A 57671-nucleotide genomic window follows, 5' to 3' on the forward strand; every position below is an offset into this window, starting at 1 on the left:
CGCCCGGTTACATTCCGAACCCGGAAGCTAAGCCTTACAGCGCCGATGGTACTGCAGGGGGGACCCTGTGGGAGAGTAGGACGCCGCCGAACAATCTTTGGAAGGACCCCTGGTCACCAGCGTTCAGCTGGGACCAGGGGTCCTTTTGTATTTAAGCTTGCAGTACCGAAGACAGGAGTCACCGATGTCCACCAACTCTCCCGACGACCGACCGGAGCGCGATCAGCGGCGACGGGAGAGTGGCGAACGCTCTGACCGTGGTGGCCAGCGTGGTGGCCCTCGTCGAGGCGATGACCGCGACCGCGGTTTCCGCAGGGACGGTGACCGTCCGGCCTTCCGTCGCGACGACCGTGACCGTGGTGGAGACCGTGACCGAGGCTTCCGACGCGACGACCGCGCCGGTGGCCGGCCGGAGCGCGGCAGCTTCCGTGGACGTGATGACGACCGTGGTGGGTACCGCGGCCGTGAGGACCGTCGTGACGACCGCAGGGACGACAGCCGGGGCGGCGACCGGGATCGTGGGGGCTACCGCCGTGACGACAACCGCGGTGACCGTGGAGGTTTCCGCGGCAGGGATGACAACCGCGGTGACCGAGGCGGATACCGCGGCCGCGATGACCGTGACGACCGTGGTGGCTTCCGGCGCGACGACAGCCGGAGCGGTGACCGTGGCGGTTTCCGGCGTGATGACCGGCGCGACGACCGGGGTGAGCGGGGCGGTTTCCGCCGCGAGGACAGCCGTGGCGGTGACCGGGGCGGTTTCCGGGGCCGTGACGACAGCCGGCGCGACGACCGTGGCGGTTTCCGGCGGGACGACAGCCGTACCGCAGACCGCGGTGACAGCCGTGGCGAGCGCGAGGGCTTCCGACGCGATGACCGTGGTGACCGTGGCGGTTTCCGGCGTGATGACCGGGGTGAGCGGGGCGGTTTCCGGCGCGACGACCGGGGTGAGCGGGGCGGTTTCCGCCGCGAGGACAGCCGTGGCGGTGACCGGGGCGGTTTCCGGGGCCGTGACGACAGCCGGCGCGACGACCGGGGTGGCTTCCGGCGGGACGACAGCCGTACCGCAGACCGCGGTGACAGCCGTGGCGAGCGCGAGGGCTTCCGACGCGATGACCGTGGCGGCTTCCGGCGTGATGACCGGCGTGATGACCGGCGCGACGACCGGGGCGGTTTCCGCCGCGAGGACAGCCGTGGCGGTGACCGGGGCGGCTTCCGTGGCCGTGACGATCGTGGCCGTGACGACCGGGACCGGGGCCGTGGCCCTCGCCGTGACGACCGTGGCGGAAGGCCCGGTGGCTACCGTGGACGGGACGACCGGCCCGGCGGCGGACGCTTCCGCGACGACCGGGACCGCGACCGCGAGCCGATCAAGCGGCTGCCGATCCCCGAGGACGTCACGGGCGAGGAGATCGACAAGGACGTACGGCAGGAACTGCAGAGCCTGCCCAAGACCCTCGCGGAGGACGTCGCCAAGAACCTGGTGATGGTCGCCCGGCTCATCGACGAGGACCCCGAGGGTGCGTACGGCTACTCCAGGGTGGCCCTGCGACTGGCCTCGCGTGTCGCCGCCGTTCGGGAGGCCGCCGGATTCGCCGCCTACGCCAACCAGAAGTACGCCGAGGCGCTCGCCGAGTTCCGGGCCGCGCGGCGGATGACCGGGACGGTGGAACTGTGGCCCCTCATGGCCGACTGCGAGCGCGGACTCGGGCGGCCGGAGAAGGCGCTGGACATGGCCGGGGCGCCCGAGGTGCAGAAGCTGGACAAGGCGGGACAGGTCGAGATGCGGCTCGTCGCGGCCGGCGCCCGGCGTGACATGGGGCAGTTGGACGCGGCGATCGTGACCCTGCAGAGCTCGGAGCTGGCGTCCCACTCCGTGCAGCCGTGGACCGCGCGACTGCGGTACGCCTACGCGGACGCGCTGCTCGCGGCCGGCCGGAGCGGTGAGGCACGGGAATGGTTCGCCAAGGCCGTGGAGGCCGACCGCGACGGCAGCACCGACGCCTCCGACCGGCTCGCCGAGCTGGACGGTGTGGAGTTCACGGACGCCCTCGACGAGGACGCGCCCGCCGAGGACGCCCCCACCCAGCAGGACACGCAGGACAAGCAGGACGCGCAGGACGACAAGGACTGACGTCAGCGACCCGCATCGACGACGAAGGGGCGGGCCTCCCGGTGAGGCCCGCCCCTTCGTCACACGTCGAGCGCCCGCAGCACCAGACCGGAAGCCGGCTTCGGGCCGAACGACGTCGACTTGCGCGGCATCGTGACACCCTGCCGGGCGAGATCGCGGACGACGTCCTCGTGCACCGGATGCATCAGCACCCCCGTGCCGCCGTCGCGTTCCGCCTTCTCGACCGTGGCCGCCGTGTCGTGGATGTACGCGATGTGCGCGGGGGAGTCGGGGACGCGCCACACGTGGTCCAGGAGCGTGGAGTGCAGGACCGTCGCGTCCAGGGTGCGCCAGGCCGGCGGGCGGTCCACCGGGACCGTGCGGGCCAGCAGCGCGGGATCCGGGCGGTCGACGAGGTGGAAGGCGCCGTCACCCGCGAGGAGGAAGGCGTTGCCCGCCTCGGACGCTTCGGCCAGGGCGTCCATGGCCCGGGACAGCGGCACGTCGAGGTGCCGGACCCGGAAGCGGCCGTCGAGGGCCGCCACGGCGTCCCGGACCGGCAGGGCGTGCAGCAGACGGTGGATGGCACGCACGCGCAGCGGATAGCGTGCCGTGTCCACGAGAAGCACCAGTCCGTGGTCCCAGGGACCGGGGGAGGTGTGCTCCGTGCGCAGGCGGCGGTAGGTGGCCCAGCGGTGGTGGCCGTCGGCGATGAGCGCCTGGTGGCAGGCGAGTTCCTGCCCGATCGCCGCCAGGACGGCGGGGTCGGTGACGGACCACAGACGGTGGTGGAAACCGTCCTCCGTGGTGGTCGCCAGCAGCGGACGCTGCCCGGCCGTGCGCTCGATCACTTCGGCCGTGACGGTCGCCGCGCCGTCGCCGCGGTAGGTGAGCAGCAGCGGTTCCAGATTGGCGGACGTGGCCCGCATGAGGTCCGCGCGGTCGGCGACGATGTGCGGCATGACGTCCTCGTGCGGCAGCACGAGCTGCTCGTCCGGGTCGGACACCCGCAGCAGGCCGATGATGCCGCGCTGCACCATGCCGTCGTCGCGCTGTTCGTAGACGTACAGGCCGGGGTCGGGGTCGGCGGCGAGGACGCCCTCGGAGCGCCAGCGGCGCAGCGTCTCGGCCGCCTGGGCGTTGCGGGCCCCGGGTGTGGCGGCCTCGGGGAGGATCAGCCGGACGATGTTGTAGGGGTCGGCGGACTGGAGGTGGTGCAGGCCGTCGGGGCGGACCACGACGTCGTACGGCGGGGATGTCACGGCGGCCAGGCTGCCGACCCGGTCGGGGTCGTAGCGAAGGCCTCGGAACGGGGTGAGTTCCAGGCCTCGGGGCGCCCTTGCCTTCGAGTGACCTGCAGTGTTCATCCCGGCATCGTACGGGTGTCGGTGGCATGGGGGATGATCGGGGGAAAGCCGTCGAACGAGGAGCGATGCGGAATGAGCCGGAGCGTCAGGACGAGGCCCGAGGGCAGTGGGCAGGCCCTGAACGAGGCGTACGACACGGCGCTGCTCGACCTCGACGGTGTGGTCTACGCGGGCGGCAACGCGATCGTCCACGCGGTCGCGTCGCTCGCCACGGCTCGTGACGGCGGTATGCGCCTCGCCTACGTGACCAACAACGCCCTGCGCACCCCGGACGCCGTGGCGGCGCACCTGACCGAGCTGGGGATACCGGCGGAGGCCGGCGACGTCGTCACCTCCGCCCAGGCGGTGGCGCGGCTGATCGCCGAGCAGGTGCCGGAGGGCTCCCGGGTGCTGGTGATCGGGGGTGAGGGGCTGCGGGTGGCGTTGCGTGAGCGCGGGCTGGTGCCGGTGGAGTCGGCGGACGACGACCCGGTGGCGGTCGTGCAGGGGTACGGCGGGCCCGAGCTGCCGTGGGGCCGGTTCGCGGAGGCGTCGTACGCCGTCGCGCGTGGAGTGCCGTGGTTCGCGTCCAACACCGACCTGACCATTCCCAGCGGGCGGGGCATCGCCCCGGGCAACGGCGCGGCGGTGGAGGTCGTCCGTATCGCCACGGGCGCCGAGCCGCAGGTCGCGGGCAAGCCGCTGCCGCCGATGCACCGGGAGACGATCCTGCGGACCGGTGCGGCACGGCCCCTGGTGGTGGGGGACCGGCTGGACACGGACATCGAGGGGGCGTTCAACGGCGAGGTGGACTCGCTGCTGGTGCTCACCGGGGTGACGGACGGGGCGCTGCTGCTCGCCGCGCCGCCGCAGCACCGGCCGACGTACGTCGACGGCGACCTGCGGGGGATGCTCACCGGGCAGCCGGAGGTCGCCGCGGCCGGCGACGGGTTCCGGTGCGGTGGCTGGACGGCGACCGCGGGGACCACGGAGCTGGAACTCGACGGCGACGGTGGTGCGCTGGACGGGCTGCGTGCCCTGTGCGCGGCGGCGTGGACGGCCGCCGGTGTGGGGGTGTGCGAGCTGGACGGCGGGAAGGCGCTGGCCCGGCTGGGGTTGTGAAACACCCCGTGCCACCAGGGAAATGACGTCCACGGATCGTGATCCAATAGCAGGGTAGGCTAACCTAACCGGGTGTTGGTCGAGAGTCCCCCCGAACAGCGCGCGGAGACCGCTCCCGCGCCCCCGAACCGCCGGGCGATACGCGTCGTCGGGCTGCTCGTGTCCGTCGTGATCCTGGTGCTCGTCGCCCTGGCGAGCATCGCGGTCGGGGCGAAGGAGCTGTCCCTGGAGCAGGTGTGGCACGGTCTGTTCCACGCGTCGGGCACCTTCGGTGACGTCGTCGTCGCGGACCGGTTGTCCCGCACCGTCCTGGGGCTGCTGGCCGGCGCCGCGCTCGGCCTGGCGGGGGCGGTGCTCCAGGCACTGACCCGCAACCCGCTGGCCGATCCCGGGCTCCTCGGCATCAACGCGGGCGCGTCCGCGGCCGTGGTCACTGCCATCACCTTCTTCGGCGTCACCTCCCTCGCCGGATACGTGTGGTTCGCGTTCTTCGGCGCGGCGGCCGTGGGCGCGCTGGTGTGGTTCCTCGGCGGCAGCAGGGGCGCGACCCCGGTGCGGCTCGTGCTCGCCGGTACGGCCATCAGCGCGGCGTTGTTCGGCTACCTCCAGGCCATCATGATCCTGGACGAGGCGGCGCTCGGCCGGATGCGGTTCTGGACGGTGGGCTCGCTGGCCTCCGGGAGCGACGAGGCCATCCGGCAGGTGGTGCCGTTCCTGCTGTCCGGTTCGCTGCTGGCGCTGGCGCTCGCCCGGCCGCTGAACGCCATGGCGATGGGCGACGACACCGCGAAGGCCCTGGGTGCCGACCTCAACCGCACCCGGGCGCTGTCCATGCTGGCCGCGACCGTGCTGTGCGGGGCCGCGACCGCCGCCTGCGGGCCGATCATGTTCGTCGGTCTGATGGTGCCGCACGTGGTGCGTTCCTTCACCGGGCCCGACCTGCGCTGGATCCTGCCGTACGCGGCGATCCTGTCGCCCGTGCTGCTCCTCGGCGCCGACGTCCTCGGCCGGATCGTGGCCCGGCCCGCCGAACTGCAGGTCGGCATCGTCACCGCGATCCTCGGCGGCCCGGTCTTCATCTTTCTCGTACGACGGCGGAGGACGGCCCAGCTGTGAAGAAGACCAACCGCGCGGTGCGGACACCCGGCGGCCTCTCGGTGCGGCTGGACGCGCGTGCCTTCGCCGTCACCGTCCTGCTGCTGGCCGTGGCGCTCGCCGCGAGCGTCGTACTGATCGGCACCGGCGACTTCCCGATCCCCGCCGCCGACGTGATCAGGACCCTCCTCGGCGAGGGCGACGCCGGCCAGGAGTTCATCGTCAACGAACTGCGGCTGCCGCGGGTCCTGGTCGGGCTGCTGGTCGGCGCCTCCCTCGGCCTCGGCGGCGCGCTGTTCCAGGCCATCTCCCGCAACCCGCTGGGCAGCCCCGACGTCCTCGGCCTCGGCCAGGGCGCGACGGCCGGCGCCCTCACGATGATCGTGCTGTTCTCCGGCAGCGCCAACCAGGTCGCCCTCGGCGCGCTCGCCGGGGGCCTGGCGACCGGGTTCGCCATCTACGTCCTCGCCTGGAAGCGGGGTGTGCACGGCTACCGGCTGGTCCTGGTCGGCATCGGCGTCTCCGCGATCGTCACCGCGGTCAACGGCTACCTGCTGACCAAGTCCGACATCGTGGACGCCGCCCGCGCGGTCGTCTGGATGACCGGATCCCTCGACGGCCGCGACTGGGACCAGGTCTGGCCGCTGCTCGCCCTGTGCTCCGTGCTTCTGCCGCTGGTCCTCGTCAACTCCCGCGGGCTGAAGATGATGGAGATGGGCGACGACGTCTCCTACGCCCTCGGCGTGCGCGTGGAGCGCGTACGGCTGCTGCTGATGCTGTCGGCGGTGCTGCTCACCGCGTCCGCCACCGCCGCCGCCGGACCGGTCAGCTTCGTCGCGCTCACCGCGCCGCAGCTCGCCCGGCGGCTGACCCGTTCGCCGGGCCCGAACCTGGTGGCGTCGCTCTGCATGGGCGCGGCCCTGCTGGTCAGCGCCGACTGGATCTCACAGCGGGCGTTCGGCGCCGACCAGCTGCCCGTCGGCGTCGTCACGGGTGTGCTCGGCGGTGTCTACCTGTTGTGGCTGCTGGTCACCGAACGCAGGGCGGGCCGGATATGAGCGACGGCAGCACCCACAGCAGCGGGACGAACCACCGAAGGAGCACCGTGAACCGACTGTCCGCCGAGAACGTCACCCTCGCCTACGACCAGCGGGTCATCGCCGAACAGCTGTCGGTGGAGATACCGGACAACTCGTTCACGGTGATCGTCGGCCCCAACGCGTGCGGCAAGTCGACCCTGCTGCGTGCCCTGTCACGGATGCTCAAGCCGGCCGAGGGACGGGTCCTGCTCGACGGGCAGGTCATCCAGTCGCTGCCCGCGAAGAAGGTCGCCCGCACCCTGGGACTGCTGCCCCAGTCGTCGATCGCCCCCGACGGCATCACGGTCGGCGACCTGGTCGGCCGCGGCCGCTACCCGCACCAGGGGCTGCTGCGCCAGTGGTCCGCCGAGGACGAGCGGGTCGTCCAGGAGTCCATGGCCGGCACCGGCGTCGCCGAGCTGGCCGAACGCTACGTCGACGAACTCTCCGGCGGTCAGCGCCAGCGCGTGTGGATCGCCATGGCCCTGGCCCAGCAGACGCCGCTGCTGCTGCTCGACGAGCCGACCACCTACCTGGACATCCAGCACCAGATCGACGTCCTCGACCTCTGCGCCGACCTGCACGAGGAACACGGGCGCACCCTCGTCGCCGTCCTGCACGACCTCAACCACGCCGCCCGCTACGCCACCCACCTCATCGCCCTGCGCGGGGGGAAGGTCATCGCCCAGGGCGCACCGAACGACATCGTCACCGCGGAGCTGGTGGAAGAGGTCTTCGGAATGCGCTGCCAGGTCATCGACGACCCCGAGACCGGTACCCCGCTGGTGGTGCCGGCGGCCCGCACGGCACGGTCGAGGCGCACGGCGCGGAAGGTCGGAGTCACAGGAGCTTCCTGAGCTGGAACAGGTCGCGCAGTCCGGCCTCCAGCCGGACGCGGCCCGAACCCCACGCCCGGGCGAAGTGCAGCTCGCCACCGACCAGGGCCACCAGGTCGTCGCCCGTCATCGCCAGCCGTATCTGCGCCCTCTCGCGCGGCGGGCCGGGGAACGTGTCGCGCACATGGATCCGGCCGCCTTCGAGCCGGCCGGCGAAGGTGACGTCCAGGTCGGTGATGTGGCAGCTCACCGAGCGGTCCATCGCCGCGGCCGCGCGAACGTCCCCGTGGGCGCCGCGCATGCTGTCCGAGAGCTCTTCGAGTGCGGCACGGCACTCCTCGATCGTGGCCATCGCGGACGACGGTACCGCAGCCGCACGCGATAGCGTCGGGGCATGAACGACGCAGCGCCGGAGGCCGGGGCCCCGCGGCCGGACCTCGAGGAGCCGGAGCACACCGGGCCGCGGGCACCCGACGACGCCCCCGCCGCCCCCGCCCCCCTGGACGTGCCGCGCACCCCCACCGGGCATGCGGACGTCGACGCCCACGTGGAGCGGCTGGCCGACGCCGACCACCTCACCACCGACGGCCACCTCGGGGTGTACGAGGATGTACACCGGGGACTGCGCGACGCGCTCACCGCGCTCGACGCCCGCCAGGGGCCCCCGCCGGAACACGTACACAGGAGCTGAACCCACCGTGGCAGGAGTCGCACGCCGCCGTCTCGACGCGGAGCTGGTCCGCCGTAAGCTCGCACGCTCACGCGAGCACGCCAGCCAGCTGATCGCCGCCGGGCGGGTCAGCGTCGGCAGGACGGTGGCGACCAAGCCCGCCACACAGGTGGAGACCGCCGCCGCGATCGTCGTCGCCGAGGACACCGGTGACCCGGACTACGTCTCGCGCGGCGGCCACAAGCTGGCGGGCGCCCTGGAGGCGTTCGTGCCCCGCGGGCTGGTCGTCGCCGGACGGCGGGCGCTCGACGCCGGCGCCTCCACCGGCGGTTTCACCGACGTCCTGCTGCGGGCCGGGGCCGCGCACGTGGTCGCCGTGGACGTCGGATACGGACAACTCGCCTGGTCTCTCCGCAACGATGAACGCGTCACCGTCAAGGACCGTACGAACGTACGGGAGTTGACGCTCGAGGCCATCGATGGGGAGCCTGTGGATCTTGTCGTGGGGGATTTGTCGTTCATCCCGCTCGGGCTGGTGCTGCCCGCCCTGAAGCGGTGCGTGAAGCCGGACGCCGACCTGGTGATGATGGTGAAACCGCAGTTCGAGGTCGGCAAGGAGCGGCTCGGCAGCGGCGGGGTCGTGCGCAGCCCGCAACTGCGTGCCGAGGCCGTGCGCTCGGTGGCCGAGCGGGCCTGGGAGCTGGGCCTGGGGGTGCGTGGCGTGACGGCGAGTCCGCTTCCCGGCCCCTCGGGGAATGTCGAATACTTCCTGTGGCTGCGGTCCGGCGCTCCGGCACCGGACCCGGCCGATGTTGACCGTGCTGTGGCGGAGGGGCCGAGTTGACGCAGAACCGAGCTCGTACTGTTTTCCTGCTGGCCCACACCGGACGGCCCGCGGCCATCCGCAGCGCCGCGCTCGTGGTCGGGGGCCTGCTGCGCTCCGGTCTCGGGGTGCGGGTCCTGGAGGACGAGGCCCGCGACCTGCCGCTGCCGGACGACGTGGAGACCGTCAAGGAGGGCACCCCCGAGTGCCTGGACGACTGTGAGCTGCTGATCGTGCTGGGCGGCGACGGCACGCTGCTGCGCGGCGCCGAGTTCGCCCGTGCCTCCGGGGTGCCCATGCTGGGCGTCAACCTCGGGCGGGTCGGGTTCCTCGCCGAGGCCGAGCGGGACGACCTCGACAAGGTCGTCGACCGGGTGGTGAACCGGGCGTACGAGGTCGAGGAGCGGATGACGGTCGACGTCGTCGTGCACCGCAACGGTGACATCGTGCACACCGACTGGGCGCTGAACGAGGCGGCCGTGCAGAAGGTGTCCGCCGAGCGGATGCTGGAGGTCGTGCTGGAGATCGACGGACGTCCGGTGACCGGGTTCGGCTGCGACGGGATCGTCTGCGCCACCCCGACCGGATCCACCGCGTACGCCTTCTCCGCGGGCGGGCCCGTGGTGTGGCCGGAGGTCGAGGCGCTGCTGATGGTGCCGATCAGCGCGCACGCGCTGTTCGCGAAGCCGCTGGTGACCTCGCCGGACTCGGTGCTGGCGGTGGAGATGCTGCCGCACGTCCCCCCGGGCGTGCTCTGGTGCGACGGGCGGCGGACCGTGGAGCTGCCCGTCGGCGCGCGGGTGGAGGTGCGCAGGGGGGCGGTGCCGGTGCGGCTGGCCCGGTTGCACCACGCCTCGTTCACCGACCGGCTGGTCGCGAAATTCGCCCTGCCGGTGTCGGGGTGGCGGGGTGCGCCGCACTAGGGCCCGGACAGGCCCCGGCGGTGCCGGAGGGGTGGTGTCGCGGCGTCGGCGGCGGCGCGTTGTCCGTGGCTGTTCGCGCGGGGCCCCGCGCCCCTGAGGGACGACCACTCCCCCGGGTGACACAGGCGGGCCGGTCGCACTCGCGGGCTTCGACCTCGTAAGGTCGGGTGCGTGCTTGAGGAGATGCGGATACGGTCGCTCGGGGTCATCGACGACGCTGTGGTCGAGTTGTCGCCCGGCTTCACCGCCGTCACGGGTGAGACGGGCGCGGGCAAGACCATGGTGGTCACCAGCCTGGGCCTGCTGCTGGGCGGGCGGGCGGACGCGGCGCTGGTGCGGATCGGGGCGAAGAACGCGGTCGTCGAGGGACGGATCGCCGTGCCCGAGGGCGCCGCCGCCGTGGTACGCGCCGAGGAGGCCGGGGCCGAGCTGGACGACGGGACGCTGCTGGTCAGCCGCACCGTCTCCGCCGAGGGGCGCTCACGGGCGCACCTCGGCGGGCGGAGCGTGCCGGTGGGACTGCTCGCGGAGCTCGCCGACGACCTCGTGGCCGTGCACGGGCAGACCGACCAGCAGGGGCTGCTGAAGCTGGCCCGGCAGCGGCAGGCCCTCGACCGGTACGCCGGATACGCGGTCGCCGTGCCGCTCGGCAAGTACGGTGAGGCGTACAAGCGGCTGCGGGCGGTCACCACGGAGCTGGAGCGGATCACCACGCGCGCGCGTGAGCGGGCCCAGGAGGCCGACCTGCTGCGCTTCGGGCTCGAGGAGATCGCCGCCGTGGAGCCCCGCGCGGGCGAGGACGTGGAGCTGGCGGAGGAGGCGGAGCGGCTCGGGCACGCCGAGGCGCTGGCGTCCGCCGCCGCGCTCGCCCACGCGGCGCTCGCCGGTAACCCCGAGGATCCCGAGAGCGTGGACGCCGGGACGCTCGTCGCGGGCGCCCAGCGGGCCCTGGAGGCCGTGCGGGCGCACGATCCGGCGCTGGCCGCGCTGACCGACCGGATCGGGGAGATCGGCATCCTGCTGCGCGACGTCGCCGGGGAGCTGGCGGGGTACGCCGACGACCTGGACGCCGATCCGCTGCGGCTGGCCGCGGTCGAGGAGCGGCGGGCCGCGCTCACCGGACTGGTCCGCAAGTACGGCGAGGACGTCTCCGCCGTCCTGGCGTGGGCCGAGCGGAGTGCCGCGAGGCTGACCGAGCTGGACGGCGACGACGAACGGATCGGGGAACTGACCGCCGAACGCGACGCGCTCCGCGGCGAGCTGGGCGTGCTCGCCCAGGAGCTGACCGACGCGCGGACCGAGGCGGCGGAGCGGTTCGCGGCGGCCGTGACCGCGGAACTGGCCTCGCTCGCGATGCCGCACGCGCGGGTGTCGTTCGACATCCGCCAGACCGAGGACCCGGAGGGCGTCGAGGTCGGCGGGCGCACGGTCGCCTACGGACCGTCGGGGGTGGACGAGGTCGAGCTGCTGCTGGCCCCGCACCCCGGTGCGCCGCCCCGGCCCATCGCCAAGGGGGCGTCGGGCGGTGAGCTGTCGCGCGTGATGCTGGCCGTTGAGGTCGTGTTCGCCGGGACCGACCCGGTGCCGACGTACCTCTTCGACGAGGTGGACGCCGGAGTGGGCGGCAAGGCGGCGGTTGAGATCGGGCGGCGGCTCGCGCGGCTGGCGAAGACGGCGCAGGTCGTGGTCGTCACCCACCTGCCGCAGGTGGCGGCGTTCGCCGACCGGCAACTGCTGGTGGAGAAGACCAACGACGGGTCGGTGACCCGGTCCGGGGTGAAGGTCCTCGAAGGCGAGGACCGCATCCGGGAGTTGTCCCGCATGCTGGCCGGCCAGGAGAACTCGGAAACGGCCCGCGCGCACGCGGAGGAACTGCTGGAGACGGCTCGGGCGGACGCCTGACCACCGGGACCGTGCCGCGGACCGGGGCCCGCGCGGGGTTCGCCTCGTTCGCCGGCGCTGCCGCCCTCACCCTGGCCGCGACGGCCACGCTCCGGCGGCGGCCGCCCGGCGGCAGGGAGCGCCGGGAGCGGACGAACCACGCCGGCCGGTCCGCCGGGCTGTACGCCGGTCCGGCGTCCGCCCTCGCCGGGGCGGGCGGCGCCGCCCGGGTGCGCCCCGCCGCCTGAGCCGCCGTGCTCGTCGCCGGGCTGTGCGGGCCGTACGACGACGTCGCCGGGGCGGGCGACCCGCGGCACGGCCTCCGGGCGCACCTCGGGGCGCTGAGGCACGGTGAGGTGACCAGCGGGGCGGTCGAACTCCCCGGGATCCCGGCCGCGGGGCTCGCGGCGGGTGCGGTGCTGAAGGAGCGGCCGCTCGACACGGTGCTCGCGCTCGGCGCGCCGGGGCTGCCGCGCCGGGCCCCGGGAGCCGGCCGGACCGCCGCGGCCGCGACGGGCCCCGCGGCGGCCGTTCTGCCCGGCAGCCTCGGACGGCGCACGATGCCCGGTGGCACGGGTGCGCTCGCGCGGGGCGCTGCCGTGGGGCCGCGATCGTGGAGGGCACCGGACGGACCGGTCTCCTCACCGGACACCGGCCAGGAAGCGGAATCGGACACTCCGTCACTCGTACGGGTGATTTAGAGGTGTGGGTGGATTCGGGTCCCCACTTCGGCGGTTCCCGTAACCCGTGCGCGCCCTGGCATGCTTGACGGAGTACGCGTAGGAAACCGCGCGGTACACCCCCTCCGCACGATCCTTCTGTACGTTCTTCGTGACCGCCCGACCCGAACCAGGAGCCCGGCCACGTGACCCCCGTGAGCAGCCAGTCGTCCCTGCGCACCGTGCAGGTGCTGGGCGGCGGCAACGCCGCCGGCAGCGCCCATGTGCGCTCGCTGGCCGCGGGGCTCGTCGCCAGGGGCGTGCGGGTCACGGTGTGCGCCCCCGTGGAGGCCGAACACACCTACGACTTCACCTCGGTGGGCGCCGAGCACGTACCCGTGCCGCGCAGCAGCGACCCGGGATCGGTGGCCGCGCTGCGGGCCGCCTGCACGGGCGCCGACCTGGTCCACGCGCACGGTCTGCATGCCTCGTTCCGCACCGCCCTCGCCCTCGGTGGACGGCGTACGCCGCTGATCGTCACCTGGCACGACCGGGCGCACGCCGACGGGCCCCGGGCGCACTTCCTGCGCGTGCTGGAACGGCGCGTGGTCAGGGCGGCCACCGTGGTGCTCGGGACGACGTCCCCCCTCGTCGACCGGGCGCGCCGAGCCGGAGCGCGGGACGCGCGGCTGGCCGCCGTCTCCCTGCCGGGTCCCGGCACGTCCCCCCAGCCGGACGACCCGGACCGGCTGCGTCCCAAGATCCGGGCCGAACTCGGCGCCACGGGACGCCCGTTGCTCATCGCCGTCGGCGCGCTCGAACGGCACCGGGGCTACGACGTCCTGCTGGACGCCACCCACGCGTGGCGCAGGCGCGACCCGGTGCCGCTGGTGGTGCTCGCGGGGGAGGGGCCGCTGCGCGCCGAACTCCAGCGCAGGATCGAGGACGAGGAGCTGCCGGTGCGGCTGCTCGGCCGGCGTGAGGACGTCGGCGACCTGCTCACCGCCGCCGACGTCGCGCTGCTGCCCAGCCGTTGGGAGGCGCGCTCCCCGCTCGCCCAGGAAGCCCTCCGCGCGCGGGTGCCGCTCGTCGCGACCCGGGTCGGCGGCATCCCCGAACTCGTCGGCGACGCCGCCGAACTGGTCCCCTACGGCAACGCGCGGGCGCTCGCCGACGCCGTCACGGGGCTGCTGGACGACCCCGGGCGCCGCGAGGTGCTCAGGGAGCGGGGCGTGCGGCAGGCGGCCGGCTGGCCGACCGAGGACGAGACGGTGGCCCAGGTGCTCAGCGTGTATGACGAGTTGACGCGGCCCCGGCCGCTGGTCTGACCCCGGGGTGCGTGCTCACGGCACGTGGCGGCGGGCGCGCAGGGCGAGGCTCAGCGCCAGGACCGTCTGCGGGTCGTCGAGGTCGGTGCCCAGCAACTCACCGATGCGGGCGAGCCGGTTGTAGAGCGTCTGCCGGTTCAGGTGCAGTTCGCGCGCCGTCTCCGCCTTGCGTCCCGCGTGGGCCAGGTACGTCTCCAGGGTGGGCAGCAGCGGCGGCCTGGACCGGCGGTCGTGGTCGAGGACCGGGCCGACCGCGCGCTCCACGAACGCCGCCAGGTCCGGATGGTCCCGCAGCCGCCACAGCAGCAGGTCGATGTCCAGCCGGCGGGCGTCGTACCAGGGGCGGTCGGGCAGGCCCTGGGCCGCGGTCGCCGTCTCCGCCGCGTGCCGCAGCCCCGTCGACGCCGCCGCCCAGCCGCCGGCCGGGCCGACGACCACGACGGGCGGCCCGCCCCCGGGCCGCAGCGCCCCCGCCCGCTCCACCCCGGCGCGCAGCGCGGCCGCCACCCGGTCGGCGACCGCGGGCCGGTCCGCCTCCGCGCGCAGCCCGACCAGCAGCGGCACCCGCCCCTCCACCGGCCGCACACCGAGCAGTACGGGGACCCCGAGCGAGGCCAGCTCCCCGCCCACCGCCCGGGCCAGCACCGCCCAGCCGCCACCCTGCGGGGACAGCGCGTCGCCGAGCCGCATCACCACCGGCAGCAGCGGTCCCGCACCCGGTCTGAAGCCCAGTACGCGCGCCTGTGCGGGCGCGTCCCCGGCGGTGACGCGCCCCTCGGCGAGGTCGGTGAGGAAGTCCCCCCGGCCGCGCGCCGCGAGCTCCTCCTCCTGACGTGCCTGCATCAGCACCACGGCGAGGAGGCCCGCCGCCCGCTCGGCCGCCATCCGGTGCACCGGCTCCGGCGCGCTGCGCACCGGAAGCAGCACCAGCCGGGCCCGTACACCGCCGCTGCCGGGGCCGCCGCCGGGCACGTCCACCAGGGCCGAACCGGCCGGCGGGTCGTCCCGGTGCCGGTCACGCAGCCCTTCCCACACCTGGAGCGGGTCGGCGCCCTCGGGGCCCTCGCCCGCCGCGTACAGCAGTTGCCCGTCGGTCGTCTCCAGGAACACCGGATTGCCGCTGAACCCGGCGAGGATCTCCAGGACCTGGGGGACGCCGCCACCACCGAGCAGCGCCTCGGTGCAGCGGCGGTGCACCTCCTCCGCGCGTTGCAGCAGTGCGTAGTGCCCGTTGACGATCTCGGTGTGGATCTCCTCGGTGACCGTCACGAACGGCACCTCGCGGTGCAGCTGGACCAGCGGCAGCCCCGCCGCCCTGGCCGCCTGGACGACGGTGGCGGGCAGTCGGCCGAAACGCGGTCCCAGCTCCACCACGAGCGCCGCGATGCCCCGCTCGGCCAGCGTGCGCACGAACGCCCGCTGGTCCGCCGGGCGGGTGCCGAGCCCGTACCCGGTGGTCAGCAGCAGCTCACCGCCCTTGAGCAGCGAGGCGATGTGGGGCACCTCGCCCGCGTGCACCCAGCGCACCGCGCGCTCCAGCCGGTCGGCGCCGGCGAGGACCTCCGGGAGACCGCTGCGGAGGCCGGGAAGGTCCAGGGCGCGCCGCACGGTGATGCCCGTGGGCGGAGGTGCGCTGGTGTTCATGCAGCGGACGGTACCCGGGGTGCGGGCGGGGCGTCACAGTGCCGCTGCCCGCGAGGTGCCCGGCTGCCGGTCCGCCCGCAGCCGGACGGCTGCGGGCGGGTCCGCGCTCAGCCTCCGTACGCGCCGGAAGCCGTCAGGCGCAGGGCCGTGTCGATGAGCGGGACGTGGCTGAAGGCCTGCGGGAAGTTGCCGACCTGGCGCTGCAGGCGCGGGTCCCACTCCTCCGCCAGCAGGCCGAGGTCGTTGCGCAGGGCGAGCAGCTTCTCGAAGAGCCGGCGCGCCTCGTCCACGCGGCCGATCATCGCCAGGTCGTCGGCCATCCAGAACGAGCAGGCGAGGAACGCCCCCTCGTCACCCGGCAGGCCGTCGACGCCCTCGTCCTTGCCCTCCGTCGGGTAGCGCAGGATGAAGCCGTCGGAGGTGGACAGCTCGCGCTGGATCGCCTCGATGGTGCCGATCACCCGCTTGTCGTCCGGCGGCAGGAAGCCCATCTGCGGGATCAGCAGCAGGGAGGCGTCGAGCTCCTGGGAGCCGTAGGACTGGGTGAAGGTGTTGCGCTCCTTGTCGTAGCCCTTCTCGCACACGTCCCGGTGGATGTCCTCGCGCAGCTGCTTCCACCGCTCCAGTGGGCCGTCGGCGTCGCCGGACTCGACGAGCTTGATGGTGCGGTCGACGGCGACCCAGGCCATCACCTTGGAGTGCACGAAGTGGCGGCGCGGGCCGCGCACCTCCCAGATGCCCTCGTCCGGCTCCGTCCAGTGCTTCTCCAGGTAATGGATCAGCTTCAGCTGGAGCAGCGAGGCGTAGTCGTTGCGGGCCAGGCCCGTCATGTGGGCCAGGTGCAGGGCCTCGGTGACCTCGCCGTACACATCCAGCTGGAGCTGGTGCGCCGCGCCGTTGCCCACCCGGACGGGGGAGGAGTTCTCGTAGCCGGGCAGCCAGTCCAGCTCCGCCTCGCCGAGCTCGCGCTCACCGGCGATGCCGTACATGATCTGCAGGTTCTCCGGGTCGCCCGCCACCGCGCGCAGCAGCCACTCGCGCCAGGCGCGGGCCTCCTCGCGGTAGCCGGTGCGCAGCAGCGAGGACAGGGTGATCGCCGCGTCGCGCAGCCAGGTGTAGCGGTAGTCCCAGTTGCGGACGCCCCCGATGTCCTCCGGCAGGGAGGTGGTGGGCGCGGCGACGATGCCGCCGGTGGGGGCGTACGTCAGGGCCTTCAGCGTGATCAGGGAGCGGATCACCGCCTCACGGTAGGGACCGTGGTACGTGCAGTGCTCGACCCACTCACGCCAGAAGTCCTCCGTCGCCGTCAGCGACTGCTCCGGCTCCGGCAGCGCGGGCGGCTCCTTGTGCGACGGCTCCCAGGAGAGGGTGAACGCGATCCGCTCGCCCGGGGCGACGGTGAAGTCGGAGTACGTGGTCAGGTCCTCGCCGTAGGTCTCGGCGGGGGTGTCGAACCACACGGAGTCCGGGCCGGCGACGGCGACGGTGCGCCCTTCGTGGCGGTGCACCCACGGGACGATCCTGCCGTAGGAGAAGCGCATCCGCAGTGCCGAGCGCATGGGGACGCGGCCCGAGACGCCTTCCACGATGCGGATCAGCTGCGGGGCGCCCTCGCGCGGCGGCATGAAGTCCGTCACGCGGACCGTGCCGCGCGGTGTCTCCCACTCCGATTCGAGGATCAGCGAGTCGCCGCGGTAGCCGCGCCGGGTCGCGCTCGGCGGTTCGGCGTCGTCGGCGTGGGCGGGGCCCAGCCGCCAGAAGCCGTGATCCTCTGTGCCCAGCAGGCCGGCGAAGATGGCGTGCGAGTCGAAGCGGGGCAGGCACAGCCAGTCCACCGTGCCGTCCCGGCAGACCAGCGCCGCCGTCTGCATGTCTCCGATGAGTGCGTAGTCTTCGATGCGCCCGGCCACGTGCATCTCCAGTCGAACGGCCACGTCACCCCGCGAGGGGGTTGTCGCTAGTGCGGTCAGGGGTTTCTTGCGATCGTCGTCGAGCTACCAGCACATCAGTCGCTCGGCCGTGATGGCAAAGCGTCCATTGTCGCTCAACGAACTGACGAGCTCACGTGGTTCCGGAACTTACGGGCGGGGGTGGTGCCGTTCGGCCGGCCGGGCTCGGCAGCGAGTGTCCGAGCAGGATACGACGCACGTAGATGATCTGTGTGCCGCTCGGGGCAACGCGGGCCCGCCGAACGAGTGACCGCGGGGTGAGGGTCCGGTGTGCGGTGCATACCCTGTGGCGGCGCGTGCGCGGAGCGTGCCCGTGAGCCGGTGCCGCGCGGCGCTGTTACGCTGGTAGCCCGTGGACCGGTGGGCGAGAAACCCCGGAACCGCACCCTCAGACCGCGACCACGGGAGCCCCCTCTTGGCCATGCCGCCCAAATCTTCGACGACCAAGCACATCTTCGTCACCGGGGGTGTCGCCTCCTCTCTCGGCAAGGGCCTGACCGCCTCCAGCCTGGGCATGCTGCTCAAGGCCCGCGGTCTGCGCGTCGTCATGCAGAAGCTCGACCCGTACCTCAACGTCGACCCGGGCACGATGAACCCCTTCCAGCACGGTGAGGTGTTCGTCACCAACGACGGCGCCGAGACGGACCTGGACATCGGGCACTACGAGCGTTTCCTCGACCGTGACCTGGACGGCTCCGCCAACGTCACCACGGGCCAGATCTACTCCACGGTGATCGCCAAGGAGCGGCGCGGCGAGTACCTGGGTGACACCGTGCAGGTCATTCCGCACATCACCAACGAGATCAAGCACCGGATCCGCCGGATGGCGACCGACGAGGTCGACGTGGTGATCACGGAGGTCGGGGGCACGGTAGGCGACATCGAGTCGCTGCCGTTCCTGGAGACCGTCCGCCAGGTCCGGCACGAGGTCGGGCGCGACAACGTGTTCGTGGTCCACATCTCGCTCCTTCCCTACATCGGTCCCTCGGGCGAGCTCAAGACGAAGCCCACCCAGCACTCGGTCGCGGCGCTGCGCAACATCGGCATCCAGCCGGACGCGATCGTGCTGCGCTGCGACCGCGAGGTGCCCACCGCGATCAAGCGGAAGATCTCGCTGATGTGCGACGTCGACGAGGACGCCGTCGTCGCCTGCCCGGACGCCCGCTCGATCTACGACATCCCGAAGACCGTGCACGGCGAGGGCCTGGACGCCTACGTGGTCCGCAAGCTGGACCTGCCGTTCCGGGACGTGGACTGGACGACCTGGGACGACCTGCTCGACCGGGTCCACAACCCCGACCACGAGATCACCCTCGCCCTGGTCGGCAAGTACATCGACCTGCCCGACGCCTACCTCTCGGTCACCGAGGCGCTGCGCGCGGGCGGCTTCGCCAACAAGGCCCGGGTGAAGATCAAGTGGGTCACCTCGGACGACTGCAAGACCCCGGCCGGCGCCCAGGCGCAGCTCGGTGACGTCGACGGCATCTGCATCCCGGGCGGTTTCGGCGACCGCGGTGTGCTCGGCAAGGTCGGCGCGATCAAGTACGCCCGCGAGAACCGGATCCCGCTGCTGGGCCTCTGCCTGGGTCTGCAGTGCATCGTGATCGAGGCCGCGCGCAGCCTCGCGGACATCTCCGACGCCAACTCCACCGAGTTCGACCCGGCCACCTCCCACCCGGTCATCTCCACCATGGCCGAGCAGCTCGACATCGTGGCCGGCGAGGGCGACATGGGCGGCACCATGCGGCTCGGCATGTACCCGGCCAAGCTGGCCGAGGGCTCGATCGTGCGCGAGGTGTACGACGGCAAGGAGTACGTCGAGGAGCGCCACCGGCACCGCTACGAGGTGAACAACGCCTACCGCGCGGAGCTGGAGAAGAAGGCCGGCATCGTGTTCTCCGGCACCTCCCCGGACGGCAAGCTCGTCGAGTACGTCGAGTACCCGCGCGACGTCCACCCGTACCTGGTCGCGACCCAGGCGCACCCCGAGCTGCGCTCGCGTCCGACCCGTCCGCACCCGCTCTTCGCGGGTCTGGTGAAGGCCTCGGTCGAGCGGAAGATCTCGAAGTAACACACCCGGTTGTACGGTTGCCGGGGTGCGAACGCTCGAAAAGGGGCGCACCCCGGCCGCTTTTTTCACCCAGGCACCGCGCACGAGAGCCGTACGTCGGGAAGGACAGGCATGACGATCAAGGACGCCCCGGAGGAGTGGGAGATCCGCGGGACCGAGACCCCGTTCACGGGCAACAAGACCTCCGTCCGCACGGACGAGGTGGTCATGCCCGGCGGCGCCGTGGTCCGCCGCGACTACCAGGTCCACCCCGGGTCCGTGGCCGTCCTCGCCCTCGACGACGCCGACCGGGTCCTGGTGCTGCGCCAGTACCGTCACCCGGTGCGCCAGAAGCTGTGGGAGATCCCGGCCGGCCTGCTCGACGTGGTCGGCGAGAACCCGCTGCACGCGGCCCAGCGGGAACTGTACGAGGAGGCGCACGTCAAGGCGGAGGACTGGCGGGTGCTGACCGACGTCTACACCACGCCCGGCGGCTGCGACGAGGCCGTACGGATCTTCCTGGCGCGCGGGCTGTCCGAGGCCGAGGGCGACCGTTTCGCCGTCGAGGACGAAGAGGCCGACATGGAGCTCGCCCGCGTTCCCCTCGACGAGCTGGCGCGCGGGGTGCTGGCCGGGGAGCTGCACAACAACTGCCTGGTGGTGGGTGTTCTCTCCGTCGTCGCCGCGCGGGCCGGTGACGGACTGGACGCGCTGCGCCCCGCGCAGGCGCCGTGGCCGGCGAGGCCGTTCGAGGTGTGAGCCGGCGGGTGCGACACGCCGCGTGGCCGGCCGCTCGACGCGGCCGGCCACGCGGCGTTCCGCGTCCCGCGTGCCGCCACCTCGACACCGTCAGTCCTACGATCTGTTGATCCGATCGGGGGAGTCTCGCTGCCGGTGCCGCGCTCCTCACGGAACGTCGCAGAGCGTGAACTAGGCTCTGGAAAACGCCCGATCCGGAAGACCCGGCGGGCTTGCGCGTGCGGTGGGACGGGAGTGTGGCCCGTGACGGATCAGGTGGTGGACCCCGGCGGTGTGCGGCTCCTTCCAGACGCTGCTCCGGAAGGTCGATTCCTGGGCCGTACCAGGGAGTTGAAGGAGCTGCGTGCCGACATCGAGCGTGCCGGACTGGACACGCTCTCCGGCCGCAAGGCCCCCCGCGCGCGCGTCCTGCTCATCGCGGGCCGGCCCGGATCCGGCCGGACGGCCCTCGCCGAGGAACTCGTGCGCCAGGTCGCGGGACGCTACCCCGACGGGGTATTGCGCATCCGCCTCAGCGAACCCGACGGCACCCGCGTGCCCGTCGGGCGTGCCGCGCGGGAGCTGCTCGAGACCCTGGAGACGCCCGCCCCGGCCGGAGCCCCCGAGGACGAACTCACCGAGGCGCTGCGCACCGCCCTGGCCGACCGCCGCGCGGTGCTCCTGCTGGACGACGCGGCGGACGCGGAGCAGGTCGACGCGCTGCTCCCCGACAACCCCGACTGCCTCGCCGTGGCCGTCTCCTCGGGGCCGCTCACCGGCATCGCCGACGTCCGCCCCTGCACCCTGGGCGGCCTCGACACCAAGTCCGGAGTGGAACTGCTGTCCCGGCTGACCGGATCGGTGCGCATCACGGTCGACCCCCGGGCCGCCGAGCGGCTCGCCGAGCAGTGCCAGGGCCTGCCCGCCGCCCTGGTGCTGGCCGGCGGCTGGCTCGCCGCCCGGCCCCAGGCCGCCGTCGCCGACCTCGCCAAACAGCTGCACACCGACCCCGGACGGGACACCGCCGTCACCCGTGTGGGACGGCTGGTCCACGACTCGCTGCCCACCACCTCCGCCCGGATGCTGCGCCTGCTCAGCCTCGCCCCGGGCGGCCTGGTCGACCCGCACACCGCCGCCGCGCTCACCGGCTGCCCGGTGGAGGCCGCCCACACCGTCCTGGACGGCTTCGCCGCGCACGGTCTGCTGCACTCGGTGGGCTCCGCCCAGCCGCAGTACCGGGTGCCCTGCTGCCTGCACCCGCTGCTGCACGACCTCGCGGCGGAGCACGAGAAGCCCGGCGAACTCCAGCTGGCCCGCGCCCGCATGCTGGAGCGGACCGTACGGCTGCTCCAGTCGTGCAGGGCGATCACCGAGACCGACAGCCCCCAGGCGCGCGAAAAGCTCTTCGGCATGCCGCGCGCCCTGCGTTTCCCCAGCCCCCGGGCGGCCGCCGACTGGCTGCGGCTGCGCAGGCCCGCCCTGCTGGCCGCCGCGCGGCTCGCGGTCGCCGACGGGGAACTGGACACCCTCGCCAGACGCCTGATGTCCCAGCTGGTGCGCGCCATGGCCGCCCACTTCGGCACCCAGGCCGCCGCGAGCGACCTGTACGACATCCACGGTCTGGTCCTCGACGTCGCCGAGCGCCGCGCGCTGCCCCGGGAGCGGGCGGCGGCCCTGCTCAACCTGGGCGACCTCGACGCCCACACCGGGCGTACGGCGGACGCCCTGACGCGTTACCGGGCCGCGCTGGACGCCGGACGCGAGGCGAACGACCCGTACGCGACCGGCCGCGCGATGGAATCCGTAGGCGGCGCGCATCTGGAACTGGGGGATTTCGACCGGGCCGCCGACTGGTTCGGCCGGGCCCTGGCCGAGCGGCTGGCCCGGGGCGAGCGCGCGGAGGCCGCCCGGCTCCACGGCCGGATCGGGGCCGCCCACACCTACGCCGGCCGCTACGGCGAGGCGCAGCGCAACTGGCGCGCGTCGGTCGCCGGGCACCGGAGGCTGGGCGACGTGGCAGCCCAGGCGCGGGCCCTGAGCGAACTGGCCCGGGTGCAGGAGTACGCGGGCCGGCTCGACGAGTCGCTGCGCACCTGCCGCGAGGCCGTCGAGTGGGCGCGCCGGGCCGAGGACACCCGCTTGCTGGCCGCGCTGCACCTGCGGCTCGCCGATTCCTTCGAGCACCTCGGGGACGCCGCGTCCGCCGCGCTGCACCGGGACACGGCCGAGCGGATGCTGGCCGAGGAGGACCCGGAGGAGGACCCGGAGGAGGACCCGGAGGAGGACTCCGCACCGGAACACGGCGCTAACACCTGCGAAATCCGTAGCGCATCCGCTGAAGATTGAAGCAATAGAAGGCTAGACAGCGGGAACACCTTCATTAAACTGGCTCTGCCGCACCATCTTCTGCGGTCTCTCCCGGTGTGCCCCCGTGTGCCCGGGTATGTGTAGTGATACCCCCTACCCTCTGAGCCAAGGACCGTGATCCACGTGAAGGTCGGCATCCCCCGCGAGGTCAAGAACAACGAGTTCCGGGTGGCCATCACCCCCGCCGGCGTGCACGAACTCGTGCGCCATGGTCACCAGGTCGTCATCGAGCGCGGCGCCGGCGTCGGCTCCTCGATCCCGGACGGCGAGTACATCGCCGCGGGCGGGCAGATCCTGGACACGGCCGACGAGGTCTGGGCCGCCGCCGACCTGCTGCTGAAGGTCAAGGAGCCCGTCGCGGAGGAGTACCACCGCCTGCGCAAGGACCAGACCCTCTTCACCTACCTGCACCTGGCCGCGTCCAGGGAGTGCACGGACGCCCTCCTGGAGTCCGGCACCACCGCCATCGCCTACGAGACCGTCGAACTGCCCAACCGCGCACTGCCGCTGCTCGCCCCGATGTCCGAGGTCGCGGGCCGGCTCTCCACCCAGGTCGGCGCCTACCACCTGATGCGCGCCCACGGCGGCCGGGGTGTGCTCCCCGGCGGTGTCCCGGGAGTGCTGGCCGGCCGGGCCGTCGTCATCGGCGGCGGTGTCTCCGGCTGGAACGCCGCGCAGATCGCCATCGGCATGGGCTTCCACGTGACCCTGCTCGACAAGGACATCAACAAGCTCAAGGAGGCCGACAAGGTCTTCGGCACGAAGATCCAGACCGTCGTCTCCAACGCCTTCGAGCTGGAGAAGGCCTGCCTGGAGGCCGACCTGGTGATCGGCGCGGTGCTGGTGCCGGGCGCCAAGGCCCCGAAGCTGGTCACCAACGAGCTGGTCTCGCGGATGAAGGCGGGAAGTGTCCTTGTCGACATCGCGATCGACCAGGGCGGCTGCTTCGAGGACTCCCACCCGACGACACACGCCGAGCCGACCTTCAAGGTCCACGAGTCGGTCTTCTACTGCGTCGCCAACATGCCCGGCGCGGTGCCCAACACCTCGACCTACGCGCTGACCAACGCCACGCTGCCGTACATCGTCGAAGTCGCCAACCGCGGCTGGGCGGAGGCGCTGCGCCGCGACCCCGCGCTCGCCAAGGGTCTCAACACGCATGACGGCAAGGTCGTTTACCGCGAGGTCGCCGAGGCACACGGCCTCGAGCACGTCGAACCGGCCTCGCTGCTCGGCTGACCCGCGGGGGCGGTAAGTCGACCAAGTCACCCACCCGCAAAGGCGACACGTCAACTCGCATCGTCAACGCCACGCGCCCGGCCGGACCTTGTCCCACGAGGTCCGGCCTGGTGTGTGTATGGTCACTTCCTGATTCCTGTACAACTCGCCTCGAACGTAACCCTTCTACCGATTCGCACACCTGTGAAACCTGCGGTGCGACGGCCGTACGCCCTTGACAGAGGGATGTTTCATTGCCGACACATCGGGTCGGGTCCGGCGGATTGTGTTGCTGCGGACGGCCGACACGCCATAGAGTCGCCAGTCGTCGGCATGGTGCCACGCTGACCTGTCTAGAAGTTTCCTGGTCACCAAGGAGGTAAGACGACTTGTGAATGAGTCGACATTTACTCCCGGGGGTGGTCACCCAGGAATGCCTGCGCCGGACCAGGAGCCCGCGGGATTCGCTGCTGTCGGCTCCGTCGCTGTGCGCACCTTCGCAGCCCACCGGAGTCACCGGACTCCAGGGGCGACTCACCCAGCACACCAGAGCATGGATGGCCATCACGTGAACGCCATGGCCGGCGACGGAAGTGGCGCGCCCCACAACCAGCTCGCCGACTACGACGAACTGCCCGAGGGGCACTTCTACGACCCCGACGCCGAGTACGAGCCCGATCCGGAGTACGCGGCCACGCTCGCGCCCGACGCGGCGCGCCAGCGCCGTGAGCGCGTCGGTCCGACCGGGCGCCCGCTGCCGTACTTCCCGATCCCGGGCCCGCTGACCGATCACGGACCCGCGAAGATCATCGCGATGTGCAACCAGAAGGGCGGCGTCGGCAAGACCACGTCGACCATCAACCTGGGTGCCGCGCTCGCGGAGTACGGACGGCGGGTGCTGCTCGTCGACTTCGACCCGCAGGGCGCGCTGTCGGTGGGACTCGGCGTCAACCCGATGGAACTCGACCTCACCGTCTACAACCTGCTCATGGAGCGGGGCATGGCGGCCGACGAGGTGCTGCTGAAGACCGCGGTCCCCAACATGGACCTGCTGCCCAGCAACATCGACCTGTCGGCGGCCGAGGTGCAGCTGGTGAGCGAGGTCGCCCGCGAGTCCACGCTGCAGCGGGCGCTGAAGCCGCTGATGGACGACTACGACTACATCGTGATCGACTGCCAGCCCTCGCTGGGCCTGCTCACCGTCAACGCGCTGACCGCCGCGCACAAGGTGATCGTGCCGCTGGAGTGCGAGTTCTTCGCGCTGCGCGGTGTGGCGCTGCTGACCGAGACCATCGAGAAGGTCCAGGAGCGGCTCAACCCCGACCTGGAGCTCGACGGCATCCTCGCCACCATGTACGACTCGCGCACGGTGCACAGCCGTGAGGTGCTCGCGCGGGTGGTCGAGGCGTTCGACGACCACGTCTACCACACGGTCATCGGCCGCACGGTCCGCTTCCCGGAGACCACGGTCGCCGGTGAGCCCATCACCACGTACGCGTCCAACTCCGTCGGCGCCGCCGCCTACCGCCAGCTCGCCAGGGAGGTGCTCGCCCGGTGTCACGCCGAGTGAGTCTACCGGGGGCCGACGAACTCTTCCGTACGACAGGGGGGATGGCGCTCCAGGCGTCCACTCCCCGGCGCACAGGCGGCGACGCCCGCGTCCCCGCTCCCGCGGGGGAGGGCGACGCCGCGGCCGGGCAGGAGGACGCGCCGCAGTCGGTGCCCGCGCAGGGCGGTGACGGCGACGGCGCGGAGCACGTCGCGGCGGACGCGGAGCCGGACGGGGCCGGGGAGTCCCGCAGCCGCGGTGCGGCGGGCTCCGGGCGGCGTCAGGCGGCGCAGGAGGGCGCGGCCCCGCGCAAGCGGGGGAGAGCGGCGGCGCGCCGGCCCAGCGGCCGTGAGCGGCACGACGAGAAGATCACCGTGTACGTGTCCGCCGAGGAACTGATGGACCTCGAACACGCGCGGCTCGTCCTGCGCGGCGAGCACGGCCTCGCCGTCGACCGCGGCCGCATCGTCCGCGAGGCGGTGGCGGTGGTCCTCGCCGACCTGGAGAGCCGTGGGGACGCCAGCATCCTCGTACGACGTCTGCGCGGGCGGTAGCGGTAGCCTGCGGAGGCCATGACCTCGAACGACACACCCGCCTCCGGCGGCCGGCCACCCCGCCGCCGCACCCTGGGGCGGGGCCCGGCGACCGACCCGGGCGCGGGCGGGCCGGGCGCAGCCCAGCCGGGGAGCGGGACGTCCGTACCCGAGGACCCGGGCCCGGACGGCACGAGCCCCGGGCACATCGGGCCGCCCGGACAGCCGGGGCGTGCGGCCACCCCCGCACCGGACACCGCGCACACGCCGCTGGGCGGCGGCCCCGGGGAGACCGGCGAGCCGGTGACGGCGTCGCAGGGCGGCACCCTTGCCGAGTCCGGCGTGTCGCCCGCGCCCACGACGATGCCGCGGCACCCGTCCGGGGTCGCCGCGTCGGACGGGGCCGATCGGCCGGGCGGCGGGGCGCAGGGGGCGCCGGGAGGGTCCGCGGAGGCGGGCGAGTCGCTCACGGCCCCGGAGGACGGGGCGACGGGACGCGGCAAGCCGCCTGTCCGGGCGGACGCCACGGCGACGCCGGCGGTCTCGCCCGGCGTGGACGTCGTGCTCGGCCAGGCGCAGGGCCTGCCGCCGGAGAACTCCCCGGACGCGGCCGGGCCGGTCCCGGTGGACGGGACGGCCGTGACGCGGCAGGGGCCGCCCGCGGAGGGCGGTGAGCCCGGTCCGGCGGGCCCGGGGCCCGTGACGAGCGGCGAGGCCGGGAACTCCGCGGCGCCCACGCCGGGGGAGGCCCCCGCCGACGCGGGGGACGGGGGATTCAAGGTCCGGCTGGCGAACTTCGAGGGGCCGTTCGACCTGCTGCTGCAGCTGATCGCCAAGCACAAGCTGGACGTCACCGAGGTCGCGCTGTCGAGGGTGACCGACGAGTTCATGGCGTACATCCGGGCTCTCGGGCCGGACTGGGACCTGGACGAGACGACGGAGTTCCTGGTCGTGGCGGCCACGCTGCTCGACCTCAAGGCGGCCCGGCTGCTGCCGGCCGCCGAGGTGGAGGACGAGGGCGACCTCGCCCTGCTGGAGGCCCGCGACCTGCTGTTCGCGCGACTGCTGCAGTACCGCGCGTACAAGCGGATCGCCGAGATCTTCGACCGGCGGCTCGACGACGAGGCCCGGCGCCACCCCCGTACCGTCGGACTCGAACCGCAGCACGCCGAGCTGTTGCCCGAGGTGGTCATCAGCATCGGCGCCGAGGGCTTCGCCCGGCTCGCCGTCAAGGCGATGCAGCCCAGACCCGAGCCGCAGGTGTACGTCGACCACATCCACGCACCGCTGGTCAGCGTGCAGGAGCAGGCGGGGATCGTCGTCGCGCGGCTCAAGGAGCTGGGCGAGGCGAGCTTCCGGGCGCTCGTCGAGGACACGGACGACACACTGACCGTCGTGGCGCGGTTCCTCGCCCTGCTGGAGCTGTACCGCGAGAAGGCGGTCGCCCTCGACCAGGAGACCGCGCTCGGTGAGCTGACCGTGCGCTGGACCGGCGGGGACGGGGACGCGGCACCGGTGGTCACCGACGAGTTCGACCGGCCCCCCGAGCAGCCCGAGGAGCAATAGAGGACATGAGCGACGAGACCACCGGCGTACCCGCCGGACCGCGCGCCGTCGCGGACCTCGACCTCAGGCCCGCCCTGGAGGCGGTCCTCATGGTCGTGGACGAGCCCGCGACCGAGGAGCACCTGGCGAAGATACTGGAGCGGCCCAGGCGCCAGGTCGCGGACGCGCTGCGCGAGCTGGCCGACGAGTACACCCGCCAGGGGCGCGGGTTCGAGCTGCGGCTCGTGGCGGGCGGCTGGCGTTTCTCCACCCGCCCCGAGTACGCCGCGGCCGTCGAGCGCTTCGTGCTGGACGGCCAGCAGGCCCGGCTCACCCAGGCCGCCCTGGAGACCCTCGCGGTCGTCGCCTACCGGCAGCCGGTCAGCCGCAGCCGCGTCTCCGCCGTGCGCGGAGTCAACTGCGACGGTGTGATGCGCACCCTCCTCCAGCGCGGTCTGATCGGGGAGGCGGGCACGGAACCCGAAACAGGTGCGATCCTGTACACGACGACGAACTACTTCCTGGAGCGGATGGGCCTGCGCGGTCTGGACGAGCTCCCGGAGCTCGCGCCCTTCCTCCCGGAGGCGGAGGCGATCGAGGCCGAGACACTGGAAGGGGTCCCGTCGTTCGATCCGGACGCCCCGGATTCCGAGGACGCAGACGACAAGACGGAACTGTGATGCGAAGCAGCAGCGGCAGGAACAGCAGCGGAAACAACGGCGGGAGCCGTGGTGGCAACAGCGGCGGCCGCGGCGGGAGCGGCGGTGGCCGCGGTCATCACCGCGGTGCCGGCAACGACCGGGACGACAGGCAGGGCGGTCGTCCGAAGAAGCCGCGCCCGGAGGAGCGGCGCTACGACGTGGGCCCCGGCGCCACCCAGGAGGGTCCCAAGTCGGGCCGCGGGCCCACGGCCCGCGGCGGTGCCAAGGGCGGGCCTAAGAAGCCCCTGCAGCGGGGGCGCTCGGTCCCGGCCACGTCCCGCGAGTACGAGGCGCGGGCCGAGGAGCGCAACCGGGAGCGGTACGCGGGCAAGAAGGACGTCAGGCTGCCCAAGACCTTCCCTGGCGCGGAGCAGGAGGGTGAGCGGCTGCAGAAGGTCCTCGCGCGCGCCGGCTACGGCTCCCGGCGCTCCTGCGAGGAGCTGATCGAGCAGGCGCGCGTCGAGGTCAACGGCGAGATCGTCCTGGAGCAGGGCAAGCGGGTCGACCCGGAGAAGGACGAGGTCAAGGTCGACGGCCTGACGGTCGCCACGCAGTCGTACCAGTTCTTCTCGCTGAACAAGCCCGCCGGGGTCGTCTCGACCATGGAGGACCCGGAGGGGCGCCAGTGCCTCGGTGACTACGTCACCAACCGCGAGACCCGCCTCTTCCACGTCGGCCGGCTCGACACCGAGACCGAGGGCGTCATCCTGCTCACCAACCACGGCGAGCTGGCGCACCGGCTGACCCACCCCCGGTACGGGGTGAAGAAGACCTACCTGGCGCACATCGTCGGCCCGATCCCGCGCGACCTGGGCAAGCGGCTGAAGGACGGCATCCAGCTCGAGGACGGCTACGCGCGGGCGGACCACTTCCGGGTGGTGGAGCAGACCGGCAAGAACTACCTCGTCGAGGTGACCCTGCACGAGGGCCGCAAGCACATCGTGCGCCGCATGCTCGCGGAGGCCGGCTTCCCGGTCGACAAGCTGGTGCGCACCGCGTTCGGTCCGATCACCCTGGGCGACCAGAAGTCGGGCTGGCTGCGCCGGCTGTCCAACACCGAGGTGGGGATGCTGATGCAGGAGGTCGAGCTCTAACCGGGTGCCAAGAGCCCTCCCGGGGCTTGTGCGTCCACCGCACCCCCTTTTATAGTCGCACTGACTATTAAAGGGGGTGCGGGTCATGGACGGCTACGACAAGTACGCCTACGAGCCCTTCGCCGTCACCGCGGACCTCGCCGTGTTCACGCTCCGCGCGGGCGCGCTGCACGTCCTGCTCGTCGAGCGAGGCGAGGAACCGTACGCCGGGCGGTGGGCGCTGCCCGGAGGCTTCGTCCGGCCGGACGAGTCGGCGGAGACGGCCGCACGGCGCGAACTGGGCGAGGAGACCGGGCTGACGGACGTCTCCGGGCTGCACCTGGAGCAGTTGCGGACCTACAGCGAACCCGGCCGCGACCCCCGGATGCGGGTCGTCTCCGTCGCCTTCGCCGCCCTGCTGCCCGACGCTCCCGAGGCGCACGGCGGCAGCGACGCGGCCGAGGCCGGCTGGACGCCGTACGAGTCCGCGCGGGAACTCGCCTTCGACCACGACCGGATCCTCGCCGACGCGCGGGAACGCGTCGGCGCCAAGCTCGAGTACACCAGCCTCGCCACCGCCTTCTGCCCGCCCGAGTTCACCCTCGGCGAGCTGCAGCAGGTCTACGAGGCCGTCTGGGGCGCCGAGCTCGACCGGCCCAACTTCCGGCGCAAGGTCCTCGCCACCCCGGGATTCGTCGAGGCCGTCCCGGGCGCCGCGCGCCTCACCGGCGGCCGGGGCAAACCCGCCGCGCTCTACCGCGCGGGCACCGCCGCCGCCCTCCACCCGCCGCTGCTCCGGCCGACCCCGGAAGGACCTCCCGCATGACCACGACCACCGTCACCAAGCGCGCCGCCACGGGCGCGCTCACCGGACTCGCCCTCGGGGACGCGCTGGGCTTCCCGACCGAGTTCCACGACGTCCCGTCGATCCTCGCCAAGTCCGGCCCCTGGCGGGAGATGGACCTGCCCAGGCCGGCCGTCGTCACCGACGACACGCAGATGACGCTCGCCCTGGGGCACGGGCTGCGGATCGCGATGGACCGCGGACCGCTCACCCCCAAGCGGCTGGAGCGGCCGGTGCGCGAGGAGTTCGTGGAGTGGTGGCGCTCACCCGAGAACAACCGCGCCCCCGGCAACACCTGCCTCAAGGCATGCCACCTGCTGTCCCGCGAGGACCGGCCCTGGCAGGACGCCAGTCAGATCCACTCCAAGGGCTGCGGCGCCAACATGCGCGTCGCCCCCATAGGCCTGGTCCCCGGCCTGACCGACGAACAGCGCGCGGGCGCAGCCCAGTTGCAGGCGGCCCTCACCCACGGGCACCCCACCGCGCTCGCCGCCTCCGACCTCACCGCTCACGCCGTGCGCCTGCTCGCCCAGGGGGCCGAACCGACCGGCCTGATCGGCCTGTTGCGCTCCTACGCCTACGACAACCGCACCCGTTACCACGAGTTCTGGCTCGGCGACCTGTGGACCCGCGCCCAGGACCCCACCCCCGAGCACTTCATCGCGCGCGGCTGGGACGAGTGCCTGGAGATCCTGGGACGTCTCCAGGAGGCCGTACGCACCGTGTCCCCGGAGACCGACCCCTGTCTGGCCACGGGGGAGGGCTGGATCGCGGAGGAGGCCCTGGCGACCGGCCTGCTCTGCTTCCTCCTCTTCGTCGACGCACCCCTCACCGCCCTGCGCCGTGCCGCCTGCACCGCCGGCGACTCCGACTCCATCGCCTGCCTGACCGGCGCCTTCGCGGGCGCGTACCTGGGCGCGGACGCCTGGCCGGCGGACTGGGCCGACCGCATCGAGTACCGGGGAGACCTGCTGGCGCTGGGAGCGCTCTGGGACGCTTGACCGATGACCGACGCCCTGGACCTCGACCTGAGCCCGGTGATCGCCGAACAGCCCGACCCGGTGCTGTTCGCCACCGTCTCGGGCGCGCACCTGTACGGCTTCCCCTCCCGCGACTCCGACGTGGACCTGCGGGGCGTGCACCTGCTGCCGGCCGCCGATCTCGTCGGACTGCGCGAGCCCGACGAGACCCGGTCCAGGATGTGGGTCCGGGACGGCGTCGAGATGGACCTGGTCACGCACGACCTGCGCAAGTTCGCCCGCCTGATGCTGCGCCCCAACGGCTACGTCCTGGAGCAACTGCTGTCCCCGCTGGTCGTGCACACCACCGACGTCCACCGGGAACTGGCCGCGCTGGCCCCCGGGGTCCTCACCAGCCACCACGCCCACCACTACCGGGGGTTCGCGCGCACCCAGTGGCGGCTGTTCGAGAGGACCGGCGGGCTCAAGCCGCTGCTCTACACCTTCCGGGTGCTGCTCACCGGCATCCACCTCATGCGTTCCGGCGAGGTCCAGCCGCACCTGCCGACCCTCGCCGGGGAGGTCGACGCGGCCCCGGACCACCTGCCGCAGCTGATCGCCGCCAAGGCCGCACGCGAACACGGGGACGCCGACGTCGACCCCACGCGCGTGCGGGCCGACGTGGAGCGGCTGCACGGCGTGCTGGACGAGGCGCAGGCGGCGTCAGCCCTGCCCGACGCCCCCACCGCGCACGAGGCCCTGCACGACCTCGTCGTCCGGACCCGCCTGGAGCGCTGACGCACGACGGGTGCGGACGAGGAAGTCCTCGACCCGGCGCCGGTCCGGCTCCTCGGGCAGCGGACCGCGCCGGGCGGCCTCGTCGCACTCCTCCGCCAGCCGGACCATCCGGGCCTCCACCTCCGGCCAGGGCACCTCGCCCCGCTTCACCGCGAGCAGCGCTTCGCGTCCATCGCCCACGTCGAGCGTGAGGGTGCCGGTGCGCAGCAGGTCACGGGCGCCGGCCAGGAGGCGCAGGAGGTGCATGGCGTGCTTCCAGCGCGGGGCGCCGTGGGTACGGACGTCGGCGTCCAGTCTGCGGCGCTGGCCCATCGCGTACCGGGTGAACGTCCCGTAGGCCCTGCGGGAGAGGAACGCCTCCCGCAGGGACAGCAGTTCACGGCCGGTGGCGTCGGCGTACTCCACCAGCGGGGAGTGCAGGCACTCCAGGATGTTCGGGTTGGCGCGCAGGGCCAGCTCGCAGAAGCGTTCCAGCTCCCAGCTGAACTGCTCCTCGGCCGGTCCCTCGACGTGCGTCGGCGGCTTCTCGAAGCGCCAGAACAGGGCAGTGGGCGCGAGGAAGACGCCCCGGCGGTCGGTGTCGCTGTCCCGCGTGGCCAGACCGAAGGCGCGGGAGCCCATGACGCAGGCGTAGATCGTGTGGTCGTCGACCAGGGTCTCGGGGCGCATGCCGGGGAGCGTACGCGGCGGATCACGCCAGGCGGACCGCATTCCCGTCCACCGTGATCCGCTCCTCGGGCAGTGGCCTGGTCGCCGGGCCCTGCACCACCGAACCATCGGTGATCTTGAACTGGCTGCCGTGGCAGGGGCAGTGGATCGTGCCGTCCGCGACCTCGGCCACGAGACAGTGCTGGTGGGTGCAGACCGCCGAGAAGGCCTTGAAGTCGCCCTCCCCGGGCTGGGTGACCACGATCTTCGCCTCCTCGACGACCGTTCCCCCGCCCACCGGGACGTCGGCGGTCGAGGTCAGTTCCTGTCCGGCGGAGCCGGGCGAGGAGCCGGCCTCGTCGCCGTCGTCCGCGCCGCAGCCGGCGGTCAGGGCCGCCGCACCGGTCGCCAGCAGGACCGTGCGGCGCGTAGCGCGAGGGGGCATGTCGTCACTCCGGGAAGGGGAAGGCGGCGGGCGCAGAGTGCCTGCATCCTGGCACCGAAAGCGGCTCAGTCGCAGCAATTCCGGGCAAGTGGTCGCAATCGCGCATTCCGCGCCGTCTCAGCGGGTGAGCGCCCGGCGCCGCCCCCGCACGGGCCTGGCTACGCTGGACGACCGAACAGCAGACACGCACGTCAGCAAGGAGCATCGTCGTGGCGGTACGCGCGGTCCGGGGGGCCGTCCAGTTGGAACGGGACGAGTCCGGTCACATGGAGGAGCGGGTGGGCGAGCTGCTCACCGCCCTCCTGGTCCGCAACGACCTGCGCACCGACGACCTGATCAGCCTCTGGTTCACCGCCACGCCCGATCTGCGCTGCGACTTCCCGGCGGCCGCCGCCAGGAAGCTCGGCGTCGTCGACGTCCCCCTCCTCTGCGCCCAGGAGCTCGACATCGAGGGCGCCATGCCCCGCGTCGTCCGGGTCCTCGCGCACGTCGAGACCGGCCTCTCCCGCGCCGACATCGCGCACGTGTACCTCGGCGCCGCGGCCGCCCTGCGCAAGGACATCGCCCAGTGAGGACCGCGCTCGTCATCGGCACCGGACTCATCGGCACCTCCGCCGCCCTGGCCCTGACCCGGCGGGGCGTCGTCGTCCACCTCGCCGACCACGACCCGGAGCAGGCCCGTACCGCAGCCGCGCTCGGCGCCGGCACCGACCAGGCCCCGGACGGACCGGTGGACCTGGCGATCGCCGCCGCCCCGCCCGCCCACGTGGCCGACGTGCTCGCCGACGCGATGCGGCGCGGGGTGGCCCGCGGGTACATCGACGTGGCCAGCGTCAAGGGCGGGCCCCGCCGGGAACTGGAGGCGCGCGGGCTGGACCTGGTGTCCTACATCGGCACCCACCCCATGTCCGGCCGGGAGAAGTCCGGTCCGCTGGCCGCCGGCGCCGACCTCTTCGAGGGCCGCCCCTGGGTGCTCACCCCGACCCGGGACACCGACACCGAGGTGCTGAACCTCGCCCTGGAGCTGGTCTCGCACTGCGGGGCCGTACCCGTCGTCATGGACGCCGACTCCCACGACCGGGCCGTCGCCCTCGTCTCCCACATGCCGCACCTCGTCTCCAGCATGGTCGCCGCCCGGCTGGAGCACGCCGACGAGGCCGCCGTACGGCTGTGCGGCCAGGGCATCCGGGACGTCACCAGGATCGCCGCCTCGGACCCCCGGATGTGGATCGACATCCTGTCGGCCAACCCGGGCCCCGTCGCCGACCTGCTCACGGACGTCGCCGGCGACCTGGAGGAGGTCGTAGGCGCCCTGCGCGCCCTGCAGTCCTCCGACGAGGACACGCGCCGCGCGGGCAGCACCGGCATCGCGGACGTGCTGCGGCGCGGCAACGCCGGACAGGTCCGCGTCCCCGGCAAGCACGGCTCCGCGCCGCGGGTCTACGAGACCGTCGCCGTCCTCATCGACGACCAGCCCGGCCAGCTCGCCCGCATCTTCGCCGACGCGGGCAGCGTGGGGGTCAACATCGAGGACGTCCGCATCGAGCACGCCACCGGCCAGCAGACGGGTCTGGTGCAGCTGATGGTGGAGCCCAAGGCGGTCCCGGTGCTCACCGCCGGGCTGCGGGAGCGGGGCTGGTCGATCCGGCAGTGACGTCCCGGTGACGCCCCGCCGACCGTGAGGGACCACCCGGGGCGCCCTTCCCCCCGGAGGGCCGGATCGTCCGCTTGTCGGAAGGGTTCCGGGGGGCCGGTAACCTGGTGCGGGGCGTGTGCGCGCCCCGCACACCCCACTCCACCGCACCAGGAAGGTGTCCCCCCGTGGAAAACGGCGCCGCCAAGCCCGTGATTGTCGCCATCGACGGCCCCTCCGGCACGGGCAAGTCGAGCACGTCGAAGGCCGTGGCGGCGCAGCTCGGCCTGAGCTACCTGGACACCGGCGCCCAGTACCGGGCGATCACCTGGTGGATGGTGAACCACGGCATCGACATAGACGACCCGTCCGCGGTCGCCGCCGTCGCCGACAAGCCGGAGATCGTCTCCGGTACCGACCCCGCGGGCCCCACCATCACCGTCGACGGCGTCGACGTGGCCGGCCCGATCCGCGGGCAGGACGTCACCTCCAAGGTCAGCGCGGTCAGCGCGGTCCCCGAGGTGCGCACCCGGATCACCGAGCTGCAGCGCGCCATCGCCTCCTCCGCCGTCACCGGCATCGTCGTGGAGGGCCGTGACATCGGCACCACCGTGCTGCCCGGCGCCGACCTGAAGATCTTCCTCACCGCCTCCCCGGAGGCGCGGGCCGCCCGCCGCAGCGGCGAGCTCAAGGGCGCCGACCTGAACACCACCCGCGAGGCGCTGATCAGGCGGGACGCGGCCGACGCCGGGCGCAGGACCTCCCCGCTGGCCAAGGCCGGCGACGCGGTCGAGGTGGACACCACCGAGCTGACCCTGCAGCAGGTCATCGAGTGTGTCGTCACCCTCGTCGAGGAGAAGCGGGCGGGGAAGTGACCGAGGTACCGTCGGCGCGGGGCGCCGAGGTCGGCCGGCGCATCGGCGTCGGCCTGATGTACGGGCTGTGGAAGCCACGTGTGCTGGGTGCCTGGCGGGTGCCCGCCTCCGGACCGTTGATCTTCGCGGTGAACCACTCCCACAACATCGACGGCCCCATGGTCATGGGAGTCGCCCCCCGGCCGACGCACTTCCTGATCAAGAAGGAGGCGTTCGTCGGACCGCTCGACCCGTTCCTGACCGGCATCGGCCAGCTCAAGGTCGACCGGCACACCACCGACCGCACGGCGATCTCCCGCGCGCTCGGCGTGCTGAAGCAGGGCGGCGTCCTCGGCATCTTCCCCGAGGGCACCCGCGGCGAGGGCGACTTCGCCTCGCTCCGCGCGGGGCTCGCGTACTTCGCCGTCCGCGGCGGCGCACCGGTCGTGCCGGTGGCCGTGCTGGGAAGTTCCGAGCGGCCCGGGCGGTTGATAAAGGCGCTGCCCCCGCTGCGCTCCCGCGTCGACGTCGTCTTCGGCGACCCCTTCGACGCGGGTGACGGCAGCGGCAGACGCACGCGCAAGGCGCTGGACGAGGCGACCGAACGCATCCAGAAGCAGCTCACCGCGCACCTGGAAAACGCCAGGCGCCTCACCGGGCGCTAGGCGAGACTGAGTAGTGGACCGCCCCCGACGGGGCGGTCCACCGATCACCACGATGAACGACGAGGTACGGACTTCATGAACGACCACATCCAGCCCGACGGCTCGGACGCGTACGAGGGTGCGCACGAGCACGACCACGGGGCGCTGGGCGATGCCGAGTTCGCGGAGTTCATGGAGCTCGCCGCGGAGGAGGGCTTCGACCTCGAGGACGTCGAGGGCGCCATCGAGGCGGCGGGTCACGGCCCGCTGCCGGTGCTCGCCGTCGTCGGCCGGCCCAATGTCGGCAAGTCGACTCTGGTGAACCGCATCATCGGCCGCCGGGAAGCGGTCGTCGAGGACAAGCCGGGCGTCACCCGCGACCGCGTCACCTACGAGGCGGAGTGGGCGGGCCGCCGCTTCAAGGTCGTCGACACCGGCGGCTGGGAGCAGGACGTCCTCGGCATCGACGCGTCCGTCGCCGCCCAGGCCGAGTACGCCATCGAGGCCGCCGACGCGGTCGTCTTCGTGGTGGACGCCAAGGTCGGCGCCACCGACACCGACGAGGCCGTCGTCCGGCTGCTGCGCAAGGCCGGCAAGCCGGTCGTGCTGTGCGCCAACAAGGTGGACGGACCGAGCGGCGAGGCCGACGCGGCCTACCTGTGGTCCCTGGGCCTCGGCGAGCCGCACCCGGTCTCCGCGCTGCACGGCCGCGGTACCGGCGACATGCTGGACAAGGTCCTGGAGGCGCTGCCGGAGGCCCCGGCGCAGACCTTCGGCGCCGCGGTCGGCGGCCCGCGCCGCGTCGCCCTGATCGGCCGGCCCAACGTCGGCAAGTCCTCCCTGCTGAACAAGGTGGCGGGCGAGGAGCGGGTCGTCGTCAACGAGCTCGCCGGCACCACCCGCGACCCGGTCGACGAGCTGATCGAACTGGGCGGCAAGACCTGGAAGTTCGTCGACACGGCGGGCATCCGCAAGCGGGTCCACCTCCAGCAGGGCGCCGACTACTACGCTTCGCTGCGCACCGCCGCCGCCGTCGAGAAGGCGGAGGTGGCCGTCGTCCTCATCGACGCCGCCGACTCCATCTCGGTGCAGGACCAGCGCATCGTCACCATGGCCGTGGAGGCGGGCCGCGCGCTCGTCGTCGCGTACAACAAGTGGGACACCCTCGACGAGGAGCGCCGCTACTACCTGGAACGGGAGATCGAGACCGAGCTCGGCCAGGTCGCCTGGGCGCCGCGGGTGAACGTCTCGGCGCAGACCGGACGGCACATGGAGAAGCTGGTCCCGGCCATCGAGACGGCTCTGGCGGGCTGGGAGACCCGGGTGCCGACGGGCAGGCTGAACGCGTTCCTGGGCGAGCTGGTCGCCGCTCATCCGCATCCCGTACGGGGCGGCAAGCAGCCGCGCATCCTGTTCGGCACCCAGGCGGGCACCAAGCCGCCGCGGTTCGTGCTCTTCGCCTCCGGGTTCATCGAGGCCGGCTACCGGCGTTTCATCGAGCGCCGGCTGCGCGAGGAGTTCGGCTTCGAGGGGACGCCCATCCACATCTCGGTGCGGGTGCGCGAGAAGCGCGGCCGGAAGAAGTGACGAGGTAGCGCACCGCAGGCACGGTGAAGGGGCGGTCCCGATGGGCACTTTCCAGGGACCGCCCCTTCACCGTGCCGGTCAGGCGCCTCTGCGGGGGGCCGGGGGCAGCCCGGCCGGCACGTGGTGCATCCCGGCGGCGTTCCGGCCGACGGTGGCGACGCGCTGCCACTGCGGCTGCTCTCCGTCGTCCTGACGGGTACCGCCCGCCGCCCCGTAGGCGCCGCTGAGCAGGGAGGCACCGAACGAGCCGGGGCTGTGGCCGCCGTACGTACCGGTACCGCTGTGCGGGATGTTCCCGAAGGCGGTGAAGCCCAGGTCCTCCTCGCCGCTGCGGTCGCCCGGCAGGGAGCGGAAGGACTTGACGTACTCGGTGTAGAGGGCGTCGTAGATCGGCGTGGCCGAGAGGCCGCTCCGGGAGTCCTGCGCCGGGCGCACGGGGGCGGGGACCGAGGCGAGGGACTGGCGGCGGGGAACGTCATATGCGTGCACGTATGTCCAAACGACCCCGCCCCGCAAGGGATGCGGCCCTGTCGGGGCTTTCGCCGGTTGTGCCGCCGAGAGGCTCGGGCGGTGATCCCGAGGGACCGTCAGATGCCCGCGAGCGGCATGGCGGCGGCGACCAGTTTGCCGTTCGCCGCGGCCTTGTCCAGCGCGTCGCGCAGCAGGTCCTCGCGCGGCTGACGTCCGATGGAGCCGACCGGGGCCGCGAACAGCAGTACCTGCTGGTGCTTGTTGGCGGCCTGCCGCCAGCCGTCGGTGACCTGGAGCGGCTGGTGGGCCTGCCACCAGGCCACCGGACGGCCGCCGGCGGGGTTCGGCTGGAGCACGGCGTGCAGCTGGCCCGCGGCGAGCAGCACCGACCAGCCGTGCAGCACCGGCGGCACGGCAGACAGCTCGGTCAGCGGCATGAAGCCCTGCTCGATGAGGAGCGGCAGGAAGTCGTCGCCGGCCCCGAGTGAACCGGGCCGGGCGACCGGCGAGGTCGGCTCGACCACCAGCGCCGGGTGCAGTTCCCCGGCGATCAGGGCCAGCCCGCTGGTCACTCCCAGGACGGCCTGCCCGGGGGGCACCGTCGCGGCCTCCGGCTCCGGTGTGTGGCCGTCGATGGCCCGCACGGCGCCCTGGAGCTGTTCCTCGGTGACCTGGACGACCTGCGAGGGCAGGCAGGTGGCGTGGGCGAAGGCGAGCACGGCGGTCTCGTCCCCGACGAACAGGACGGTGCTGGTGCGCTCCTGCTCGGGGTCGCCCTGCGTCCGGCAGGAGGTGCAGTCGTAACTGCCCGGGGCGGACTCTCCGGCGAGCAGGCGGGCTGCCTCTTCGTCGCCGATCTCGGTGCGTACCTCGTCGCTGACGTCGAGCATGCGCGGCACGGGTGGCTCCCTCGGGATGCGGTGCGTGGCGAGGCCGGGTGGCTCCCGGCCCGTGGTCCGGGCGGGTCCCCGGCTCATGAAGAAGACAACGGGCGATCCGTGGCGGGAGTCACGCTCCAGGGCGAACCGAATCGAACCATCCGGCGCGTACGGACCCGGGGAGCGCGGAATCCTGCGTGCACCGTCAAGTCCCCTTGCCTGTATGGCCGTTGAAGGGTTCGGGTACCGCACGGGCCGTCCCGTGCCCTGGCTGACAAATCCGGAAATCAGGGAATGAAGCGGGTGGCTGAAAATCGACTGCGCGAGCGGCGACCGGCCCGGGACGACGGGGCGCCGGGTGATGCGGACTCGGCACGTCTGCTGTGCCGGCTGTCCCTGCTCCGGGCGCACGGTGGTGCACGTGATGCTGCTGGGCTCCGAGTCCGAGGTGCTGGAGCCCGCCGAGCTGATCGGCGCGCTCAGAGCGGCTCATGGCCGGCTTGCTCGCTCTTCGGCTCGGGCTGGGGTGTCACGGCCGCGTACTCCGGATGGTGCAGGTCGAACGCCGGCGACTCCGAGCGGACGCGGGGCAGCGTGGTGAAGTTGTGCCGCGGCGGCGGGCACGACGTCGCCCACTCCAGGGAACGCCCGTAGCCCCAGGGGTCGTCGACCTCGACCTTCTCGCCGTACTTGGCCGTCTTCCAGACGTTGTAGAGGAACGGCAGCGTGGACAGGCCGAGCAGGAAGGAGCCGATGGTCGACACCGTGTTGAGGGCGGTGAAGCCGTCGGCCGCCAGGTAGTCGGCGTACCGGCGCGGCATGCCCTCCGCGCCCAGCCAGTGCTGCACCAGGAACGTGGCGTGGAAGCCGATGAACAGGGTCCAGAACTGGATCTTGCCGAGCCGTTCGTCGAGCATCTTCCCGGTGAACTTGGGCCACCAGAAGAAGAACCCGGCGAAGGTCGCGAAGACGACGGTGCCGAAGACCACGTAGTGGAAGTGGGCCACGACGAAGTACGAGTCCGTCACGTGGAAGTCCAGCGGCGGCGAGGCCAGCAGCACCCCGGTCAGGCCGCCGAACAGGAACGACACCAGGAACCCGGTCGCCCACAGCATCGGTGTCTCGAAGGACAGCGACCCCTTGATCATGGTGCCGGTCCAGTTGAAGAACTTCACGCCCGTCGGGACCGCGATGAGGAAGCTCATGAAGGAGAAGAACGGCAGCAGCACCGCCCCGGTCGCGAACATGTGGTGCGCCCACACCACGACCGACAGACCGGTGATGGCCATGGTGGCGCCCACCAGCGTCAGATAGCCGAACAGCGGCTTGCGGCTGAAGACCGGGATGATCTCCGTGACGATGCCGAAGAACGGCAGCGCGATGATGTAGACCTCGGGGTGGCCGAAGAACCAGAACAGGTGCTGCCACAGGACCGCCCCGCCGCCCGCCGCCTCGAAGATCCGCGAGCCGAACCGCCGGTCCGCCTCCAGCACCAGCAGGGCCGCCGCGAGCACCGGGAACGCCAGCAGGATCAGGATCGACGTGAACAGGGTGTTCCAGGTGAACAGCGGCATCCGGAACATCGTCATGCCGGGGGCGCGCATCCCGATGATGGTGGTGAGGAAGTTGACGGCGCCGAGGATCGTGCCGAAGCCGGCCAGCGCCAGACCCATGATCCACAGATCGGGGCCCACACCGGGGGAGTACTCCACACTGTTCAGCGGCGCGTAGGCGAACCAGCCGTAGGCGGCCGGCCCCCCGGTCACCACCAGCGATCCGAGCACGATCAGTCCGCCGAAGAGGAACAGCCAGTACGAGAACATGTTCAGCCGCGGGAAGGCCACGTCGGGCGCGCCGATCTGCAGCGGCATCAGCTCGTTGGCGAACCCGGCGAAGGTGGGTGTCGCGAACAGCAGCAGCATGATCGTGCCGTGCATCGTGAACAGCTGGTTGAACTGCTGGTTGTCGAGGATCTGCAGCCCGGGGCGGGCCAGCTCGGCGCGCATCAGCAGCGCCATCAGCCCGGCGACCAGGAAGAACACGAACGACGTGACCAGGTAGAGGTGCCCGATCTTCTTGTGGTCGGTGGTGGTCAGCCAGTCGATCACCACCCGCCCGCGCCGCCCGCGGGTCGGCCGCTCCGCCGCCTGAACGGTCTGCGTCCCCATCGCTCGCCCCTTCGCTCATCGCGCGCCGGGCCCGCCGGAGCCCGCGCCACATGTACCCCGGGCCCACGCCATGATGCTCGCCGCCCGTGCGCCCGGCAGAGGGCGGGACGTGGCGGGTCCTGTGACGAGAACGAGTATTTTTTGTGCGTGCGGCTTTACGCGGTCCAGCGCGGCGGCGAAAAGGAATGGGATCCGGGTGCACTTCCCCGGGCACTTTCCGCCGGGCTTTATCGCGATGGTGGCGTGACACGCGGGAATGACGTTCGCATACCTGCGAAAGGCGTACGGATTCGTCCGTCCGGGTGAAGGTGGCCGACCGGAACGTCTGTCGTGATCCTGTGACACAAGTGTGACCGCGGGGGGACGGTGTCCGTCGTTCCCGGGGCGGGCTTCCCCGCCCGTGGGCCAGGGCATAGCGTGGCCGTATGGCACCCGATCCGACGCCTCCGGCGGAACCCCAGGACAGTCCGGACGCCTATGTCGGCCTCGCCGCCGACCGGGCCGAACACCTCGCGCGGGAGCGCGGCTGGTCGACGGTGCGGGCCCTGGCGCCGGGGACGATCATCACCATGGAGTACCGCGTGGGCCGGCTGAACTTCGAGGTGAAGGACGGCCGGGTGGCGCGGGCCTGGAAGGGCTGAGACACGGCGACGGCCCCGGTTCCCTGAGGGAACCGGGGCCGTCGCCGTGTACGCCCGTCCGTCAGGGACGGGTCACGGACGTCGTACCGCGCGGGTGGCGCTCCGGGTGCGGCGGGCGGCGGCTGCCCGCCGGCGTGACCGGGGAGCGTTCCGCGCGGGTGCTGTGCGGGCCGGGCGCCAGGTAGACCGGCGACCGGGACGGCCGGCCGGCCGGGACCGGATCGGGCACGGGGTCCGGGCGGCCGGTGAGCGGCCTGAGCATGACGGGCCGGCCGACCGGGCCCGCCACCGCTGCCGGGCGGCCCCACCGTGCCCGCCCGCGGTCGCGCAGGGCGAACAGACGGGTCTCGGCGCGGGCGATCAGCGGCTCGAACCAGGGCAGCGCGAGCAGGATCAGCAGGCCCGCGGCCCAGCCCAGGACCACATCGCTCAGCCAGTGCGTCCCGATGTAGACGGTGGACAGCCCGACGCCCAGCGATGTCACCGCTGACACGGCGGACAACCAGCGCCGCGCCCTCGGGGTGGAGGCCAGATAGGCCAGGATTCCCCAGGTCACCACGGCGTTGGCGGTGTGGCCGCTGGGAAATATATCGCCGCCGAGCCACATCTCGTTCGAACCGATCTCGGTCGCGTAGTGCGGACCGAGGCGCCCCATGCCGTACTTCGCGGCACCCACGGTGACGTTGAGCAGCAGCAGCGAGACACCGAGGGCGAGCAGCGGACGCAGGGTGTGCTGCCGCCAGGAGCGCCAGCCCAGCCAGGCCGCCACCATCACGGCGGTCGGGCCGCGCTGGCCGAGCACCACGTAGTAGTCCACGAAGGCGTGGAGCTCCGGCCACTGCTGGTACGGGCGGAAGAACATGACCTGCCAGTCCAGCCGGACCAGCCAGGAGGTGGTCAGGACGGCCCACACGATCGCCGCGTAGAAGGCCAGGGTGGCGCCGAAGAGCACCGTCCGGTGCCGGCTCATTCGCGGCATGCCGATGTGGGCCGGTCGTTCCGGCTCACGGTCCAGCCTCGCGAACACCCGGTCCAGACGGGTGGGTTTCCGTTCGGTACGCACCCAATCGACGTTACAGCGAGTGAGCGGGGAGCCCCGACGAATCGGCCTGGTTGTGATGACGATGTGATGTGGGATTGCTCTCAGGAGAACCCTTATCTCCGGCGAATCCGTGCCCCGGCCTTCCATTCTTTTGATCATTCGAAGGGACGGTTTTATCGCGCTTTTGAATTCGTTCACCACGGCCTGGCGCGGAATTCTTCCGGCGCTCATCGGCCGTCCGGGCGGGATCAGGGCGGGCCGGAACCGTTCAGCCAGAAGGCCCCGTACACCGCGGAGGCCACCGCGACCGCGCCCACCACCAGCGCCGGCCCTGGCGGGCGCCTTCGGGCCAGGACCAGCGCGAGGGGCAGCAGCAGGGGGAAGGCGGGCAGCAGCAGCCGCGGCTTGGAGCCGAAGTAACTCGAGGCGCACAGGGCGAGCGCGGTGACCACCCCGGCGTACACCAGCAGGGGGAGGGGCTGGCGCTGCCGTACGCAGACCACGTAGAGCCACACCAGCAGGACGACGCCGAGAATCAGCGCGAGCCCGGCCAGGGCGGACGGGAACGACGTGAACCTGCCGGCGACGAAGCGGGCGAAGGCGTATCCGCCGTCGAACCCGTTCCGCCACCCGGCCTGCACGTCCAGATATCCCAGCGGCCCGCTCCCGGTGCGGTGCCCCACCCACAGAACGTAACCGGCGGCCCCCAGGGGCGCGAGGAGCATGCCGAGGATCCGGCGCAGGCGGTCACCGGGGGCGCCCGGTGCGAGCGGGGCGCCGTCCGGCGCGGGCACGCGCGGGGCGGTCGCGGGGAAACCGGCGCGCTCCCCGGTCCGCGCGCCGTCCGCGGGTGGCGTGCTGCGGTCCCGCACGAAGGGGGTGCCCCGCCCTCCGCAGCCGCACTCCGGGCCGGCGCGTTCGCGCAGGAAGGCGGCGACGCCCGCCACCCACACGGCCGCGACCACCGCCAGCCCCACCGGCCGGGTCAGGCCCGCCAGACCCGCCAGGACGCCCGCGGTCACCCAGCGGCCGGTCAGCACCGCGTACAGCGACCACGCGGCGAGCGCGGTGAACAGGGACTCGCTGTACGCCATCGACTGCACGATCCCGACCGGCAGCACCGCCCACAGCAGCACCGCGTACATCCCGGCCCGGCGCCCGTACAGATGGTCGGCCACGGCGAAGATCCCCCAGGCCGCGGCGAGCGAGGCCAGGACGGCGACGGCGAACCCCGCGTCGGCGTACGAGAGCGGGGAGACGGCCGCACCCAGCCGTTCCAGCCACGGCAGCAGCGGGAAGAACGCCAGGTTGGAGTGCACGTCACCGTTCGGCAGCCGCACTTCGTAGCCGTACCCCAGCTCGGCGACCCGCGTGTACCAGAGCGCGTCCCAGCGGGCGGTCAGCAAGGTGTACGCGCTCTTCCCGCGCGCCTCGCTCCACAGGGCCAGGACGGCCAGGCCCAGGGCGCGCACGGCGGCGTACCCGAGGAGGGCCGGAGCGGCCCGGCGCAGCGCACCGGGGCGGGCCGGGGCGGCGCGCGTCTCGAGATCGTTCACGGGCCCGATTATCGACCCGGCGCGGAACCGGCCCGCCCGCCGGAGGCGTGCGTCGAGCGGGAGGGGAGTGGCGCACGCCACATCGATCCGCCGGAACTGTGAGAGGTCCGCCACTCGACCCCGGCCGCCACTCGCGTACTCTGACGTGTCACTCGCCGTTCGCTGCGCGGGCCGGGGGCCACCACTCCCCTCCGGCCGAGTCACGGGGGAGTCCCCCACCCCGTGAGCCCGCCGATCGCGAGGGAACATCTGGGAGGTACGTGTACATGTCCGGGACGACCACGGCGGCCGCCGCGCTGCGCCGTCGGGCGGCCGGGGCCGGTGCCAACCGCTGGGTGGTGCTCGTCGTCCTCTGCGCCAGCCTGCTGCTGGTCGCCGTCGACGCCACCGTGCTGCACGTGGCGGTCCCCGCCGTCACCGAGGACCTCAGGCCCGGCGCGGTGGAGCTGCTCTGGATCGTTGACGCCTACCCCTTGGTCTGCGCCTCGCTGCTGATCCTCTTCGGCACCCTGGGCGACCGGGTCGGGCGCAGACGCGTCCTCCTGCTCGGCTACGCCCTGTTCGGCGTCGCCTCCGGCATGGCGGCCCTCGCGGACAGCGCCGAGATGCTGATCCTGGCGCGGGCGCTGCTCGGCGTCGGCGGCGCGATGATCATGCCCGCGACCCTGTCGATCCTGCGCCAGGTCTTCCCGGACCGGCGCGAGCGGGCGCTGGCCATCGGCATCTGGAGCGCGGTCGCGGCCGTGGGCGCGGCGGCCGGGCCGCTGGTCGGCGGTTTCCTGCTGGAGCACTTCTGGTGGGGCTCGGTGTTCCTGGTCAACATCCCGCTGATGCTGGTCAGCCTCCCGGTGGGACGGCTCGTGCTGCCGGAGTCCAAGGGCGAGGGCCGGGGCCCCTGGGACGTGACCGGCGCGCTGATGGCCGCCGCCGGACTGTTCGCGCTGGTCCTCGGTGTGAAGCGGCTGGGCGGCGGTGACCCCGTCGGCAGCCTCTGGACCGTCCTGCCGCTGATCGCGGGCGCCGGACTGCTGGCCGCCTTCGTGCGCCGTCAGCGGCGCCGCGCGCATCCGCTGGTCGACCTGCGGATGTTCACCCGGCCGGCGTTCAGCACCTCGGTGGGCTGCATCGTGCTGGCGATGCTCGCCCTGGTGGGCCTGGAACTGATCGCCGCCCAGTACCTCCAGCTGGTGCTGGGGCTGTCCCCGCTGGAGACCGGGCTGCGCCTGGTGCCGCTGACCGTCGCGGCGATGGCGGCGGGACTGGCGGGTGCGCGCATGCTGCGCCGGTTCGGCCCGCGCCGCATGGTCTGCGGCGGCTTCTGCCTCACGGCGGCGGCGGTGGTGCTGCTGACCGCGATGGGCGGGCAGGACAACGCCCCGCTGCTGCTCACCGGCTTCGTCCTGCTCGGCTTCGGCCTGGAGACCACCCTGTTCGGCGCGTACGAGTCGATGCTCAGCGAGGCGCCGCCGCAGCAGGCCGGCGGGGCGGCGGCGATCGGCGAGACCTCCTACCAGCTCGGCGCCGGGATCGGGATCGCGCTCCTCGGCAGTGTGATGAACGCGGCCTATGCGCCCGGCGTCGCCGGTGTGCCCGGGGTGCCCGACCGGGCCTCCGCCGCGGCGGCGCACTCGCTCGGCGAGGCGCACGAGGTGGCGGCCGGGCTCGGCGGCCCCGCCGGGGAGGCCCTGCGGCAGGCGGCGCGCGACGCCTTCGTGCACGGACTGCACATCACCCTGCTGGTGAGCGCGGGCCTGCTGCTGCTCGGTGCGGCGATCGCGCTCCGGCTGCCGCGGGCGATGAGCGGCGAGACGACGCCCGTCGAGGTGCCTGCGCCGCGGGAGGCCGTGGAACCGCGCGGCGCCGGGGTGAAGGTGTGAGCCGGGCCCGCCCGGCCGGGGTGGACGTGCGGGGGACCGCGTCGTAACGTCGCCCCGAGCCGTGACTAGCAGTGCTAGTTGATGTCCCGGAGTTCCCGGATCAGCCCCGGAGGGTGTCCCATGTCCGCGTCCGCGAAGTTGCCTCCCTTCGACCCCGCCGACCCCCTCGGCCTCGACGACCTGCTCGAGCCGGAGGACCTGGCGGTCCGGGACACGGTGCGCGGCTGGGCCGCGGACCGCGTCCTGCCGTACGTCGCCGACTGGTACGAGAAGGGCGAGCTGCCCGGCATCCGGGAGCTGGCCCGGGAACTCGGCGGGATCGGCGCGCTCGGCATGTCCCTCGACGGCTACGGCTGCGCGGGAGCGAGCGCCGTGCAGTACGGGCTCGCCTGTCTGGAACTGGAGGCGGCCGACTCCGGGATCCGCTCCCTGGTCTCCGTGCAGGGCTCGCTCGCCATGTACGCCATCCACCGCTTCGGCAGCGAGGAGCAGAAGCGGCGGTGGCTGCCCCTGATGGCCTCGGGCGAGGTCATCGGCTGCTTCGGGCTCACCGAGCCCGACGTCGGCTCCGACCCCGGCTCGATGCGCACCCACGCCAAGAAGGACGGCTCCGACTGGGTGCTGAACGGGCGCAAGATGTGGATCACCAACGGGTCCGTGGCCGGGGTCGCCGTGGTGTGGGCGCGGACCGACGAGGGGATCCGCGGTTTCGCCGTGCCCACCGACAGCGCCGGGTTCTCCGCGCCGGAGATCAGGCACAAGTGGTCCCTGCGCGCCTCCGTCACCAGCGAGCTGGTCCTGGACGACGTGCGGCTGCCCGCCGACGCGGTGCTGCCGGGGGTGACCGGGCTCAAGGGGCCGCTGAACTGTCTCTCGCACGCCCGGTACGGGATCGTCTGGGGCGCGATGGGCGCCGCGCGGAGCTCCTTCGAGGCGGCGGTCGACTACGCGAGGACGCGGGAGCAGTTCGGGCGGCCCATCGGCGGCTTCCAGCTGACCCAGGCCAAACTCGCCGACATGGCGGTCGAACTGCACAAGGGGATTCTGCTCGCCCACCACCTGGGGCGGCGCATGGACGCCGGCCGCCTGCGGCCCGAGCAGGTCAGCTTCGGCAAGCTCAACAACGTCCGCGAGGCCATCGACATCTGCCGCACGGCCCGTACGATCCTCGGCGCCAACGGGATCTCGCTCGAATACCCGGTGATGCGGCACGCGACGAACCTGGAGTCGGTGCTCACCTACGAGGGCACCGTCGAGATGCACCAGCTGGTGCTGGGCAAGGCGCTCACCGGAATCGACGCGTTCCGGTAGGCGCGGCCGCGGAGGACCTCACGCCGAGGAGGGGCCGGCGAGCGGCCCCGCCTCAGCTCTGGTTGAAGAAGCCGTCGGAACGGTGGGCGGCCGGCTCGCCGCTGACGACCTCGGTGTCGGCCGGGCTGAGCAGGAACACCCGGCTGGAGACCCGCTCGATGGAACCGCGCAGGCCGAAGATCAGGCCCGCCGCGAAGTCGACGACGCGCTTGGCGTCACCGGCGTCCATGGCCGTGAGGTTCATGATGACGGGGACGCCCTCGCGGAACAGCTCGCCGATGGCGCGGGCGTCCCGGAAGCTGTCCGGGGTGACCGTGCCGATCCGGCGGCCCCTCTCCTCGGCGACGTCCGAGGCCACCTTGACCCGCGGATCGGTGACCCAGGCCTCCCCGGTGTCGGGCCCGTCGGAGTAGTCGTCGTCGTAGTAACGCTCGTCTTCGTTGTCGTCGACGAGGCCAAGCCAGGCACTCGCCTTGCGTACCGATCCCATGGACGCCTCCTCTCACAGCGTTCTTTCTGCTTTCCGCATGCCTATGGTCGTCCATGATGCGGATGGTGCGCCAAGTGGATAGACGCCGCGCGGGGGGTTTGTGACGGTACTGGTGCACAGCGGATCCGTCGAGAGTCCGTGTATCCCAAGGGTCGTGACACAAACGGTTGCTGACTGTGAGTGAAATATGATTCTTCCCGGCGTCCGGGTGATGAGGGGTACGGACGGGTGAATCGCCGGCCGATACGATGCGACCGCTCAGTCGTACAACTGCACGGGGGAACGTCGTGTTCGGAATGGTCAGGCCGTGTCGGCACCGGCTGGGGGAGAAGCTCACCGCCCAGTGGACGGCCCATTTGTGCGGGCTGTGCCTCGCGTTGCGCGGGGACCACGGGCAGCTCGCACGCGTGGTCACCAATTACGACGGGCTGCTGATATCCGTCCTGACGGAGGCTCAGTCCGGCTCCGCGCAGGCGGGGCGGCGCACCGCGGGGCCCTGCCCGCTGCGCGGCATGCGCACCGCGTCCGTCGCGCACGGTGAGGGGGCACGGCTCGCGGCGGCGGTCTCCCTCGTGCTGGCCTCCGCCAAGATGCGCGACCACGTCGCCGACGGTGACGGGCTGCTGGCACGCGGGCCGGTGGCGCTCGCCGCGCGCCGGGTCGCGGCGGGATGGGACCGGGCCGGGGCGCGGACCGGTGCGGACGTCGGCTTCGACACGGCCGTGCTGCTCGACGCCGTGGACCGGCAGACCGGCATCGAGACGCTCGCCGGGCCCGGCACCCCGGTCCTCACCGTCACCGAACCCACCGAGACCGCGACCGCGGCGGCCTTCGCGCACACCGCCGTGCTCGCCGGCCGGCCGCGCAACGCCGGACCGCTCGCGGAGGCCGGGCGCCTCTTCGGGCGCCTCGCGCACCTGCTGGACGCCGTGGAGGACCGGGAGGCCGACGCCGCCTCCGGTGCCTGGAACCCGCTCACCGCCACCGGCACGTCGCTCGTGGAGGCCCGCCGGCTCGCCGACGACGCGGTGCACGGCATCCGGCTCGCCCTGAGGGAAGTGGAGTTCGCGGACGCCGGGCTCGCGCATCTGCTGCTGGTGCACGAGGTGCGGCGCTCGGTGGACCGGGCGTTCGGCACGGTGCCCGTCTGCGCGTCCCACGGGCCCGGGCCCCACGACCCGCCGCCGCAGCATCCCTACGGGGGCGGAAACCCGTATGCGGGCGGTCCGTACGGCGGCGGGAACCCGTACGCCGGTGGTGGGGGAGTGCCCGGTGGCGGTTCGGGTGGTGGCGGCTTCGGGGAGTTCGGTCCGGGGCCCGCCGCCCAGCCCCCGCGGCGTGGATTCTGGGCCGGCTGCGGCATGTTCTGGCTGCTGTGCTGCACCTGCAAGCTGTGCTGCGCCAAGGAGTACGAGGGGCCGTGGTCCCGCAAGAAGCGTGAGGGCTGCTGCCACAAGTGCGACTGCGACGGGTGCGAATGCTGCTGCCCCTGCGACGGCTGCTAGGGGTTCCCGGCGGTTAACCGGAGGGGCGACTTCCGGACACCTCCTGGTCGTTCGACCGGTCGTCAGACGGGCGTGACCACGGGTGACGCGATCCCGGTGTGGATCAAATCTCCTACATGGTTCAAAGGTTGACGGCCGAAAGACACTCTTGCGCCGACCGGTCGGTCGGCCGAATACTCGCCTCCAGCGCTTGTCAGGGGCACGACGTGTTCGGAATCCGGATGCACGGGCCGCTGACTGCGCCTCACGGGCCCACAACCCCACGAGGGCCCCCTACTTCCTTTGTGGAGGAACGAGAAGTGAGGATCAAGCGCACCACCCCCCGCAGCGGCATCTCGAGACGGACTCGGCTGATCGCCGTATCCACCGGCCTCGTGGCCGCTGCCGCGATCGCGATCCCCAGCGCGAACGCGGCCGAAGCCCCCAGCACCTTCAGCTCCGCCGAGCTCAAGGGCGTCAGCAGCTCGGTGCTGAAGGCCGACGTCCCGGGCACCGCCTGGGCCGTCGACAGCAAGACCAACCGGGTCGTCGTCACCGTCGACAGCACCGTCTCCCAGGCCGAGATCAACAAGATCAAGCAGCAGGCCGGGGACGACGCCGGGGCGATCACCGTCAAGCGCACCCCGGGCAAGTTCACCAAGCTCATCCAGGGCGGCGACGCCATCTACTCGAACAGCGGCCGCTGCTCCCTCGGCTTCAACGTCCGCTCCAGCAGCGGCGCCGAGTACTTCCTGACGGCCGGCCACTGCACCCAGGGCGCGGGCACCTGGTACGGCAACTCCAGCCGCACCCAGGTCCTCGGCTCGACGGCCGGCTCCAGCTTCCCGGGCAACGACTACGGCATCGTCCGGTACACCGGTTCCGTCAGCCGTCCCGGCACCGCGAACGGCGTGGACATCACCCGTGCGGCCACCCCGAGCGTGGGCACCACCGTCATCCGTGACGGCTCCACCACGGGCACGCGCAGCGGCCGGGTGACCGCCCTCAACGCCACCGTCAACTACGGCGGCGGCGACGTGGTCTACGGCCTCATCCAGACCACGGTCTGCGCCGAGCCGGGCGACTCCGGCGGCTCGCTCTACGGCAGCAACGGCACCGCGTACGGTCTGACCTCCGGCGGCAGCGGCAACTGCTCCTCCGGCGGTACGACCTTCTTCCAGCCGGTGACCGAGGCCCTGAGCGCCTACGGGGTCAGCGTCTACTAGGACCCGCCCCGCTCCACCGGCCCACGGCGGCCGTACGACGACGAGCCCCCGCACGCGACCCGCGTGCGGGGGCTCGCTCTGTCGTGCCTGCGGGGGCGCCCCGGTGGCCGTCGCGGAACGGGGCCGGGCGCAACTCCCGTTCCATGGAGCCCGCGTGATACGACGCCACGAGGGGGTGATTTCAAGCCACCGGCGGATCCGCTGGTCCGTACCACCGGTTCCTCCTCCGTGACGTTTGCAGCGCGAACGGTGTCGCGTGTCCATGACCAGTCAGGACATAGAGGGCGCACGGCCGTTGCCGTACGCGCGTCCTGAAGTCGACCTTGTGTGCTCCCTGTGGCGTTCGGAAGAGTAGGCGCCGTTCCACCGGCCCGGGCGTGGCTTCTTTCGTTTTCCGCCCCCGTGGCCGTACGCCTTCCGGTCCGGTGAGGTCCCCACAACCTTCCGGGCCGTCCCCCACAGGAGGACGTGAGTTGAAGCACCGACGCATACCCAGGCGACGTGCGGTCATGGCGGGTGCGGGCATCGCCGCACTGGCCGCGGGCGCGGTCACCTTCCAGACTGCGAACGCCAGCGAGGTCCCGGCGGACGCCGAGCCCCGGACGCTCTCGGTCCAGGCGGCCGGAAAGCTCGCCTCGACCCTCGCCCGGGACCTGGGCGCCGACGCGGCGGGAACGTACTACGACGCGAAGAGCAAGAGCCTCGTGGTGAACGTGCTCGACGAGGCCGCGGCCGAGACCGTCGAGTCGGCCGGCGCCAAGGCGAGAGTCGTGGCGCACTCCCTCGCCGAGCTGAAGAGCGCGCACACCACGCTGAAGCAGGACGCCGCCATCCCGGGCACCGCCTGGGTGACCGACCCGACCACCAACAAGGTCGTCGTCACCGCGGACCGCACCGTCTCCGAGGCGGAGTGGGCCAAGCTGACCGAGGTCGTCGACTCGCTGGGCGCCAAGGCCGAACTCCAGCGCACCAAGGGCGAGTACAAGCCCTTCATCGCGGGCGGTGACGCCATCACCGGAGGCGGCGGGCGCTGCTCGCTCGGCTTCAACGTGACCAAGGGCGGCGAGCCGCACTTCCTCACCGCCGGGCACTGCACCGAGTCCATCGCCACCTGGTCGGACTCCTCGGGCGGTGTGATCGGCGAGACCGTGGACTCCAGCTTCCCGGGCAACGACTACGGGCTGGTCAAGTACACCGCCGACGTGGCCCACCCGAGCGAGGTGAACCTCTACGACGGCTCCACGCAGGCGATCTCCGGCGCCGCCGAGGCCACCGTCGGCATGCAGGTCACCCGCAGCGGTTCCACGACCCAGGTGCACTCCGGCACGGTCACCGGTCTGGACGCCACCGTGAACTACGGCAACGGTGACATCGTCAACGGTCTGATCCAGACCGACGTGTGCGCCGAGCCCGGCGACAGCGGCGGCTCGCTCTTCTCGGGCAGCAGCGCGGTCGGTCTCACCTCGGGCGGCAGCGGTGACTGCGCCTCCGGCGGTACGACCTTCTTCGCGCCGGTGACTCAGGCCCTGTCGGCCACCGGTACGCAGATCGGCTGAACACGCCCCGTCACGACGCCCCGCCCCTCCGTCATGGAGGGGCGGGGCATTCGTGCGTTCCAGGGTGTTTGCGCAGGTGGGAAAGGGTAGTGGGGTTGCCGTACATGCATTCGAAAATTGGTCTATGGTGGGGGTGAGGTAGCTGGGAACAGTTGTTCGAGAGTCGATCGGGGCTCACGAGTGCGGGAGGTGCGTGTGCCGGGTTTCACACATCTGCACACCGTCTCCGGGTTCTCCCTGCGCTACGGCGCCTCCCACCCGGAGCGGCTGGCCGAGCGCGCCTCGGAGCGGGGCATGGACGCCCTCGCCCTCACCGACCGCGACACCCTCGCCGGGTCCGTCCGCTTCGCCAAGGCCTGCGTGAAGGCCGGCGTCCGCCCGCTGTTCGGCGCGGAGCTGGCGGTGGCGCCCCCCGTCCCCTCACCGGACGCGCGCGGGGACGAGTCCGTACGGCGGGACCGCCGCCGTACCCCGGTGCGCGGAGGTGCCTTCATCGACGAGTCGACACCACGGGTCACCTTCCTCGCCCGGGACGGCGCCCGCGGCTGGGCCGACCTGTGCCGCCTGGTCTCCGCCGCGCACACCAGCGAAGGGCTCCCGCAGCTGGCCCGGGAGGACAACCACGCCGACGGCCTGACCGTCCTGCTCGGCCCCGACTCCGACGTCGGCCGCGCCCTCGCCGCGGGCCGTCCCGACCGCGCCACCCGGCTGCTCGCCCCCTGGCGGGAGCTCTACGGCGACGCCCTGCGCCTGGAGGCCGTCTGGCACGGACGCCGGGGCACCGGCCCCGGCTCCCTGCGGCTGGCCGCCCGCACCCTGGGCTTCGCCGCCGAACAGGGCGTCCGGCCCGTGCTGAGCAACGCCGTCCGCTACGCCGACCCCGGTCTCGGCCCGGTCGCCGACGTGCTGGACGCCGCCCGCCGGCTGGTCCCCGTCGATCCGGCCAAGGGGCTGGACTCCGGCGAGGCCTGGCTCAAGGACCAGGGCGCCATGCTGGGGGCGGCCGAGCGGATCGTCGAGGCCGCGGGCTTCCGGCGCGAGACGGCCCTCCGGCTGCTGGAGCAGACGCAGGCCACGGCCGCCGAGTGCCTGGTCGATCCCGAGGACGACCTCGGCATGGGCAGCGTCCACTTCCCCGAACCGCACCTCGTCGGCGCCGGCCGGCGCACCGCCCAGCGGGCGCTGGCCTCCCGCGCGGCGGCGGGCATGGTGCTGCGCGGGTACGCGGGCCGCCGGGAGTACTGGGAGCGGATGCACCACGAGCTGGACATCATCGCCCACCACGGCTTCGCCTCCTACTTCCTCACCGTCTCCCAGGTCGTCGACGACATCCGGCGCATGGGCATCCGGGTGGCCGCGCGCGGTTCCGGCGCCGGCTCGCTGGTCAACCACGTCCTCGGCATCGCGCACGCCGACCCGGTCGAGCACGGGCTGCTGATGGAACGCTTCCTGTCCAGGGAACGGGTCGTGCTGCCCGACATCGACATCGACGTGGAGTCCGCGCGCCGTCTCGACGTCTACCGCGCGATCATCGGCCGGTTCGGCACCGAGCGGGTCGCCACGATCGCCATGCCGGAGACGTACCGGGTGCGGCACGCCATCCGTGACGTCGGGGCGGCGCTGTCCATGGACCCGGCCGAGATCGACCGGGTGGCCAAGTCCTTCCCGCACATCCGCGCCCGCGACGCCCGCGCGGCGCTCGGGGAACTGCCCGAACTGCGGGAACTGGCGGGGGAGAAGGAGCGGTACGGCAGGCTGTGGGAGCTGGTCGAGGCACTCGACGCGCTCCCGCGCGGGGTCGCCATGCACCCCTGCGGCGTCCTGCTGTCCGACGCCTCCCTGCTCACCCGTACGCCGGTCATGCCGACCAGCGGCGAGGGCTTCCCCATGGCGCAGTTCGACAAGGACGACGTGGAGGACCTCGGGCTGCTCAAGCTGGACGTGCTGGGCGTGCGGATGCAGTCGGCGATGGCGCACGCGGTGACCGAGGTGGAGCGGGCGACGGGGGAGCGGATCGACCTGGACGCGGTGCCGGAGGGCGACCCGGCGACGTACGGGCTCATCCGGTCCACCGAGACGCTCGGCTGCTTCCAGATCGAGTCCCCGGGGCAGCGGGACCTGGTCGGGCGGCTCCAGCCGTCCACCTTCCACGACCTGGTCGTCGACATCTCCCTCTTCCGGCCCGGACCGGTCGCCGCCGACATGGTGCGGCCGTTCATCGAGGCGCGGCACGGACGGGCCCCCGTGCGCTACCCGCACCCGGACCTGGAGGAGGCGCTGAAAGGGACCTACGGGGTCGTGGTCTTCCACGAGCAGGTCATCGACATCGTCTCGGTCCTGACCGGCTGCGGACGCGGCGAGGCGGACCGGGTGCGGCGCGGGCTGTCCGACCCGGAGTCGCAGGGGCGGATCAAGGTGTGGTTCGCCCAGCACGCGGCGGCCCGGGGCTATGACGCGGAAACGATTCAGCGGACCTGGGAGATCGTCGAGGCCTTCGGCTCCTACGGCTTCTGCAAGGCGCACGCGGTCGCCTTCGCCGTGCCGACGTACCAGTCGGCGTGGCTGAAGGCGCACCATCCGGCCGCCTTCTACGCGGGGCTGCTCACCCACGACCCCGGGATGTACCCGAAACGGCTGCTGCTGGCGGACGCGCGGCGGCGCGGGGTCCCGGTACTGCCGCTGGACGTGAACAAGTCGGGGGTCGCACACAGGATCGAACTGGTGTCTGAATCAAAGGGGGTGGAGGGCGTGTGGGGGCTGCGGCTGGCGCTCTCCGACGTGCACGGCATCAGCGAGGCCGAGGCCGCCCGGATCGCCGAAGGGCAGCCGTACGCCTCCCTGCTCGACTTCTGGGAACGGGCCCGCCCCAGCCGTCCGCTCGCCGGACGCCTCGCCCAGGTCGGCGCGCTGGACGCGTTCGGCGCCAACCGCCGTGACCTGCAACTGCACCTGACCGAACTGCACCGGGGCGCCCGCGGCGGACGCGGCGACCAGCTCCCCCTGCCCGGTGGCCGCAGGACCGCCCCGGCCGGGCTGCCCGACCTCACCGAGCCGGAGAAGCTCAGCGCCGAACTGGGCGTGCTCTCCATGGACGCCTCCCGCCACCTGATGGACGACCACGGCACCTTTCTCAAGGAGCTGGGCGTGGTCTCCGCGCGGCGGCTGCGCGCGGCGCGGCACGGGGACACCGTGCTGGTCGCGGGCGCCAAGGCCGCCACCCAGACCCCGCCCATCCGCTCCGGCAAGCGGGTCATCTTCTCCACCCTGGACGACGGCACCGGCCTGGTCGACCTCGCCTTCTTCGACGACTCCCACGACGCCTGCGCCCACACCGTCTTCCACTCCTGGCTGCTGCTGGTGCGCGGGGTGGTCCAGCGCCGGGGCCCGCGCAGTTTCAGCGTGGTGGGCTCCGCCGCCTGGAACCTCGCCGACCTGCTGGAGGTCCGCCGGGAGGAGGGCCTGGAGGGGGTCGCCGCGCGGCTCGCCGGGGCGGCCGGTGCGGGCTCCGGGGCCGCCGACGACGAGGAGGGCCCGGCCCGCAGGCGGCTCGCCGGTTCGGACGGACGGCCCGCGCCGGCCGGTTCCGCGGCCCGTGACCCGATGGAGGACAGGACCATCCGCATGCCCACGGGGTACGAGATGCACCCCTGGGCCGATCTGCGCCCCGCGGGCGAAGGGCCCGCGGTGGGAAGGAAGTTGTGGCACCAGAGTCCGGGGAGCGCGGGATGACCATCCTCTGCGTACGTTTCCAGCTGCCTTTGATGCACGAGACGGCCCTGCCGGGGCTGCTCGGCCTGCTGGAGGATTTCACCCCCGTCGTGCAGGCCCTGCCGCCGGACGGGGCGCTGGCCGATCTGCGCGGCGCCGAACGGTACTTCGGGCGCACCGCCGCCGAACTGGCTTCGGTGATCCGGGTGCGCGCCCTCGCCCTGCACGGCGTCGACTGCGTGATCGGCGCCGGGCCCGGCCCGATGCTGGCCCGCATGGCGCTGCGGGACGCCCGGCCCGGGCTGACCCGCGCGGTGACCGGGGACGAGGCGCTGGAGTTCCTCGCCGGCAAGCCCGTCGCCGCGCTGCCCGGTGTCGGCCCGAGGACCGCCCGGATCCTGTGCGAGTACGGCCTCGACACCCTCGGCCGGGTCGCCGCCGCCCCGCTGTCCACGCTCCAGCGGCTGGTGGGCGCCAGGGCAGGACGCGAGCTGCACGAGAAGGCGGGCGGCGTCGACCGAGGCCGGGTCGTCCCGAACGCCGTCTCTCGGTCCCTGGCCACCGAACGCCCCTTCGCCCGGGACGAACTGGACCCCGGGCGGCACCGCCGGGCCCTGCTCTCGGCCGCCGAGGAACTGGGCGGCCGGCTGCGCGCCCTCGACAAGGTCTGCCGCGGCCTCACCCTCACCGTCCGCTACGCGGACAGGTCCGCCACCACCCGCACCCGCACCCTCCCCGAGCCGACCGCGCACTCGGCCGCGCTCACCAGGGCGGCCTACGGCCTGTACGGGACGCTCGGCCTCCAGCGCGCCCGGGTCCGCGCGATCGTGCTGCGCGCGGAGGGCCTCGACCCCGCCGGGCAGGCCTCCCACCAGCTCACCTTCGACCCGGTGGACGAGAAGGTGCGCAGGCTCGAGGAGGTCGCGGACCGCGCGCGGGCGAAGTTCGGCCCCCGCGCGGTGATGCCGGGCACGCTGGCCGCGTAGCGGCCGCTCCCTCAGGCGGCCCACGGCGGCACGATGCGGGTGCCGTCGGCCAGGGTCGCCTCCAGGCCGTGGGACGTGGTGACCCAGGAGACGGCGGTCCCGCCGGTCGGGTTCTCGACGGCGAGGGTCGAGCCCGCGTGGACGATCACCGTGTCACCGGCGGTGACACGGTGCCGCGTGCCGTCGAGGGTCATCAGCAGCTCGCCGTCGAGCAGGTGGAAGATCTCCTCCCGGCTGACGGTGTGCGCGGGCGCCCGGGTCCCGGCGGGAATCTCGCCCCGCCAGGCACACAGCTCCCCGCTGCCGGTCGAGGGGGAGGCATACGAGACGAAGCGGGCGCCGTGCATCTCGTGGACGACGGCTTCGGACGGGCGGACGACGGGCATGGCGAACCTCCGCGATGACATATGGTCAAGTGACTTGACCATATGGTCAACCGTCTTGACCGTCGCGTCAAGGTGCTTCAATGCCTGCGTGCAGAACTCCGAGGCCATGGCCCTGTCCGCCGCCCTGCTCGCCGTCGCCGGAGAGCTCACCCGGCGCATCCACGACGGGGTGGCAGCCCACGGGTTCGAGGGGCTGCGGCCCGCGCACGGCTTCGCCTTCACCCGGCTCGCCCCGGA

Annotated in this window: 50 protein-coding genes, 1 rRNA gene and 1 pseudogene (1 of these 52 running past the window's edge); 39 read left to right on the forward strand and 13 right to left on the reverse strand. The window is 72.8% G+C overall.

The window, feature by feature from the left end:
• From rrf to ACZ6A9_RS21850, 3 genes are all read left to right on the forward strand, one after another.
• Positions 1-92: ribosomal RNA gene (gene rrf / locus ACZ6A9_RS21840) — 5S ribosomal RNA — on the forward strand; the annotation flags it as partial.
• A 165-nt stretch (positions 93-257) separates the two neighbouring features.
• Complete coding sequence (locus ACZ6A9_RS21845) at positions 258-1487, forward strand: hypothetical protein (protein ID WP_468988679.1); 1230 nt, start codon at positions 258-260, stop codon at positions 1485-1487.
• Positions 1379-2134, forward strand: a complete 756-nt coding sequence (locus ACZ6A9_RS21850; RefSeq protein WP_468988636.1) for a tetratricopeptide repeat protein — start codon at positions 1379-1381, stop codon at positions 2132-2134. Before ACZ6A9_RS21845 ends, ACZ6A9_RS21850 begins: the two co-directional genes overlap by 109 nt.
• A 59-nt stretch (positions 2135-2193) precedes the next feature.
• Here the strand turns inward: ACZ6A9_RS21850 and ACZ6A9_RS21855 are convergent, their stop codons facing one another.
• The gene (locus ACZ6A9_RS21855) at positions 2194-3480 is read right to left on the reverse strand and encodes a DUF1015 domain-containing protein (protein WP_468987831.1); all 1287 of its coding nucleotides are present in this window, start codon (positions 3478-3480) and stop codon (positions 2194-2196) included.
• Between the two features lie 72 nt (positions 3481-3552).
• On the opposite strand from ACZ6A9_RS21855, the gene ACZ6A9_RS21860 reads away from it, so the two are divergent.
• The 4 genes from ACZ6A9_RS21860 to ACZ6A9_RS21875 all read left to right on the forward strand — a co-directional run bounded on the left by ACZ6A9_RS21860 (position 3553) and on the right by ACZ6A9_RS21875 (position 7612).
• Entirely contained in the window at positions 3553-4581 is a 1029-nt protein-coding gene (locus ACZ6A9_RS21860) for an HAD hydrolase-like protein (RefSeq protein ID WP_468987832.1), read from the forward strand.
• A 72-nt stretch (positions 4582-4653) separates the two neighbouring features.
• Positions 4654-5697 (forward strand): FecCD family ABC transporter permease, encoded by a 1044-nt coding sequence (locus ACZ6A9_RS21865; protein ID WP_468987834.1) that lies wholly within the window; start codon positions 4654-4656, stop codon positions 5695-5697.
• A complete protein-coding gene (locus tag ACZ6A9_RS21870; protein ID WP_468987836.1) occupies positions 5694-6734 on the forward strand; it encodes a FecCD family ABC transporter permease in 1041 nt (346 codons plus the stop codon). Before ACZ6A9_RS21865 ends, ACZ6A9_RS21870 begins: the two co-directional genes overlap by 4 nt.
• On the forward strand, positions 6731-7612 hold the full coding sequence (locus ACZ6A9_RS21875) for an ABC transporter ATP-binding protein (RefSeq protein ID WP_468987838.1): 882 nt from the start codon (positions 6731-6733) through the stop codon (positions 7610-7612). Before ACZ6A9_RS21870 ends, ACZ6A9_RS21875 begins: the two co-directional genes overlap by 4 nt.
• On the opposite strand, the gene ACZ6A9_RS21880 is transcribed toward ACZ6A9_RS21875, so the two are convergent.
• Entirely contained in the window at positions 7596-7943 is a 348-nt protein-coding gene (locus ACZ6A9_RS21880; protein WP_468987839.1) for a sterol-binding protein, read from the reverse strand. The genes ACZ6A9_RS21875 and ACZ6A9_RS21880 overlap by 17 nt on opposite strands.
• A 42-nt stretch (positions 7944-7985) precedes the next feature.
• Between ACZ6A9_RS21880 and ACZ6A9_RS21885 the strand changes: the two genes are divergently transcribed.
• The 6 genes and pseudogenes from ACZ6A9_RS21885 (at position 7986) to ACZ6A9_RS21910 (ending at position 13875) form a co-directional block, all read left to right on the forward strand.
• Complete coding sequence (locus ACZ6A9_RS21885) at positions 7986-8282, forward strand: hypothetical protein (RefSeq protein ID WP_468987841.1); 297 nt, start codon at positions 7986-7988, stop codon at positions 8280-8282.
• Between the two features lie 7 nt (positions 8283-8289).
• Positions 8290-9105 (forward strand): TlyA family RNA methyltransferase, encoded by an 816-nt coding sequence (locus tag ACZ6A9_RS21890; RefSeq protein WP_468987842.1) that lies wholly within the window; start codon positions 8290-8292, stop codon positions 9103-9105.
• Complete coding sequence (locus ACZ6A9_RS21895; RefSeq protein WP_468987844.1) at positions 9102-10007, forward strand: NAD kinase; 906 nt, start codon at positions 9102-9104, stop codon at positions 10005-10007. The genes ACZ6A9_RS21890 and ACZ6A9_RS21895 overlap by 4 nt, the downstream gene beginning before the upstream one ends.
• Positions 10008-10190: 183 nt before the next feature.
• Positions 10191-11909: a DNA repair protein RecN gene (recN, locus tag ACZ6A9_RS21900; RefSeq protein ID WP_468988639.1), complete on the forward strand. Its 1719-nt coding sequence runs from the start codon at positions 10191-10193 to the stop codon at positions 11907-11909.
• Between the two features lie 11 nt (positions 11910-11920).
• Positions 11921-12657: pseudogene (locus ACZ6A9_RS21905) on the forward strand (hypothetical protein).
• A 96-nt stretch (positions 12658-12753) separates the two neighbouring features.
• Positions 12754-13875, forward strand: a complete 1122-nt coding sequence (locus tag ACZ6A9_RS21910) for a glycosyltransferase family 4 protein (RefSeq protein ID WP_468987846.1) — start codon at positions 12754-12756, stop codon at positions 13873-13875.
• 15 nt (positions 13876-13890) lie between these two features.
• Here ACZ6A9_RS21910 and ACZ6A9_RS21915 read toward each other — a convergent pair whose 3' ends face one another.
• Both ACZ6A9_RS21915 and ACZ6A9_RS21920 read right to left on the reverse strand, forming a co-directional pair.
• Entirely contained in the window at positions 13891-15519 is a 1629-nt protein-coding gene (locus tag ACZ6A9_RS21915) for a PucR family transcriptional regulator (RefSeq protein WP_468987848.1), read from the reverse strand.
• Between the two features lie 107 nt (positions 15520-15626).
• Entirely contained in the window at positions 15627-17429 is a 1803-nt protein-coding gene (locus ACZ6A9_RS21920; RefSeq protein ID WP_468988645.1) for a glycoside hydrolase family 15 protein, read from the reverse strand.
• Positions 17430-17889: 460 nt separating this feature from the next.
• Between ACZ6A9_RS21920 and ACZ6A9_RS21925 the strand changes: the two genes are divergently transcribed.
• The 12 genes from ACZ6A9_RS21925 (at position 17890) to ACZ6A9_RS21980 (ending at position 31843) form a co-directional block, all read left to right on the forward strand.
• Positions 17890-19539 (forward strand): CTP synthase, encoded by a 1650-nt coding sequence (locus tag ACZ6A9_RS21925; RefSeq protein ID WP_468987850.1) that lies wholly within the window; start codon positions 17890-17892, stop codon positions 19537-19539.
• Positions 19540-19650: 111 nt separating this feature from the next.
• The gene (locus tag ACZ6A9_RS21930) at positions 19651-20277 is read left to right on the forward strand and encodes an NUDIX hydrolase (RefSeq protein ID WP_228971103.1); all 627 of its coding nucleotides are present in this window, start codon (positions 19651-19653) and stop codon (positions 20275-20277) included.
• 243 nt (positions 20278-20520) lie between these two features.
• The gene (locus ACZ6A9_RS21935; protein ID WP_468987852.1) at positions 20521-22602 is read left to right on the forward strand and encodes a tetratricopeptide repeat protein; all 2082 of its coding nucleotides are present in this window, start codon (positions 20521-20523) and stop codon (positions 22600-22602) included.
• Positions 22603-22737: 135 nt separating this feature from the next.
• A complete protein-coding gene (gene ald, locus ACZ6A9_RS21940) occupies positions 22738-23862 on the forward strand; it encodes an alanine dehydrogenase (protein WP_468987854.1) in 1125 nt (374 codons plus the stop codon).
• A 412-nt stretch (positions 23863-24274) separates the two neighbouring features.
• Complete coding sequence (locus ACZ6A9_RS21945) at positions 24275-25411, forward strand: ParA family protein (protein WP_228971106.1); 1137 nt, start codon at positions 24275-24277, stop codon at positions 25409-25411.
• On the forward strand, positions 25408-25944 hold the full coding sequence (locus ACZ6A9_RS21950) for a hypothetical protein (RefSeq protein ID WP_468987856.1): 537 nt from the start codon (positions 25408-25410) through the stop codon (positions 25942-25944). The genes ACZ6A9_RS21945 and ACZ6A9_RS21950 overlap by 4 nt, the downstream gene beginning before the upstream one ends.
• A 342-nt stretch (positions 25945-26286) precedes the next feature.
• Positions 26287-27489: a segregation and condensation protein A gene (locus ACZ6A9_RS21955; RefSeq protein WP_468988647.1), complete on the forward strand. Its 1203-nt coding sequence runs from the start codon at positions 26287-26289 to the stop codon at positions 27487-27489.
• 5 nt (positions 27490-27494) lie between these two features.
• Complete coding sequence (gene scpB, locus ACZ6A9_RS21960) at positions 27495-28148, forward strand: SMC-Scp complex subunit ScpB (RefSeq protein ID WP_468987858.1); 654 nt, start codon at positions 27495-27497, stop codon at positions 28146-28148.
• A complete protein-coding gene (locus ACZ6A9_RS21965) occupies positions 28148-29263 on the forward strand; it encodes a pseudouridine synthase (protein ID WP_468987860.1) in 1116 nt (371 codons plus the stop codon). The genes scpB and ACZ6A9_RS21965 overlap by 1 nt, the downstream gene beginning before the upstream one ends.
• Positions 29264-29348: 85 nt before the next feature.
• Entirely contained in the window at positions 29349-30068 is a 720-nt protein-coding gene (locus ACZ6A9_RS21970; RefSeq protein ID WP_468987862.1) for an NUDIX hydrolase, read from the forward strand.
• Positions 30065-31087: an ADP-ribosylglycohydrolase family protein gene (locus tag ACZ6A9_RS21975; protein ID WP_468987863.1), complete on the forward strand. Its 1023-nt coding sequence runs from the start codon at positions 30065-30067 to the stop codon at positions 31085-31087. Before ACZ6A9_RS21970 ends, ACZ6A9_RS21975 begins: the two co-directional genes overlap by 4 nt.
• 3 nt (positions 31088-31090) lie before the next feature.
• Complete coding sequence (locus ACZ6A9_RS21980) at positions 31091-31843, forward strand: nucleotidyltransferase domain-containing protein (protein WP_468987864.1); 753 nt, start codon at positions 31091-31093, stop codon at positions 31841-31843.
• Here the strand turns inward: ACZ6A9_RS21980 and ACZ6A9_RS21985 are convergent.
• Together ACZ6A9_RS21985 and ACZ6A9_RS21990 are read right to left on the reverse strand one after the other, a co-directional pair.
• On the reverse strand, positions 31769-32512 hold the full coding sequence (locus ACZ6A9_RS21985) for a nucleotidyltransferase domain-containing protein (RefSeq protein WP_468987866.1): 744 nt from the start codon (positions 32510-32512) through the stop codon (positions 31769-31771). The genes ACZ6A9_RS21980 and ACZ6A9_RS21985 overlap by 75 nt on opposite strands.
• Before the next feature lie 22 nt (positions 32513-32534).
• Entirely contained in the window at positions 32535-32936 is a 402-nt protein-coding gene (locus tag ACZ6A9_RS21990; RefSeq protein WP_468987867.1) for a Rieske (2Fe-2S) protein, read from the reverse strand.
• Between the two features lie 209 nt (positions 32937-33145).
• On the opposite strand from ACZ6A9_RS21990, the gene aroH reads away from it, so the two are divergent.
• From aroH to der, 5 genes are all read left to right on the forward strand, one after another.
• The gene (aroH, locus tag ACZ6A9_RS21995; RefSeq protein ID WP_468987868.1) at positions 33146-33508 is read left to right on the forward strand and encodes a chorismate mutase; all 363 of its coding nucleotides are present in this window, start codon (positions 33146-33148) and stop codon (positions 33506-33508) included.
• A complete protein-coding gene (locus ACZ6A9_RS22000) occupies positions 33505-34590 on the forward strand; it encodes a prephenate dehydrogenase (RefSeq protein WP_468987869.1) in 1086 nt (361 codons plus the stop codon). Before aroH ends, ACZ6A9_RS22000 begins: the two co-directional genes overlap by 4 nt.
• A gap of 167 nt (positions 34591-34757) precedes the next feature.
• Positions 34758-35444: a (d)CMP kinase gene (cmk, locus tag ACZ6A9_RS22005; protein ID WP_468987871.1), complete on the forward strand. Its 687-nt coding sequence runs from the start codon at positions 34758-34760 to the stop codon at positions 35442-35444.
• The gene (locus ACZ6A9_RS22010) at positions 35441-36088 is read left to right on the forward strand and encodes a lysophospholipid acyltransferase family protein (RefSeq protein WP_468987872.1); all 648 of its coding nucleotides are present in this window, start codon (positions 35441-35443) and stop codon (positions 36086-36088) included. Before cmk ends, ACZ6A9_RS22010 begins: the two co-directional genes overlap by 4 nt.
• Positions 36089-36163: 75 nt before the next feature.
• Positions 36164-37654, forward strand: coding sequence for a ribosome biogenesis GTPase Der (gene der / locus ACZ6A9_RS22015; protein ID WP_468987874.1), 1491 nt, complete (start codon positions 36164-36166; stop codon positions 37652-37654).
• Positions 37655-37732: 78 nt separating this feature from the next.
• On the opposite strand, the gene ACZ6A9_RS22020 is transcribed toward der, so the two are convergent.
• The 3 genes from ACZ6A9_RS22020 to ctaD all read right to left on the reverse strand — a co-directional run bounded on the left by ACZ6A9_RS22020 (position 37733) and on the right by ctaD (position 41171).
• Positions 37733-38143, reverse strand: a complete 411-nt coding sequence (locus ACZ6A9_RS22020; protein WP_468987876.1) for a hypothetical protein — start codon at positions 38141-38143, stop codon at positions 37733-37735.
• Positions 38144-38241: 98 nt separating this feature from the next.
• Positions 38242-39024 (reverse strand): hypothetical protein, encoded by a 783-nt coding sequence (locus tag ACZ6A9_RS22025; RefSeq protein WP_468987877.1) that lies wholly within the window; start codon positions 39022-39024, stop codon positions 38242-38244.
• A 458-nt stretch (positions 39025-39482) separates the two neighbouring features.
• On the reverse strand, positions 39483-41171 hold the full coding sequence (gene ctaD, locus ACZ6A9_RS22030) for an aa3-type cytochrome oxidase subunit I (protein ID WP_468987878.1): 1689 nt from the start codon (positions 41169-41171) through the stop codon (positions 39483-39485).
• A 425-nt stretch (positions 41172-41596) separates the two neighbouring features.
• Here ctaD and ACZ6A9_RS22035 point away from each other — a divergent pair, with 425 nt between their 5' ends.
• A complete protein-coding gene (locus ACZ6A9_RS22035; RefSeq protein ID WP_468987880.1) occupies positions 41597-41812 on the forward strand; it encodes an I78 family peptidase inhibitor in 216 nt (71 codons plus the stop codon).
• A gap of 61 nt (positions 41813-41873) precedes the next feature.
• On the opposite strand, the gene ACZ6A9_RS22040 is transcribed toward ACZ6A9_RS22035, so the two are convergent.
• Together ACZ6A9_RS22040 and ACZ6A9_RS22045 are read right to left on the reverse strand one after the other, a co-directional pair.
• Positions 41874-42875, reverse strand: coding sequence for a phosphatase PAP2 family protein (locus ACZ6A9_RS22040; RefSeq protein WP_468987881.1), 1002 nt, complete (start codon positions 42873-42875; stop codon positions 41874-41876).
• 227 nt (positions 42876-43102) lie between these two features.
• The gene (locus tag ACZ6A9_RS22045; protein ID WP_468987883.1) at positions 43103-44410 is read right to left on the reverse strand and encodes a glycosyltransferase family 39 protein; all 1308 of its coding nucleotides are present in this window, start codon (positions 44408-44410) and stop codon (positions 43103-43105) included.
• A 266-nt stretch (positions 44411-44676) separates the two neighbouring features.
• On the opposite strand from ACZ6A9_RS22045, the gene ACZ6A9_RS22050 reads away from it, so the two are divergent.
• Both ACZ6A9_RS22050 and ACZ6A9_RS22055 read left to right on the forward strand, forming a co-directional pair.
• The gene (locus ACZ6A9_RS22050; protein ID WP_468987884.1) at positions 44677-46287 is read left to right on the forward strand and encodes an MFS transporter; all 1611 of its coding nucleotides are present in this window, start codon (positions 44677-44679) and stop codon (positions 46285-46287) included.
• A gap of 120 nt (positions 46288-46407) precedes the next feature.
• Positions 46408-47598, forward strand: coding sequence for an acyl-CoA dehydrogenase family protein (locus ACZ6A9_RS22055; protein ID WP_468987885.1), 1191 nt, complete (start codon positions 46408-46410; stop codon positions 47596-47598).
• A gap of 52 nt (positions 47599-47650) precedes the next feature.
• Here ACZ6A9_RS22055 and ACZ6A9_RS22060 read toward each other — a convergent pair whose 3' ends face one another.
• Positions 47651-48088, reverse strand: coding sequence for a cell division protein SepF (locus tag ACZ6A9_RS22060; RefSeq protein WP_468987886.1), 438 nt, complete (start codon positions 48086-48088; stop codon positions 47651-47653).
• Between the two features lie 287 nt (positions 48089-48375).
• Between ACZ6A9_RS22060 and ACZ6A9_RS22065 the strand changes: the two genes are divergently transcribed.
• The 5 genes from ACZ6A9_RS22065 (at position 48376) to ACZ6A9_RS22085 (ending at position 57048) form a co-directional block, all read left to right on the forward strand.
• Positions 48376-49593, forward strand: a complete 1218-nt coding sequence (locus tag ACZ6A9_RS22065; protein ID WP_468987887.1) for a DUF5685 family protein — start codon at positions 48376-48378, stop codon at positions 49591-49593.
• A 299-nt stretch (positions 49594-49892) separates the two neighbouring features.
• Complete coding sequence (locus tag ACZ6A9_RS22070; protein WP_468987889.1) at positions 49893-50798, forward strand: S1 family peptidase; 906 nt, start codon at positions 49893-49895, stop codon at positions 50796-50798.
• 473 nt (positions 50799-51271) lie between these two features.
• Positions 51272-52354, forward strand: a complete 1083-nt coding sequence (locus ACZ6A9_RS22075; protein ID WP_468987890.1) for a S1 family peptidase — start codon at positions 51272-51274, stop codon at positions 52352-52354.
• A 195-nt stretch (positions 52355-52549) separates the two neighbouring features.
• On the forward strand, positions 52550-56083 hold the full coding sequence (locus ACZ6A9_RS22080) for a DNA polymerase III subunit alpha (RefSeq protein WP_468987892.1): 3534 nt from the start codon (positions 52550-52552) through the stop codon (positions 56081-56083).
• Positions 56080-57048 carry a DNA polymerase Y family protein gene (locus ACZ6A9_RS22085; protein ID WP_468987894.1) on the forward strand — a complete coding sequence of 323 codons (969 nt, stop codon included), beginning with the start codon at positions 56080-56082 and terminating at the stop codon, positions 57046-57048. The genes ACZ6A9_RS22080 and ACZ6A9_RS22085 overlap by 4 nt, the downstream gene beginning before the upstream one ends.
• A gap of 11 nt (positions 57049-57059) precedes the next feature.
• Here ACZ6A9_RS22085 and ACZ6A9_RS22090 read toward each other — a convergent pair whose 3' ends face one another.
• Entirely contained in the window at positions 57060-57434 is a 375-nt protein-coding gene (locus tag ACZ6A9_RS22090; RefSeq protein WP_468987895.1) for a cupin domain-containing protein, read from the reverse strand.
• An 88-nt stretch (positions 57435-57522) separates the two neighbouring features.
• Between ACZ6A9_RS22090 and ACZ6A9_RS22095 the strand changes: the two genes are divergently transcribed.
• Positions 57523-57671, forward strand: partial view of a MarR family winged helix-turn-helix transcriptional regulator gene (locus ACZ6A9_RS22095; RefSeq protein ID WP_468987897.1) — the 5' portion only. Its footprint extends 298 nt past the window's final position; the window shows 149 of its 447 coding nt (coding positions 1-149); it begins with the start codon at positions 57523-57525; the stop codon falls past the right edge of the window.

It is taken from the genome of Streptomyces sp. NPDC041124, from assembly GCF_055592385.1.

What these genes read in the sequence shown, in the direction of transcription:
- ACZ6A9_RS21980 (WP_468987864.1), top strand. Translation starts at nt 31,091, where the DNA reads ATGACCGACGCCCTGGACCTCGACCTGAGCCCGGTGATCGCCGAACAG.
- recN (WP_468988639.1), top strand. Translation starts at nt 10,191, where the DNA reads ATGCGGATACGGTCGCTCGGGGTCATCGACGACGCTGTGGTCGAGTTG.
- der (WP_468987874.1), top strand. Translation starts at nt 36,164, where the DNA reads ATGAACGACCACATCCAGCCCGACGGCTCGGACGCGTACGAGGGTGCG.
- ACZ6A9_RS21965 (WP_468987860.1), top strand. Translation starts at nt 28,148, where the DNA reads ATGCGAAGCAGCAGCGGCAGGAACAGCAGCGGAAACAACGGCGGGAGC.
- ACZ6A9_RS21930 (WP_228971103.1), top strand. Translation starts at nt 19,651, where the DNA reads ATGACGATCAAGGACGCCCCGGAGGAGTGGGAGATCCGCGGGACCGAG.
- ACZ6A9_RS21875 (WP_468987838.1), top strand. Translation starts at nt 6,731, where the DNA reads ATGAGCGACGGCAGCACCCACAGCAGCGGGACGAACCACCGAAGGAGC.
- ACZ6A9_RS21990 (WP_468987867.1), bottom strand. Translation starts at nt 32,936, where the DNA reads ATGCCCCCTCGCGCTACGCGCCGCACGGTCCTGCTGGCGACCGGTGCG.
- ACZ6A9_RS21970 (WP_468987862.1), top strand. Translation starts at nt 29,349, where the DNA reads ATGGACGGCTACGACAAGTACGCCTACGAGCCCTTCGCCGTCACCGCG.
- ACZ6A9_RS21855 (WP_468987831.1), bottom strand. Translation starts at nt 3,480, where the DNA reads ATGAACACTGCAGGTCACTCGAAGGCAAGGGCGCCCCGAGGCCTGGAA.
- ctaD (WP_468987878.1), bottom strand. Translation starts at nt 41,171, where the DNA reads ATGGGGACGCAGACCGTTCAGGCGGCGGAGCGGCCGACCCGCGGGCGG.
- ACZ6A9_RS21985 (WP_468987866.1), bottom strand. Translation starts at nt 32,512, where the DNA reads ATGCGCCCCGAGACCCTGGTCGACGACCACACGATCTACGCCTGCGTC.
- ACZ6A9_RS22085 (WP_468987894.1), top strand. Translation starts at nt 56,080, where the DNA reads ATGACCATCCTCTGCGTACGTTTCCAGCTGCCTTTGATGCACGAGACG.
- ACZ6A9_RS22055 (WP_468987885.1), top strand. Translation starts at nt 46,408, where the DNA reads ATGTCCGCGTCCGCGAAGTTGCCTCCCTTCGACCCCGCCGACCCCCTC.
- ACZ6A9_RS21955 (WP_468988647.1), top strand. Translation starts at nt 26,287, where the DNA reads ATGCCGCGGCACCCGTCCGGGGTCGCCGCGTCGGACGGGGCCGATCGG.
- ACZ6A9_RS22035 (WP_468987880.1), top strand. Translation starts at nt 41,597, where the DNA reads ATGGCACCCGATCCGACGCCTCCGGCGGAACCCCAGGACAGTCCGGAC.
- ACZ6A9_RS21860 (WP_468987832.1), top strand. Translation starts at nt 3,553, where the DNA reads ATGAGCCGGAGCGTCAGGACGAGGCCCGAGGGCAGTGGGCAGGCCCTG.
- ACZ6A9_RS21915 (WP_468987848.1), bottom strand. Translation starts at nt 15,519, where the DNA reads ATGAACACCAGCGCACCTCCGCCCACGGGCATCACCGTGCGGCGCGCC.
- ACZ6A9_RS21925 (WP_468987850.1), top strand. Translation starts at nt 17,890, where the DNA reads ATGCCGCCCAAATCTTCGACGACCAAGCACATCTTCGTCACCGGGGGT.
- ACZ6A9_RS22090 (WP_468987895.1), bottom strand. Translation starts at nt 57,434, where the DNA reads ATGCCCGTCGTCCGCCCGTCCGAAGCCGTCGTCCACGAGATGCACGGC.
- ACZ6A9_RS21975 (WP_468987863.1), top strand. Translation starts at nt 30,065, where the DNA reads ATGACCACGACCACCGTCACCAAGCGCGCCGCCACGGGCGCGCTCACC.
- ACZ6A9_RS22060 (WP_468987886.1), bottom strand. Translation starts at nt 48,088, where the DNA reads ATGGGATCGGTACGCAAGGCGAGTGCCTGGCTTGGCCTCGTCGACGAC.
- ACZ6A9_RS22050 (WP_468987884.1), top strand. Translation starts at nt 44,677, where the DNA reads ATGTCCGGGACGACCACGGCGGCCGCCGCGCTGCGCCGTCGGGCGGCC.
- ACZ6A9_RS21885 (WP_468987841.1), top strand. Translation starts at nt 7,986, where the DNA reads ATGAACGACGCAGCGCCGGAGGCCGGGGCCCCGCGGCCGGACCTCGAG.
- ACZ6A9_RS21880 (WP_468987839.1), bottom strand. Translation starts at nt 7,943, where the DNA reads ATGGCCACGATCGAGGAGTGCCGTGCCGCACTCGAAGAGCTCTCGGAC.
- scpB (WP_468987858.1), top strand. Translation starts at nt 27,495, where the DNA reads ATGAGCGACGAGACCACCGGCGTACCCGCCGGACCGCGCGCCGTCGCG.
- ACZ6A9_RS21945 (WP_228971106.1), top strand. Translation starts at nt 24,275, where the DNA reads ATGCCTGCGCCGGACCAGGAGCCCGCGGGATTCGCTGCTGTCGGCTCC.